The 55,400-nt window shown below is 68.1% G+C and carries 53 protein-coding genes and 1 pseudogene (1 of these 54 running past the window's edge); 24 read left to right on the top strand and 30 right to left on the bottom strand.

All coding sequences use genetic code 11. The features are described from left to right. Positions 1-414 carry the beginning of a PQQ-like beta-propeller repeat protein gene (locus EV657_RS18430; RefSeq protein WP_113668425.1) on the bottom strand. Its footprint begins 900 nt before the window's first position, so only the first 414 of its 1,314 coding nucleotides appear in the window; its start codon is at positions 412-414; its stop codon lies beyond the left edge, outside the window. A gap of 61 nt (positions 415-475) precedes the next feature. After that, on the bottom strand, positions 476-1,129 hold the full coding sequence (locus EV657_RS18425; RefSeq protein WP_134079273.1) for a tetratricopeptide repeat protein: 654 nt from the start codon (positions 1,127-1,129) through the stop codon (positions 476-478). A gap of 247 nt (positions 1,130-1,376) precedes the next feature. Here EV657_RS18425 and EV657_RS18420 point away from each other — a divergent pair, with 247 nt between their 5' ends. Together EV657_RS18420 and EV657_RS18415 are read left to right on the top strand one after the other, a co-directional pair. Beyond that, positions 1,377-2,591 carry an efflux RND transporter periplasmic adaptor subunit gene (locus EV657_RS18420; RefSeq protein WP_113668423.1) on the top strand — a complete coding sequence of 405 codons (1,215 nt, stop codon included), beginning with the start codon at positions 1,377-1,379 and terminating at the stop codon, positions 2,589-2,591. Beyond that, complete coding sequence (locus EV657_RS18415; protein WP_134079272.1) at positions 2,588-6,142, top strand: efflux RND transporter permease subunit; 3,555 nt, start codon at positions 2,588-2,590, stop codon at positions 6,140-6,142. The genes EV657_RS18420 and EV657_RS18415 overlap by 4 nt, the downstream gene beginning before the upstream one ends. A 136-nt stretch (positions 6,143-6,278) precedes the next feature. Here EV657_RS18415 and EV657_RS18410 read toward each other — a convergent pair whose 3' ends face one another. After that, positions 6,279-8,120, bottom strand: a complete 1,842-nt coding sequence (locus EV657_RS18410) for an ABCB family ABC transporter ATP-binding protein/permease (RefSeq protein WP_113668421.1) — start codon at positions 8,118-8,120, stop codon at positions 6,279-6,281. A gap of 69 nt (positions 8,121-8,189) precedes the next feature. Further along, positions 8,190-9,479, bottom strand: coding sequence for a LysM peptidoglycan-binding domain-containing protein (locus EV657_RS18405; RefSeq protein ID WP_134079270.1), 1,290 nt, complete (start codon positions 9,477-9,479; stop codon positions 8,190-8,192). Between the two features lie 100 nt (positions 9,480-9,579). Between EV657_RS18405 and EV657_RS18400 the strand changes: the two genes are divergently transcribed. Next, complete coding sequence (locus EV657_RS18400; RefSeq protein ID WP_075785127.1) at positions 9,580-10,158, top strand: LOG family protein; 579 nt, start codon at positions 9,580-9,582, stop codon at positions 10,156-10,158. Here EV657_RS18400 and rarD read toward each other — a convergent pair. Further along, positions 10,074-11,027: an EamA family transporter RarD gene (gene rarD / locus EV657_RS18395; RefSeq protein ID WP_134079269.1), complete on the bottom strand. Its 954-nt coding sequence runs from the start codon at positions 11,025-11,027 to the stop codon at positions 10,074-10,076. The genes EV657_RS18400 and rarD overlap by 85 nt on opposite strands. After that, on the bottom strand, positions 11,024-12,163 hold the full coding sequence (locus EV657_RS18390; RefSeq protein ID WP_134079267.1) for a pyridoxal phosphate-dependent aminotransferase: 1,140 nt from the start codon (positions 12,161-12,163) through the stop codon (positions 11,024-11,026). The genes rarD and EV657_RS18390 overlap by 4 nt, the downstream gene beginning before the upstream one ends. A gap of 62 nt (positions 12,164-12,225) precedes the next feature. Here EV657_RS18390 and EV657_RS18385 point away from each other — a divergent pair, with 62 nt between their 5' ends. The 3 genes from EV657_RS18385 to EV657_RS18375 all read left to right on the top strand — a co-directional run bounded on the left by EV657_RS18385 (position 12,226) and on the right by EV657_RS18375 (position 15,147). Further along, on the top strand, positions 12,226-13,569 hold the full coding sequence (locus EV657_RS18385) for a M48 family metalloprotease (protein ID WP_243837730.1): 1,344 nt from the start codon (positions 12,226-12,228) through the stop codon (positions 13,567-13,569). Next, positions 13,566-14,300 (top strand): DsbA family protein, encoded by a 735-nt coding sequence (locus EV657_RS18380; protein WP_113668416.1) that lies wholly within the window; start codon positions 13,566-13,568, stop codon positions 14,298-14,300. Before EV657_RS18385 ends, EV657_RS18380 begins: the two co-directional genes overlap by 4 nt. 88 nt (positions 14,301-14,388) lie before the next feature. After that, positions 14,389-15,147: a DsbA family protein gene (locus EV657_RS18375; RefSeq protein ID WP_113668415.1), complete on the top strand. Its 759-nt coding sequence runs from the start codon at positions 14,389-14,391 to the stop codon at positions 15,145-15,147. A 135-nt stretch (positions 15,148-15,282) separates the two neighbouring features. On the opposite strand, the gene ispG is transcribed toward EV657_RS18375, so the two are convergent. Next, positions 15,283-16,419, bottom strand: a complete 1,137-nt coding sequence (gene ispG / locus EV657_RS18370; protein ID WP_075785121.1) for a flavodoxin-dependent (E)-4-hydroxy-3-methylbut-2-enyl-diphosphate synthase — start codon at positions 16,417-16,419, stop codon at positions 15,283-15,285. Between the two features lie 222 nt (positions 16,420-16,641). Next, entirely contained in the window at positions 16,642-18,774 is a 2,133-nt protein-coding gene (scpA, locus tag EV657_RS18365; protein WP_134079266.1) for a methylmalonyl-CoA mutase, read from the bottom strand. 96 nt (positions 18,775-18,870) lie between these two features. Between scpA and EV657_RS18360 the strand changes: the two genes are divergently transcribed. Further along, positions 18,871-19,332, top strand: a complete 462-nt coding sequence (locus tag EV657_RS18360) for a DUF4174 domain-containing protein (protein ID WP_113668413.1) — start codon at positions 18,871-18,873, stop codon at positions 19,330-19,332. 86 nt (positions 19,333-19,418) lie between these two features. On the opposite strand, the gene EV657_RS18355 is transcribed toward EV657_RS18360, so the two are convergent. The 8 genes from EV657_RS18355 to EV657_RS18325 form a co-directional block, all read right to left on the bottom strand. Further along, entirely contained in the window at positions 19,419-20,090 is a 672-nt protein-coding gene (locus EV657_RS18355; protein WP_075785118.1) for a hypothetical protein, read from the bottom strand. Further along, positions 20,087-22,087 (bottom strand): acetyl-CoA carboxylase biotin carboxylase subunit, encoded by a 2,001-nt coding sequence (locus EV657_RS18350; protein WP_134079264.1) that lies wholly within the window; start codon positions 22,085-22,087, stop codon positions 20,087-20,089. Before EV657_RS18350 ends, EV657_RS18355 begins: the two co-directional genes overlap by 4 nt. 132 nt (positions 22,088-22,219) lie before the next feature. Continuing rightward, complete coding sequence (locus EV657_RS18345) at positions 22,220-22,423, bottom strand: hypothetical protein (RefSeq protein ID WP_075785116.1); 204 nt, start codon at positions 22,421-22,423, stop codon at positions 22,220-22,222. A gap of 352 nt (positions 22,424-22,775) precedes the next feature. Next, positions 22,776-23,126, bottom strand: a complete 351-nt coding sequence (locus EV657_RS18340) for a hypothetical protein (RefSeq protein WP_113668410.1) — start codon at positions 23,124-23,126, stop codon at positions 22,776-22,778. A 66-nt stretch (positions 23,127-23,192) separates the two neighbouring features. Next, positions 23,193-23,318 carry a hypothetical protein gene (locus EV657_RS22575; protein WP_256359722.1) on the bottom strand — a complete coding sequence of 42 codons (126 nt, stop codon included), beginning with the start codon at positions 23,316-23,318 and terminating at the stop codon, positions 23,193-23,195. Positions 23,319-23,516: 198 nt separating this feature from the next. After that, positions 23,517-23,918, bottom strand: a complete 402-nt coding sequence (locus EV657_RS18335; protein WP_081382072.1) for a DUF6497 family protein — start codon at positions 23,916-23,918, stop codon at positions 23,517-23,519. Beyond that, entirely contained in the window at positions 23,915-24,265 is a 351-nt protein-coding gene (locus tag EV657_RS18330) for a hypothetical protein (RefSeq protein WP_113668409.1), read from the bottom strand. Before EV657_RS18330 ends, EV657_RS18335 begins: the two co-directional genes overlap by 4 nt. A 9-nt stretch (positions 24,266-24,274) precedes the next feature. Next, a complete protein-coding gene (locus tag EV657_RS18325; protein WP_075785112.1) occupies positions 24,275-25,807 on the bottom strand; it encodes an acyl-CoA carboxylase subunit beta in 1,533 nt (510 codons plus the stop codon). A gap of 188 nt (positions 25,808-25,995) precedes the next feature. Between EV657_RS18325 and EV657_RS18320 the strand changes: the two genes are divergently transcribed. The 3 genes from EV657_RS18320 to EV657_RS18310 all read left to right on the top strand — a co-directional run bounded on the left by EV657_RS18320 (position 25,996) and on the right by EV657_RS18310 (position 29,116). Next, positions 25,996-26,349 (top strand): DMT family protein, encoded by a 354-nt coding sequence (locus EV657_RS18320; RefSeq protein WP_113668408.1) that lies wholly within the window; start codon positions 25,996-25,998, stop codon positions 26,347-26,349. A 45-nt stretch (positions 26,350-26,394) separates the two neighbouring features. After that, on the top strand, positions 26,395-27,630 hold the full coding sequence (locus EV657_RS18315) for a multidrug effflux MFS transporter (protein WP_075785110.1): 1,236 nt from the start codon (positions 26,395-26,397) through the stop codon (positions 27,628-27,630). An 82-nt stretch (positions 27,631-27,712) separates the two neighbouring features. Continuing rightward, complete coding sequence (locus EV657_RS18310) at positions 27,713-29,116, top strand: helix-turn-helix domain-containing protein (RefSeq protein WP_075785109.1); 1,404 nt, start codon at positions 27,713-27,715, stop codon at positions 29,114-29,116. A gap of 10 nt (positions 29,117-29,126) precedes the next feature. Here EV657_RS18310 and EV657_RS18305 read toward each other — a convergent pair whose 3' ends face one another. From EV657_RS18305 to EV657_RS18290, 4 genes are all read right to left on the bottom strand, one after another. Next, the gene (locus EV657_RS18305; protein ID WP_075785108.1) at positions 29,127-29,372 is read right to left on the bottom strand and encodes an HP1242/YdcH family protein; all 246 of its coding nucleotides are present in this window, start codon (positions 29,370-29,372) and stop codon (positions 29,127-29,129) included. A gap of 84 nt (positions 29,373-29,456) precedes the next feature. After that, entirely contained in the window at positions 29,457-30,005 is a 549-nt protein-coding gene (locus EV657_RS18300) for a hemerythrin domain-containing protein (RefSeq protein WP_166673734.1), read from the bottom strand. A gap of 65 nt (positions 30,006-30,070) precedes the next feature. After that, positions 30,071-30,988, bottom strand: coding sequence for a DMT family transporter (locus EV657_RS18295; protein WP_134079261.1), 918 nt, complete (start codon positions 30,986-30,988; stop codon positions 30,071-30,073). A 68-nt stretch (positions 30,989-31,056) separates the two neighbouring features. Continuing rightward, positions 31,057-32,322 carry a methyl-accepting chemotaxis protein gene (locus EV657_RS18290; RefSeq protein ID WP_243627634.1) on the bottom strand — a complete coding sequence of 422 codons (1,266 nt, stop codon included), beginning with the start codon at positions 32,320-32,322 and terminating at the stop codon, positions 31,057-31,059. 178 nt (positions 32,323-32,500) lie between these two features. On the opposite strand from EV657_RS18290, the gene EV657_RS18285 reads away from it, so the two are divergent. After that, on the top strand, positions 32,501-32,791 hold the full coding sequence (locus EV657_RS18285; protein WP_134079259.1) for a hypothetical protein: 291 nt from the start codon (positions 32,501-32,503) through the stop codon (positions 32,789-32,791). Between the two features lie 56 nt (positions 32,792-32,847). Here the strand turns inward: EV657_RS18285 and EV657_RS18280 are convergent, their stop codons facing one another. Continuing rightward, the gene (locus tag EV657_RS18280) at positions 32,848-33,588 is read right to left on the bottom strand and encodes a YebC/PmpR family DNA-binding transcriptional regulator (protein WP_075785103.1); all 741 of its coding nucleotides are present in this window, start codon (positions 33,586-33,588) and stop codon (positions 32,848-32,850) included. Between the two features lie 136 nt (positions 33,589-33,724). Here EV657_RS18280 and EV657_RS18275 point away from each other — a divergent pair, with 136 nt between their 5' ends. Further along, positions 33,725-35,506: an SLC13 family permease gene (locus EV657_RS18275; protein ID WP_134079257.1), complete on the top strand. Its 1,782-nt coding sequence runs from the start codon at positions 33,725-33,727 to the stop codon at positions 35,504-35,506. Between the two features lie 65 nt (positions 35,507-35,571). After that, positions 35,572-36,516, top strand: a complete 945-nt coding sequence (locus EV657_RS18270) for an endonuclease/exonuclease/phosphatase family protein (protein WP_134079255.1) — start codon at positions 35,572-35,574, stop codon at positions 36,514-36,516. Positions 36,517-36,521: 5 nt separating this feature from the next. On the opposite strand, the gene EV657_RS18265 is transcribed toward EV657_RS18270, so the two are convergent. Then, positions 36,522-37,721: a pyridoxal-phosphate-dependent aminotransferase family protein gene (locus tag EV657_RS18265; protein WP_134079253.1), complete on the bottom strand. Its 1,200-nt coding sequence runs from the start codon at positions 37,719-37,721 to the stop codon at positions 36,522-36,524. Between the two features lie 119 nt (positions 37,722-37,840). On the opposite strand from EV657_RS18265, the gene EV657_RS18260 reads away from it, so the two are divergent. From EV657_RS18260 to EV657_RS18245, 4 genes are read left to right on the top strand one after another with little or no spacing between them, the layout of a single operon-like run. Continuing rightward, positions 37,841-38,521 carry a tyrosine-protein phosphatase gene (locus EV657_RS18260; RefSeq protein ID WP_113668400.1) on the top strand — a complete coding sequence of 227 codons (681 nt, stop codon included), beginning with the start codon at positions 37,841-37,843 and terminating at the stop codon, positions 38,519-38,521. 1 nt (position 38,522) lies between these two features. Beyond that, complete coding sequence (locus EV657_RS18255) at positions 38,523-40,265, top strand: ABC transporter ATP-binding protein (RefSeq protein WP_134079251.1); 1,743 nt, start codon at positions 38,523-38,525, stop codon at positions 40,263-40,265. Between the two features lie 38 nt (positions 40,266-40,303). Continuing rightward, on the top strand, positions 40,304-41,062 hold the full coding sequence (gene ygfZ / locus EV657_RS18250) for a CAF17-like 4Fe-4S cluster assembly/insertion protein YgfZ (protein ID WP_134079249.1): 759 nt from the start codon (positions 40,304-40,306) through the stop codon (positions 41,060-41,062). Beyond that, on the top strand, positions 41,055-41,855 hold the full coding sequence (locus EV657_RS18245) for a fructosamine kinase family protein (RefSeq protein ID WP_134079247.1): 801 nt from the start codon (positions 41,055-41,057) through the stop codon (positions 41,853-41,855). The genes ygfZ and EV657_RS18245 overlap by 8 nt, the downstream gene beginning before the upstream one ends. A gap of 12 nt (positions 41,856-41,867) precedes the next feature. On the opposite strand, the gene efp is transcribed toward EV657_RS18245, so the two are convergent. After that, complete coding sequence (gene efp, locus EV657_RS18240; protein ID WP_075785095.1) at positions 41,868-42,431, bottom strand: elongation factor P; 564 nt, start codon at positions 42,429-42,431, stop codon at positions 41,868-41,870. A 215-nt stretch (positions 42,432-42,646) separates the two neighbouring features. Here efp and EV657_RS18235 point away from each other — a divergent pair, with 215 nt between their 5' ends. Further along, entirely contained in the window at positions 42,647-42,967 is a 321-nt protein-coding gene (locus EV657_RS18235) for a DUF6280 family protein (RefSeq protein ID WP_075785094.1), read from the top strand. A 110-nt stretch (positions 42,968-43,077) separates the two neighbouring features. Here EV657_RS18235 and EV657_RS18230 read toward each other — a convergent pair whose 3' ends face one another. The 3 genes from EV657_RS18230 to EV657_RS18220 all read right to left on the bottom strand — a co-directional run bounded on the left by EV657_RS18230 (position 43,078) and on the right by EV657_RS18220 (position 45,841). After that, positions 43,078-43,650 carry a hypothetical protein gene (locus tag EV657_RS18230; protein ID WP_134079243.1) on the bottom strand — a complete coding sequence of 191 codons (573 nt, stop codon included), beginning with the start codon at positions 43,648-43,650 and terminating at the stop codon, positions 43,078-43,080. 85 nt (positions 43,651-43,735) lie between these two features. Then, on the bottom strand, positions 43,736-45,112 hold the full coding sequence (locus tag EV657_RS18225) for a TolC family outer membrane protein (RefSeq protein WP_075785092.1): 1,377 nt from the start codon (positions 45,110-45,112) through the stop codon (positions 43,736-43,738). A 75-nt stretch (positions 45,113-45,187) separates the two neighbouring features. Then, on the bottom strand, positions 45,188-45,841 hold the full coding sequence (locus EV657_RS18220; protein WP_075785091.1) for a protein-L-isoaspartate O-methyltransferase family protein: 654 nt from the start codon (positions 45,839-45,841) through the stop codon (positions 45,188-45,190). A 241-nt stretch (positions 45,842-46,082) separates the two neighbouring features. Here EV657_RS18220 and EV657_RS18215 point away from each other — a divergent pair, with 241 nt between their 5' ends. Together EV657_RS18215 and EV657_RS18210 are read left to right on the top strand one after the other, a co-directional pair. Beyond that, on the top strand, positions 46,083-47,399 hold the full coding sequence (locus EV657_RS18215) for a 3-deoxy-D-manno-octulosonic acid transferase (RefSeq protein ID WP_243627631.1): 1,317 nt from the start codon (positions 46,083-46,085) through the stop codon (positions 47,397-47,399). Beyond that, complete coding sequence (locus EV657_RS18210) at positions 47,392-48,372, top strand: threonine dehydratase (protein ID WP_134079239.1); 981 nt, start codon at positions 47,392-47,394, stop codon at positions 48,370-48,372. The genes EV657_RS18215 and EV657_RS18210 overlap by 8 nt, the downstream gene beginning before the upstream one ends. A 15-nt stretch (positions 48,373-48,387) precedes the next feature. Here EV657_RS18210 and EV657_RS18205 read toward each other — a convergent pair whose 3' ends face one another. The 3 genes from EV657_RS18205 to EV657_RS18195 all read right to left on the bottom strand — a co-directional run bounded on the left by EV657_RS18205 (position 48,388) and on the right by EV657_RS18195 (position 50,306). Next, entirely contained in the window at positions 48,388-48,873 is a 486-nt protein-coding gene (locus EV657_RS18205; RefSeq protein WP_113668392.1) for a hypothetical protein, read from the bottom strand. 21 nt (positions 48,874-48,894) lie between these two features. Next, positions 48,895-49,461: an RNA 2',3'-cyclic phosphodiesterase gene (gene thpR / locus EV657_RS18200; RefSeq protein ID WP_113668391.1), complete on the bottom strand. Its 567-nt coding sequence runs from the start codon at positions 49,459-49,461 to the stop codon at positions 48,895-48,897. 320 nt (positions 49,462-49,781) lie between these two features. After that, on the bottom strand, positions 49,782-50,306 hold the full coding sequence (locus EV657_RS18195; RefSeq protein WP_075785087.1) for a glutathione peroxidase: 525 nt from the start codon (positions 50,304-50,306) through the stop codon (positions 49,782-49,784). A 129-nt stretch (positions 50,307-50,435) separates the two neighbouring features. Between EV657_RS18195 and EV657_RS18190 the strand changes: the two genes are divergently transcribed. The 4 genes from EV657_RS18190 (at position 50,436) to ptsP (ending at position 55,127) form a co-directional block, all read left to right on the top strand. Next, the gene (locus EV657_RS18190) at positions 50,436-50,888 is read left to right on the top strand and encodes a DUF1178 family protein (RefSeq protein WP_113668390.1); all 453 of its coding nucleotides are present in this window, start codon (positions 50,436-50,438) and stop codon (positions 50,886-50,888) included. An 11-nt stretch (positions 50,889-50,899) separates the two neighbouring features. Further along, a complete protein-coding gene (locus EV657_RS18185; protein ID WP_134079238.1) occupies positions 50,900-51,565 on the top strand; it encodes an SDR family oxidoreductase in 666 nt (221 codons plus the stop codon). Positions 51,566-51,633: 68 nt separating this feature from the next. Continuing rightward, on the top strand, positions 51,634-52,872 hold the full coding sequence (locus EV657_RS18180; protein ID WP_134079236.1) for an aspartate kinase: 1,239 nt from the start codon (positions 51,634-51,636) through the stop codon (positions 52,870-52,872). An 11-nt stretch (positions 52,873-52,883) separates the two neighbouring features. Next, positions 52,884-55,127, top strand: coding sequence for a phosphoenolpyruvate--protein phosphotransferase (gene ptsP / locus EV657_RS18175; protein ID WP_134079234.1), 2,244 nt, complete (start codon positions 52,884-52,886; stop codon positions 55,125-55,127). 184 nt (positions 55,128-55,311) lie between these two features. Here the strand turns inward: ptsP and EV657_RS18170 are convergent. Next, positions 55,312-55,400 (bottom strand): annotated as a pseudogene (locus EV657_RS18170) (IS5/IS1182 family transposase); the annotation flags it as partial.

Raw genomic sequence — 55,400 nt, 5'->3', positions numbered from 1 at the left:
GGGCCGCAGGTCGGCCTTCCACAGGACCTTGCCCTCGGCCGAGACGGCCGCGGCCTGGCTGCGCGCATCGAGCGTGTAGATCACCCCGCCCGCAACCACCGGCGGCGCGGTGATCCGGTAGCGCCGGCTGTTGCCCGCCCCGATCGAGGCCGACCAGATCCGCGCGGGCGTGGCCGACAGCGCCGCATGGGGCGTCAGATGTTCCGGATTGCCGCCCAGCTGCGGCATGTCGGCCACCGCCTGCGCGGCCGGCAGCGCGATATCGCGCGCCTCGGGCAGCGCGGGCTGCGCCGTCTCGAGGCCCAGGGCCTCGCGCACGCCCAGCCGTTCGCCCGGCAGGATCTCTTCCTTGTCGCCGCACCCCGCGACCAGGGCGACCAGCGCCAAGACGCTCGTTACATGGCCGAATTTCACTGTCGCTGTCCCCTCGATCCTGGGCTCGTCCTGTCTGGCTGTCCGGCCGCCTGCGGCCGCATCAGCCGGCGTCCGGCGATCCGCCGAGCGCCACAATCAACCGACTGGCGCGCTGACGCAAGTCCGCGCTGGCCTCGGCATCGTCAAGCAGGCCGCGCAGCCGGTCCAGCGCGGCATCGGTACGGTCCGCGTCGATCTCGGCATAGGCCATCTGTTCCAGCGCCAGCGTCCGGAACGGGCGCCCCGGCGCCGCCAGCGGCTCCAGCGCGGCCAGCCGCGCCTCGGGCGTCATGTCGCTGCCCCGCATCAGAACAAGCTTCAGCGCCGCCAGATCCGACAGGTAGGGCGGCAGGGAGGCATCGGCGGCAACGGCATCGAGCCGCTCGGTCGCGGCGATCCGCCCGGCCGCATCAGGCGCCTCGGCGGCGGCCAGAAGCGCGACCAGCGCGCCCGCCGGGCCGTCGGCGCCGATCCGGCCCAGCGCCTCGGCGCGGGCCGCGGCATCGCGGATCTCGATCGCATCGAGAATGCTGTCGCCCAGCGCCTGCGCGGCGGCCTCCTGCCGGGCGATGCTCCACTCGCGCCAGGCGGCGGCACCGACCAGTCCGACGATGATCAGGGCCGCGATCCAGCCATAGCGGCGCATCCAGGCGAACAGGCGGTCGCGGCGGACCTCGTCGGTCACTTCCTGGATGAAACTGTCGGGATTGGTCATGGGCGTCTCGGCGGTCCGGCTGCTTGGGCTCTGCTTGCGCCCGTCTTAGCGCAGCGCTTGCCCCTTTGCAAAGCCCCGCGACCATGGCCGCCGCACGGCGCCGGAACGCTTGTACCCCCTGCCCGTTTGATCGTACCATCTGCGCATGGATCAAGGCGGCCGGTCCGGGCCCGTCCCGCGCCGACCCGCCTTGCCGGGACGGCCGCGACCGGCCCCGAAGCGCGCGACGAGAAAGGCAAGGCTGTCCATGCGTTGGATCTCGATGCTCACCGCCCTGCTGGTGACGGTCGGCTTTTACCTGCTGATGATGGAACGGGACCGCGTGATGGTCTTTGCCGGGGTGGAACCCGCTCCCGCGCCAGCCGCAGATACCGGCGGCTCCGGTCCCCAGAAGGTGTCCGTCCTCGTGCAGCGCAGCACGGCGCAGCAGGTTCAGGGCGGCGTCCGGCTTCGCGGCGAGACCGAGGCCGCGCGCAGTGTCGAGGTGCTGGCCGAAACCGACGGCCGGGTGATCTCGGAGCCGCTGAAAAAGGGCAGTGCCGTCGCGGCCGGGCAGACGCTCTGCCGGATCGAGCCGGGTACGCGGCCCTCGGCGCTGGCCCAGGCCCGGGCGGTGCTGGCCGAATCCCGCGCGCGTCTGCCCGAGGCGCGCGCCGCCGTCGCCCAGGCCCGCGCCCAGCTGGACGAAGCCCGGATCAACGACCGCGCCGCCCGGCGGCTGTCGCAAGAGGGCTATGCCTCGGACACGCGGGTCGCCGGAACCGCTTCGGCGGTCTCGACCGCCGAGGCGGCGGTGGCCTCGGCCACGGCGGGGCTCGAGGCGGTCGAAACCGCCCGCAAGACCGCCGAGGCCCAGGTCGCGACCGCCGAGATCGAGATCGAGCGTCTGACCATTGCCGCCCCCTTCGCGGGTGTGCTGGACGAGGACACGGCCGAGCTGGGCACGCTGATGCAGCCCGGCCTGCCCTGCGCCACGGTGATCGCGCTCGACCCGATCCGGCTGGTGGGCGCGGTGCCAGAGACCGAGGTCGACAAGATCCGCGTCGGCGCGCCCGCCGGAGGCCGGCTGCTCTCGGGACAGGAGATCGCGGGCCGCGTCGCCTTCGTCGCACGCACCACCGATCCCGCCACCCGTACCTTCCGCGTCGAGGTCGAGGCGCCCAATGCCGACGGGGCGATCCGCGCCGGGCAAAGCGTCGAGATCGGCATCGCCGGCCCCGCCCGCAGCGGCCATCTGGTCCCGGCTTCGGCGCTGACGCTGGACGATGCCGGGCGGCTCGGGCTGCGCTATGTCGATGACACCCGCCATGCCCGCTTTGCCCCGGTCGAGGTGATCCGCGACGCCCCCGAGGGCATGTGGGTCGCGGGCCTGCCCGACAGCGCCGAGGTGATCGTGGTCGGACAGGAATTCGTGTCGGACGGCACGCCGGTCGAGGTCAGTTATCGCGAGAGCCCGCAATGACCGGTCTTGTCGACTGGGCCGCCGCGCGGGCCCGCATGGTCGTGGCTTTCGTCCTGATGTCGCTGGTCGCGGGCGCGCTGGCCTATATCGAGCTGCCCAAGGAGGGCGAGCCCGATATCGAGATCCCGGCGCTGTTCATCTCGGTGCCCTTCCCCGGCATCTCGGCCGAGGATGCCGAGAAGCTGCTGATCAAGCCGATGGAAACCGAGCTGTCCGATCTCGACGGGCTCGATTCGATGACCGCGACGGCGCGCGAGAACTATGCCGGGGTGGCGCTGGAATTCGAATTCGGCTGGGACAAGACCAAGATCCTCGCCGATGTCCGCGACCGGATGAACAAGGCCGAGGCCGATTTTCCCGACGGCTACGAGAAATACACGATCTCCGAAATCAACTTCTCGGAATTTCCGATCCTCGTCGTGAACCTCGCGGGCGAGGTGCCGGAACGGACGCTGGTGCGTGCGGCCAAGGACCTGCAGGACCGGCTCGAGGCGCTCGACCCGGTGCTCGAGGTCTCGATGGCGGGCCAGCGCGACGAGATGCTCGAGGTGATCCTCGATCCGCTGAAGCTCGAATCCTACAACGTGACGGCGCAGGAACTGGTCAATGTCGTCACCGCCAACAACCAGTTGATCGCCGCCGACGAGGTCGAGACGGCGAACGGCGCCTTCGCGGTCAAGATCCCGGCTTCTTTCGACGATCCCTCGGACGTCTATGACCTGCCGGTCAAGGTCAACGGCAACCGGGTGGTGCGGCTGGGCGATCTGGCCGAGATCCGGCTGACCTTCGAGGACCGCAGCTCGACCGCGCGCTTCAACGGCGAGCCGACGCTGGCGCTGCAGGTGGTCAAGCGCAAGGGCTTCAACATCATCGACACCTCGCGGCTGGTGCGGGACGAGGTCGAGAAGGCCCGCGCGGACTGGGCGCCAGAGCTGCGCCAGGCCATCGTCGTCACGACCTCGAACGACCAGTCGACCAATGTGGAATCGATGGTGCGCCAGCTTGAAGGGTCGGTTCTGACCGCCATCGCGCTGGTGATGGTGGTGGTGCTGGCCTTTCTCGGCACCCGCTCGGCGCTGCTGGTGGGCTTCGCGATCCCGACCTCGTTTCTCTTGTGTTTCGTGCTTCTGGCGATCCTCGACGTGACGGTATCGAACATCGTCATGTTCGGGCTGATCCTCGCGGTCGGCATGCTGGTCGACGGCGCCATCGTGGTCGTGGAATATGCCGACCGCCGCATCGCCGAGGGCACCGGCCCGATGCATGCCTTCGCCGATGCGGCCAAGCGGATGTTCTGGCCCATCGTCAGTTCGACCGCGACGACGCTGTGCGCCTTCCTGCCGATGCTCTTCTGGCCCGGCGTCGCGGGCGAGTTCATGGGGCTTTTGCCGGTCACGCTGATTTTCGTGCTGTCGGCAAGCCTGGTGGTCGCGCTGGTCTACCTGCCGGTGGTGGGCGGGGTCGCGGGCCGGTTTTCGCGGGTGCTCTGGCGCATCACCGAGCGGCTGAGGCCCTTGCCGAAGGGTTTGCGTCTCGGGCTGATGGCGCTGGCGCTGGCGACGGCCTTCCTCGGCGCGATGCGGATGCTGAACCCGGCCTGGCCCGCGCCCGGCCCGGCCAGTTCGGGCCCGATCGAGATGCTGCCGGGACTGGCGCTGTTCACGCTGGGGCTGATCGGCTGTTCGCTGGCGGTGAACGCGCTGCGGGACCCGCGGCCCGAGCCGGTCAAGGCGGGCTACCGCCCGACCCTCTTCGGCCGGCTGATCCGCGCCATCGCTGGCAATCCGGTGATGCCGCTGGTCACTGCCGGGGCCGTGCTCGCCTTCGTCGCCGGGGTCTTCGTCTATTACGGCAAGCACAATAACGGGGTCGAGTTCTTCGTGAAGACCGAACCCGAACAGGCCATCGTCTATGTCCGGGCGCGGGGCAACCTGTCGATCGACGAGAAGGACGCGATGGTGAAGGCGGTCGAGCGCGTCGTGCTGACCGAACCCGGGGTCGAGAACGTCTTCTCCTTCGCAGGAGAGGGCGGCCTGAGCCAGAACACGGGCGGCGCGAGCCCGCCGCTCGACACCATCGGCCAGGTTCAGATCGAGCTGCAGAAATGGCAGGAGCGCGCTGCCGACCCCGATCTGCATGGCGGCCTGATCCTCGCACGGATCGAACGCAAGCTGGCCGGGATCCCCGGCATCCGGACCGAGATCCTGAACCTGTCGGATGGCCCCGCCTCGGCCAAGCCGGTGCATCTGCGGCTGAAGGGCGACAATTGGGACGATCTGTCGGCGGCCGCCCGGATCGCCCTCGACCGGTTCGAGGCCACCGAGGGGCTGCGCGACATCGAGGATACCCGCCCCCTGCCCGGCATCGACTGGCAGGTCGATGTCGATACCGAAGAGGCCGGCCGCTTCGGCGCCTCGGCGGTGCTGGCGGGCCAGATGGTCCAGCTGGTCACCCGCGGCATCCTGCTCGACACCATGCGGGTGCCGTCCTCGGACGAGGAAATCGACATCCGCGTGCGCCTGCCGGAACGCGACCGGCTGCTGTCCACGCTCGACACCCTGAAGGTGCGGACCGAAGTCGGACTGGTGCCGCTGTCGAATTTCGTGACGATCGCGCCGGTGCGCAAGATCGGGCGGATCAACCGGGTCGACGGCAAGCGCTATTTCGACGTCAAGGCGGCGGTGGCCGACGGGCTCACGACAGCCGAGGGCCAGCCTATCAACGCCAATGAGCGGATCGCGACCCTCACCCGCTGGCTCGACACCGCGCCGTTCCCGCAGGGCGTCAGCTGGGAATGGACCGGCGATCAGGAGGACCAGGAGGAAAGCACGGCCTTCCTGTCGAAGGCCTTCACCGCGGCGCTGGGGCTGATGTTCATCATCCTGCTGGCGCAGTTCAACAGCTTCTACAATTCGGTGCTGGTTCTGCTGGCGGTGGTGCTGTCCTCGGCGGGCGTGCTGATCGGGATGCTGGTGATGGGCCAGCCCTTCTCGATCATCATGACCGGCACCGGCGTGGTGGCGCTGGCGGGGATCGTCGTGAACAACAACATCGTCCTGATCGACACCTATCAGGACTATGCCCGCTACATGCCGCGGATCGAGGCCATCGTGCGCACCTGCGAGGACCGCATCCGCCCGGTTTTCCTGACCACGGTCACCACCATGGCGGGCTTGCTGTCGATGATGCTGGGGGTCAGCTTCGACTTTGCCAATGGCGGCTATACCATGGGCAGCCCGGCCTCGCTGTGGTGGACCCAGCTCGCGACGGCGGTGGTCTTCGGGCTGGGCGTGGCGACGGTGCTGACGCTGGTCTTCACGCCCTCGCTGCTGGCGCTCCGCGAATGGGTGCGGGCGGGCGCCTATGCATCCCTGCGCCGTCTGGCGGCACTCAGCGCGGGCCCCGACAGCCGCGCGGCCCGCGACCTGGCGCTGACCCGCGCCGCCGCGCGGCTCGATGGGCCCGAGATCGTCTGGACCGAGGCCCCGGAGCCAACCGGGGCCGCCGGGGCGGCGGCAGGCAAGCCAGACGGCCTTCGCGCCGCCGAATGATCGCGCCCCCTGCCCCGGCGCGGGGCCATGTGGCGAGCCGGGGTGCCATGGGTATTTTTGCCAAGAAGAAGAGGGATCGAGCGCGGACCGGGTCCGGGCGGATCGTTTGGCGAGGCCGCGCCGGAGCCGGGCGCGGTCATTCGGCCGCGATATCCTCGTCCTCGCCCGCCTGCTGGCGCTGCCACATCGCGGCGTAGCGGCCGCCGCGGGCCAGAAGCGCCTCATGCGTGCCGCGCTCGACCACATGGCCGTCCTCCAGCACCACGATCTCGTCGGCATCGACGATGGTCGACAGCCGGTGGGCGATGGCGATCACCGTGCGGCCTTCGCCCATCGCCTTGAGTTCCGACTGGATGCCCGCCTCGGTCTCGGAATCAAGCGCCGAGGTGGCCTCGTCGAGCAGCAGGATCGGCGGGTTCTTCAGAAGCGTCCGGGCGATGCCCACGCGCTGTTTCTCGCCGCCCGACAGCTTGAGCCCGCGTTCGCCGACCAGCGTCTCATAGCCCTTGGGCAGCGTTTCGACGAAGTCGTGGATCTTGGCGGCGCGGGCCGCGGCCTCGATTTCGGCGGGGCTCGCGTCGGGGCGGCCATAGGCGATGTTGTAAAGGATGGTGTCGTTGAACAGAACCGTGTCCTGCGGCACGACGCCGATGGCGCGGTGCAGGCTGTCCTGGGTGACCTCGCGCAGGTCCTGACCGTCGATGGTCACCGCGCCGCCGGTCACGTCGTAGAAGCGGAAGAGAAGCCGCCCGATGGTGGACTTGCCCGCCCCCGACGGCCCGACGATGGCGACCTTGCGTCCCGCCGGGACGGAAAACGAGACGCCCTGCAGGATCGGCCGCTCGGGCTCGTATCCGAAACGCACGTCGCGGAACTCGACCGCGCCGCCCGTCACCTTCAGCGCGGGCGCGCCGGGCCGGTCGGTGACCTCGGCGGGCTGTTCCAGAAGGGCGAACATGTCACCCATGTCGATCAGGCTTTGGCGGATCTCGCGATAGACCGCGCCGAGGAAGTTCAGCGGCATGGTGATCTGGATCATGTAGGCATTGACCATCACGAAATCGCCGACCGTCAGCTTGCCCGCCTGTACCCCCAGCGCGGCCATGACCATCACCGCGATCATGCCAAGCGTGATGATGAAGGCCTGGCCGAAATTCAGCAGCGCCAGCGAATAGGAGGTCTTGATCGCGGCATCTTCATAGCCTTCCATCGCGCGGTCGTAGCGGTCGGCCTCGCGGGCCTCGGCGCCGAAATACTTGACCGTCTCGAAGTTCAGCAGGCTGTCGATGGCCTTCTGGTTCGCGTCGGTGTCCTGGTCGTTCATCCGGCGGCGGATCTTCACCCGCCAGTCGGTGACGACGAAGGTGAACTTGAAATAGACCGCGATCACCGCCGCCACGACGCCGAGATACCACAGATCGAAGGCCAGCGCGAAGACGACGCCCACCATCGCCAGCTCGACGATCAGCGGGCCGATGCTGAAGAGAAGAAAGCGCAGCAGGAACTCGACGCCCTTCACGCCGCGTTCCATCACCCGCGACAGCCCCCCGGTCTTGCGCGAGATGTGATAGCGCAGCGACAGCCGGTGGATATGGGTGAAGGTTTCCAGCGCCAGCCGCCTCAGCGCGCGTTGCCCGACCCGGGTGAAGATCGCGTCGCGCAGCTGCTGAAAGCCGGTATTCATCAGCCGCGCCATGCCATAGGCGACGGTCAGACCGACCGCGCCCACGGCCAGCAGCAGCGTGTCGTCGCGGGTCTCGCCGGTCAGGCTGTCGACGGCGGCCTTGTAAAGGAACGGCGTGCCGACCGAGACCACCTTGGCCAGCAGAAGGGCGGCCAGCGCCAGGACGACCCGGCGCTTGACCCAGCCCTGACCCGGGGGCCAGAGATAGGGCGCGACCTTGCGGATCGTGCGCATGCCCTGCTCGCGGTCGAACTGCGACAGATCTGCGGTTGTGGGGCGTTTGCCACGGCGCATCGATAGCCTTCCTTGGGGAGCGCGGCAGACCCTAGCGCCGGATGCCGGAAAAGGCCAGCGACGCGCGGGCTACTCGCCCCGAGGAAGATCGAAGATCTGGCCGGGATAGATCAGATCGGGGTCGCGGATCTGGCTGCGATTGGCCTCGAAGATCTTTACGTATTGCATGCCCCGGCCATAGGTGCGGTCGGCGATGCCCCACAGCGTGTAACCCGGTTGCACGGTGATCACCCGGACCCCGGTCGCGCCCCCGGGCCCTGCGGGCGGCGCGGCGGTGGCTGCGATTTCGGCCGGAGCCTCGCGGTGGAAGGGCGTCTCGAAGCGCGCGGCGACGCTGCCGTCTGCGGCCAGCAGATCGGCCCGCAGCGCATGAAGCCCGGCACCGATCTCGGGGGCATGCAGCATCCAGCGCCCGGCGCTGTCGATTCCGGTCTCGGCCAGCGGCGCGTTGTCGAGATAGAGCCGCAGCGCGCCGCCGGGCCGGCCGCGCCCGGCAAGGCGCACTGCCCCATCGGCATCGTAGGTGATCGCGTCGAGCGTCACGCCCGAGACCGGCGGGGCCTCCCCGGCCTGCGGCGGCGCGACGAGACGCACCCCCCCGGCATCGGAAATCAGGATCGCGGGGGCGGCGTGCGGGGCCTCGATCACGGGTCTTACCGCCGGGGCGGCACCAGAGGCGCCGATGTCCGACAGGCCCTCCGCCGCCGCCGGTCCGGGAACTGGCGCGCCAACATCGGCCGCCTGTGCGCCCGCCTGTGCGACCGCCTGTGCGACCGCCTGCGCGCCCCCGGCCGCCGGTTCGGCCTCGACGGCGGGCGAAGCCGGAGATGGAGCGGGCGATGGGGCGAGGATCACCGTTGCCTCAGAGGGGGTCTTGCGCCCGTCGGCGCTGCGCATCGAGAGCGAGATCCGGCGCGGATCGCGGCTCTGGTCCAGATCGAACAGCACCGCGAAATCGCCATCGGCGCCAACCTCGGTGCGGGTGGCTTCGCGGCCTTCGACCAGAACCGCGACGGAACTGCCGGGCTCGGCGCGGCCCGCGACCAGCGCGCCGCCCTCGGGGCCGACCCGCACCACGTCGAAAACGGGCGGCTTGGTGTCCGGCGGCGGCGCAAGGTCCGAGCGGTCGTCCAAAGGCGTTGCCCCGGCAGGCGCCTGTCCGGTCGCGGGTACGGCTTGAGGCGCTGCGGCGTCCGGGCTGCGGCTGGGCGCGTCCGTCGATGGCGCGGCCCCGGGCGCCTGACCGTCTGCCTTTCGGTCGTCGTCGCGGCCGAGGAACCAGGCGGCGACCATCAGCACCAGCACCGCCTCGCCGCCGAGGATCGCCCAGGTCCAGACCGACCGCTTGCTCTCCGACATCGCCTTCCCCATCTGCGCGCGTCCCCGCCAGGCGAGCGCCTTGCGAGACCATACCAACCCCGCTATCACGGGTCCAGAAAACCGATCCCGCAGGCGCCCCATGACCCTTCAAAACCCCTCGATCTGTGTCTTCTGCGGCTCACGCGACGGCACGCGCCCCGACTATCCCGAAGCCGCCGAGGCGCTCGGCCATGCGCTGGCCGAGGCGGGCTGGCAGCTTGTCTATGGCGCGGGCGATGTCGGGCTGATGGGGCGGGTCGCGCGGGCGGCGCAGGCCTCGGGCGGGCGGACCTTCGGGGTGATCCCCATGCACCTGCTCGACCGCGAGGTCGGCAAGCGCGACCTCTCGACCTTCATCGTGACCGAGAACATGCACGAGCGGAAGAAGGTCATGTATATGAATTCCGACGCGATCGTGGTGCTGCCGGGCGGCGCCGGGTCGCTGGACGAGTTCTTCGAGGTGCTGACCTGGCGCCAGCTGGGGCTGCACGCCAAGCCGATCTATCTGCTGAACACGGCGGGTTTCTGGAACCCGCTGAGCGCGCTCATCCACCACTTCATCGACGAGGGCTTCGCCGAGCCGTCGCTGGCGGCCTATGTCCGGGTGGTGCCGGATGTGCCCGCCCTGATGGCGGACCTGCGCGAGGCCCTGTCCTGCCGCAGGCTTTCGGCCGAATAAAGCGCCAGCGCCGTCCAGATCAGGGCGAAGGCCAGGATGTGCCAGCCGGTGAAGGGCTCGCGGAAGACCAGCGTCGCCACCATCACCTGCAGCGTCGGGTTCAGATACATCACCAGCCCCACCGTCGCGAAATTGACCCGCTTGGTGGCATAGCTGAACAGCATCAGCGGCACCGCCGTCAGCGGCCCGGAAAAGACCAGAAGCAGGCTGTCGCCAAGATCCTGGCCGAAGGCGCCCAGCGCCCGCCCGGTCAGCCCGGGCCAGCCCGCGACATGCACCCCCCAGAGCCAGACCACCGCCAGCGGCAACAGCAAGACGACCTCGGCGGTGACCGACACGACCGGCCCGGCGGGCACGCCACGCTTGGCCAGCCCGTAAAGCGCGAAGGTTCCCGCCAGCGCCAGCGACAGCCAGGGGGCGACGCCGAGCCCCCAGGTCAGAGCCGCGACGGCCACGGTGGCGATGCCCACCGCGCCCCATTGCAGGGCCGAGGGCCGTTCGCCCAGTGCCGCGAAGCCCACCGCCACCGCGACCAGCGGAAAGATGTAATAGCCAAGGCTCGCCTCGACCGCATGGCCGATCTGGATCGCGTAGATGAAGAAGAACCAGTTGGTCGAGATCATCACCGCCGCCGCCGCCACCAGCCAGAGCGCCCGGGCCTGACCGAAGAGCCGCCAAAGTTCGCCAAGCCGCCCCTGCACCGCCAGCACCAGCCCGAAGAAGACCAGCGACCAGATCGTCCGGTGGCTCAGCACCTCAAGCGGCGGGACATGGGCCAGAAGCTTGTAATACATCGACGAGAGGCCCCAGATCGCCGAGGCCCCCACCATCGCCAGAACGCCCTTCGCGGCCGGGCTGAGCGGGCTCATCGCGCCGCCATGAAGCGGGCGAGCCGGGCCAGACCCTCCTCGATATCGGCAGTCGAACGGGCATAGGAAAAGCGCAGCGTGCCCGCCCCCCTCTCGGGGTCGAAATCGAGCCCCGGGGTCACCGCCACCCCTGCCTTTTCAAGGATCTCGGCGGCGAAGGCGCGGCTGTCGGTCGTCAGGTCCGACACATCGGCATAGACGTAGAACGCGCCGTCGGGCGGCGCGATCCGGGTAAAGCCCGCCTTGGGCAGCCCCTCCAGCATCAGCGCGCGGTTCTTCCGGTAGACCTCCAGATTGGCCTGCAGCTCGTCGCCGCAATCGAGCGCCGCGAGCGCCGCGACCTGGCTGGCATGGGGCGCGCAGATAAAGAGGTTCTGCACCAGACGCTCGACCCGGCGGACATGATCCTCGGGCACCACCATCCAGCCGACCCGCCAGCCGGTCATCGAGAAATACTTGGAAAACGAGTTGATCACATAGGACTCGTCGGTGATCTCAAGCGCGGTCACGGCTTTGCGCTCATATTCGATGCCGTGATAGATCTCGTCCGAAATGAAGGCCGCGCCGCGCGCCTCGGCCGCCCCGATCAATGCGCCCAGCGCGTCGCGGTCGAGCATCGTGCCCGAGGGGTTGGCGGGCGAGGCCACCAGCAGCCCGTCGAGATCTTCGGGCAGATCGCCCGGCACCGGTTGCAGCCGGTGCTGGCTTTCGGTCCGGATCATCACGGGTTCCAGCCCCAGCGCCTTGAGGATCGCCTTGTAGGACGGATAGCCCGGCGCGCCGATCCCGACCCGCGCACCGACATCGAAAAGCGAGGTGAAGGCCAGCGTGAACCCGCCCGAGGACCCCGGCGTCACCACCACCCGGTCTGGGTTCAGATCGACCCCGTACCAGTCGCGGTAAAGCGTGGCGATCCGGGCGCGCAGCGCGGGCAGGCCAAGCCCCACGGTATAGCCCAGGGGGCCTTCCTCCATCGCGCGGGCCAGCGCCTTGCGGGCGGCCGCGGGCGCGGGCGTGCCGGGCTGGCCCACCTCCATGTGGATGATCCTGCGGCCCTGCGCCTCGGCGCGGGTGGCGGCCTCCATCACATCCATCACAATGAAGGGATCGACCTCGCCCCGGCTTGAAACCTTCATGCCCGTCTCCTTAGGGTGCCTGCCAGTTGCAGGCTTTCTTCCAGCCGAGAGGGGCGAGGTCAATGGCAGCCATGACAGGACTGGCGCGCGGCCTGGCGGGCCTCGCCCTGGCGCTGATCGTCCTGCTCGCGCCGATGGCCGCGCGGGCGCAATCGCTGATCCGCGACGCGGAGATCGAATATGCGCTGAAACGCCTGACCCAGCCGCTGGCGGTCGCCGCCGGGCTCAGCCCGCAGCGGCTGCGCGTGATGGTGCTGCAGGACTCGAGCCTCAACGCCTTCGTGCTGGATGGCCAGACCATCATGGTCCATTCGGGGCTTCTGCTGCGGCTGGAAAGCGCGGGCGAGTTGCAGGCGGTGATCGCGCACGAACTGGCCCATATCGCGAACGGCCATATCACGCGCCGGCTTGCCAACATCCGCGGCGCGGGGTCCGCCGCCGGCATGGGGCTGTTGATGTCGCTGGCGGTCGCGGCCACCGGTAATGCCGACGCCGCCGCGGGACTGGCGATGGGCAGTTCCTCGACGGCGCAGCGGCTTCTTTTCGCCCATACCCGGGCCGAAGAGTCCTCGGCCGATCAGGCCGGGGCGCGCTACATGGCCCGCGCCGGGATCTCGCCCCAGGCGATGGTCGATGTGCTTGAAATGTTCCGCGGTCAGGAGGCCCTGTCCGAGACCCGGCAGGACCCCTATGTCCGCACCCATCCCCTGCATGCCGACCGGCTGCGCAGCGTGCGCGGCTATGCCAGCGCCTACAAGGGCACAGCCCAGCCCGATGCCGAGGCCGATTACTGGTTCGCCCGGGCGCGCGGCAAGCTGGGCGCCTTCCTGCAAAGCCCGCGCTATACCCTGCGCCGGGCGGAAAAGGACAAGACCGCCATCGGCATGATGCGCCGCGCCGTGGCCTGGCACCGGACGCCCGATGCGAAACGGGCCATGGCCGAGCTTGCCCGGCTGGAGGCCGCCCAGGGCGGCGACCCGTTCGTGCAGGAGCTGAAAGGCCAGATCCTGCTGGAATCCCGTCAGTTCGGCCCGGCCGCCCAGGCCTATGCCCGGGCCGTCCGGATGGCCCCGAACGAGCCCCTGATCCTCGCGGGCTACGGGCGCGCGCTGCTGGCGCTCGACCGCCCCGGCGAGAACCGGCAGGCGCTCGACGCGCTCGAGAAGGCCCGCGCCCGCGATCCGTTCGACCCGCGCATGCTGCGCGATCTGGCGGTGGCCTATGCCCGCACCGGAAATAACGGCATGGCCTCGGTCGCGACCGCCGAACGCTATGCGATCATGGGCCGGATGGACACGGCGGGCGTCCATGCGCGCCGGGCCGAGGGTCTGTTGCCGCGCGGCTCGCCGGGCTGGCTGCGGGCCGACGACATCCTCGCCGCCGCGGAACGGAGCGCGCGCAAATGAAGGCGCTGGCCGTCCTGATCCTTCTGGCCGCCGGATCGCCCGCCCTCGCCGGGCTGACCGCCGACGAACGAGCCGCCTTCCGCGCCGAGCTGCGCGCCTATCTGCTGGACCATCCCGAGGTGATCCGCGAGGCGCTGGAGGGCGCCGAAGCGCGCCGGATGGAACGCCACGTGACCAGCGATCTTGACCTGATTGCTGCCCATGCGGATGAGCTTTTTCACGCGCCGGATGACTGGACCGGCGGCACTCCCGAGGGCGACGTGACGCTGGTCAGCTTCGTCGACTACCGCGCCGAGGGCGCCGCGCGGGCATTGGACGCGGCGCTGGAAACCGCTGCCGAGGACGGGCGGCTGCGGCTCGTGGTCAAGGACGCGCCCGATCCCGGGAATCCCGAGGCCCTGCGGGCCGCACGGTTCGCTCAGGCCGTGCTTCGGCTTGCGGGGCCCGACGCCTATGGCACCGCTCAGGCCGGGCTTCTGGCGGCGAAAGGGCCGCTTGACCGGGCCGCGCTCGACCGGATCGCCGCAGCGCTGGGGCTTGACCCGGCGGCCGTTGCGGCCCGGATGGACGCCCCGGACATCGCGACGAAGCTTGCCGGGACGCAGGCGCTTGCCGAGGCGCTCGATCTGGGGCCGGCCCCGGCCCAGGTGCTGAACCGCACGCTCGTCCGGGGCGACGTGCCCGCCGTCGCGCTGTCGCGGATGGTCGAGGCAATGCGCCGCAAGAAGTGACCTCGGCGCCCGCATTTGCCCATTGGCCCGGCGCCCGGGATGTGGTCGAAGAGGGACCGACCCGCGTCACCACGAACGGAGAGAGCCGATGACCCGCATGACCGCCGCCGCGCTGATGGCCCTTGGCCTCGCCGCTCCCCTCGCCGCCCCCGCCCAGGCGTTCGATCTGACCGACATGAGCGCCGCCGACCGCGAGGCGTTCCGCGCCGAGGTGCGGTCCTATCTGATGGACAATCCCGAGGTGCTGATGGAGGCCATCGGCGTGCTCGAACAGCGTCAGGCCGACGCCCAGGCGCAGAACGACGAGACCCTGGTCAAGGTCAATGCCAAGGACATTTTCGAGGACGGCTTTTCCTGGGTCGGCGGCAATCCCGAGGGCGACGTGACCCTGGTCGAGTTCACCGACTACCGCTGCACCTATTGCCGGAAGGCCTATTCGGAAGTGACGCAGCTGATCGAGGGCGACGGAAACATCCGCTTCGTGGTGAAGGAATTTCCGATCCTCGGCGACCAGTCGGTCCTGTCCTCGCGCTTTGCCATCGCGGTCCAGCAGGTCGCGGGCGACGCGGCCTATGCCAAGGTTCATGACGCGCTGATCACCTTCCGCGGCAATGTCACCGACGACTCGCTGAAACGGCTGGCCGAGGAGAACGGTCTTGACGCAACGGCGGTTCTCGAGCGGATGAAGGCGCCTGAGGTGGAGAAGGTCATCGCCGAGAACCACGCGCTGGCGCAACGGCTGCAGATCTCGGGAACCCCGACCTTCATCCTCGGAGACCAGATGATCCGCGGCTACGTCCCGCTGGACGGTATGAAGCAACTGGTCGCGGACGTCCGCGCCGACTGAGCCCACAGAAAAAGCACCCCAGGAAAGTTCGCGAACTTTCCTGGGATGTTATGCCAAGGCCTTCTCATATACGTGCCGGGTCCCGCGCAAAATTCTTCGCCGAAGAATTTTGGCCCCCAGCGGCGACCGAACGCCCTATTCCGCCGCTTCCGCCTCGGACGCGGCCCGTGCCGCGTCGATCTCGGCGGCCTTCTTCTCGACCTCCTCGACGATATGCTCGATCATCGCCTCGTTCGAGATCCGGTGGTCCTGCTTGCCCGCCAGATAGACCATCCCGTTGCCGTTGCCGCCACCGGTAAAGCCGACATCGGTCATCAGCGCCTCACCCGGCCCGTTGACGACACACCCGATGATCGAAAGGCTCATCGGCGTCTTGATATGTTCAAGCCGCTTCTCCAGCGCCTCGACGGTCTTGATCACGTCGAAGCCCTGTCGCGCGCAGGACGGGCAGGAGATGATGTTGACGCCCCGGTGCCGCAGCCCCAGCGCCTTGAGGATCTCGTAGCCGACCTTGATCTCCTCGACCGGATCGGCCGAGAGCGACACCCGCAGCGTGTCGCCGATTCCCATCCACAGAAGGTTGCCAAGCCCGATCGCCGACTTGATGGTGCCCGGCACGAAGCCGCCCGCCTCGGTGATCCCCAGATGGATCGGCGCCTCGGTCACTTCTGCGATGCCCTGATAGGCGGCCGCGGCCAGGAACACGTCGGAGGCCTTCACCGAGATCTTGAACTCGAAGAAGTCGTTATCCTCGAGGATCCGGATATGTTCGAGCGCCGACTCGACCATCGCCTCCGGGCAGGGTTCGCCGTATTTCTCGAGCAGGTGCTTTTCCAGCGACCCGGCATTCACCCCGATCCGCATCGAACAGCCATGGTCGCGGGCGGCCTTGATGACCTCCTTGACGCGCTTTTCGTCGCCGATATTGCCGGGATTGATCCGCAGGCAGGCAGCCCCCGCCTCGGCGGCCTCGATGCCGCGCTTGTAGTGGAAATGGATGTCGGCCACGATCGGCACCGGGCTTTCGGCGACGATCTCCTTCAGCGCGCGCGACGAGTCCTCGTCGGGCACCGAAACCCGCACGATATCCGCGCCCGCCTCGGCCGCCCGCAGGATCTGGCCAAGGGTTCCCTTCACATCGGTCGTGACCGTGTTGGTCATGGTCTGGACCGAGATCGGGGCGTCGCCACCGACGGCCACGGGACCGACATGGATCTGACGGGACTTGCGACGGTCGATGCTGCGCCAGGGGCGCACGGCGTTGAGAGACATGGGTCTACCTGTCCGGGCGTTGGTGAATCCACCTTTTGGATAGAAGATTCCCCGCCTCGGCGCAACGCGCGGCCTTGCCGCGCCCCCCCACCGGCAGCACAGCACCGGCCCACCCGTCGGCAGGACCGTGCGCCGCGAAACACACCGGCCCCGCCGCGAAAGGCGACGGGGCCGGTCTTGCAAGATTACCGCGCTCCGCGCGAACCGGCGCGGCCGTCCGGATCAGGCGCGGGCTTCGCGGATCAGCCGCAGGATGTCGTTCGCCGCGGCCGGGATGTTGGTCCCCGGGCCGAAGATCGCCTTGACGCCGGCATTCTGCAGGAACTCGTAATCCTGATGCGGGATGACGCCGCCGCAGATGACGATGATGTCTTCGGCCCCCTGTGCCTTCAGCGCCTCGATCAGCTTCGGCGCCAGGGTCTTGTGGCCTGCCGCCAGCGACGAGATCCCGATCACGTGGACGTCGTTGTCGATGGCGTCCCTTGCTGCCTCTTCGGGGGTCTGGAACAGCGTGCCCACATCGACGTCGAAGCCGATATCGGCAAAGGCCGTCGCGATCACCTTGGCACCGCGGTCATGCCCGTCCTGCCCCATCTTCACGACCAGCATCCGCGGCCGCCGCCCTTCTTCCTCGGCGAAGTCCTCGACCGATTTCTGGATCGCGGCAAAGCCCTCGTCGCCCTCGTAAGCCGCGCCATAGACGCCCGACAGCGTCTTGACCTCGGCGCGGTGTCTCCCGAACACCTTTTCCATCGCCATGCTGATTTCTCCCACCGTGGCGCGCGCCCGCGCCGCCTCGACCGCCAGCCGCAGCAGGTTCCCCTCGCCGCTGGCCGCCGCCTGTTCCAGCGCCTCGAGCGCCGCCGTGCAGGCCGCCGGATCGCGGGTGGCACGGATCTTCTCGATCCGGGCGATCTGGCTGTCGCGCACCTTCATGTTGTCGACATCGAGAATGTCGATCTCGTCTTCCTTCGCTAGGCGGAACTTGTTCACGCCCACGATCACCTCTTCGCCGCGGTCGACACGGGCCTGCCAGCGCGCGGCGGCCTCCTCGATCCGAAGCTTGGGCATGCCCGTGGCCACCGCCTTGGTCATGCCGCCCATCTCGTCGATTTCCTCGATGATCGCCCAGGCGGCATCGGCCAGATCCGCGGTCAGCTTCTCGACATAATAGGACCCCGCCAGCGGATCGACGACCTTGGTGACCTTGGTCTCGTTCTGCAGGATCAGCTGGGTGTTCCGCGCGATCCGGGCCGAGAACTCGGTCGGCAGGGCGATCGCCTCGTCGAAGGCGTTGGTATGCAGCGACTGGGTGCCGCCCAGAACCGCGCTCATCGCCTCATAGGCGGTGCGGACCACGTTGTTATAGGGGTCCTGCTCGGCAAGGCTCACCCCCGAGGTCTGGCAGTGGGTGCGCAGCATCAGCGATTTGGGGTTCTTCGGCCCGAATTCGGTCATGATCCGGTGCCACAGGAACCGCGCCGCGCGCAGCTTGGCGATTTCCATGAAGAAATTGGTGCCGATGGCGAAGAAGAAGGACAGCCGCCCGGCGAAGGCATCGACATCGAGCCCGCGCGCCAGCGCCGTCTTCACGTATTCCTTGCCGTCGGCCAGCGTGAAGGCAAGCTCCTGCACCAGGTTCGCGCCCGCCTCCTGCATGTGATAGCCCGAGATCGAGATCGAGTTGAAGCGCGGCATGTCGGTCGAGGTGAACTCGATGATATCCGCGATGATCCGCATCGAGGGTTCGGGCGGATAGATATAGGTGTTCCGGACCATGAACTCTTTCAGGATGTCGTTCTGGATGGTCCCGGAAAGCTGCTTGCGCTCGACGCCCTGCTCCTCGCCCGCGACGATGAAGTTCGCGAGGATCGGGATCACCGCGCCGTTCATCGTCATCGAGACCGAGATCTCGCCCAGCGGGATGCCGTCGAACAGGATCTTCATGTCCTCGACGCTGTCGATGGCGACGCCCGCCTTGCCGACATCGCCGACCACGCGCGGGTGGTCGCTGTCGTAGCCGCGGTGGGTCGCAAGGTCGAAGGCGACGGACACGCCCTGCTGACCCGCGGCCAGCGCCTTGCGGTAGAAGGCGTTCGATTCCTCGGCCGTCGAGAAGCCTGCATATTGCCGGATCGTCCAGGGGCGGCCGGTATACATCGTGGCCTTGGGCCCGCGCGTGAACGGCGCCTCGCCAGGAACCGAGCCCATATGCGCCAGCCCCTCGGTATCGGCCTCGGTGTAAAGCGGCTTGACGGCAATCCCCTCGGGGGTCTCCCAGGTCAGGCTGTCGAGCGGCTTGCCGCGCAGTTCCTTTTCGGCCATCGCGGCCCAGCGTGTGGTCTTGTCCGTCATCGGATCTGTCCTTCTTCTGCTTGGCCCGCGCCGGGCGCGGGTTCAGACTTCGCTTTCCGCCCGCCTGCACCTATATCTGGGCCGACAGGAGGGCTCATGAAAAAATACCTGACGATCTTGGCATGGGCCGCGCTGGTTCCGCTGGCGGGCACCGCCGATGCGGTCAGCGAACCCGAGCCGCTGGCGCGCTGGGAAGCCGACCGCAGCGTGGTACTGGATGCCGCAGGCGTCCGGCTGTCAGATTTCCACTGGATGGCACGGCCGGTGGTGGTCTTCGCCGACAGCCCGGCCGATCCGCAATACCGGACCCAGATGCAGCTTCTGACCGACCGCATCGACGAGCTCGCCGAACGCGATGTGGTGGTGATCGCCGATACCGACCCCGAGGCCCAGACCGAGCTGCGCACGAAACTGCGCCCGCGCGGCTTCATGCTGGTGCTGATCGGCAAGGATGGCGGCGTGAAGTTCCGCAAGCCCCTGCCCTGGAACGTGCGCGAGATTTCCCGCTCGATCGACAAGATCCCGCTGCGCCAGCAGGAGATCCGCGACCGGCGCTGAGCCCTGCGCTTGCGCAAGGGCGCGCGCTCGCCTATCCTTGGCAGGCTCTCAACGGAGATGTTAGATGGCAAGTCCACGCAACACCCCTATTCCGGTGACCGGCCGGACCGGACCGCGCCCGGGCTACTGATCCGCGACGCCGCTCTGGCGGCGGCGCCTGCCGTGTCGAACCCGGCCGAAATTTCCCTTGTGATACGGGCCTCTTCCTCCATTGCTCCGTTCCGGCCGTCCGTAGCATAGGCATCGATCATCCGCAGCGCGAAATGGCCATCATGGAAGGCCTGCACCTTCAGCGCGATATAATCCTCGTACATCGCGATCCGCCGCTCGGGCTCGAGCGCGCGAAACCGCTCGCCGCGCATGTCGGCGATCATCGCCTCGATGGCGAAAAGCTGGCTGTAGTAGGAGACGACCGGGTCGATGGTCACGCGCGGCAGGATATGGATCTCGGCCACCAGAGCCCGGAAGACGGTATCGTTCCTTTCGCGCGGGATCAGCGGCACGAAACCCGGATCGTCCCGCATCCGCGCCGCCATCGCGTCGCGATAGGCGGCCAGGGCCTCGGGGCTGTCAAGATTGGCCAGACAGGACGCGATTTCGGCATAAAGCGCCCGGTGCACGTCCCGCGTCCGTTCGGCCCGAAGCGCGGCCGCCACCCGCCGGTTCTGCCAGCCGTTCACGATCCAGCCGATGGCCACGAAGGCCCCGGCAACGATCGCCTGCCAGATCCGGGCGTCGATGGCGGCCACAGAGATCATTCGAATTCCATGATCACTTCGTCGACGGCGAGGCTTTGCCCCGGACCGGCGTTGATCCTGGAAACGATGCCCTTCTTCTCGGCGCGCAGCGTGTTCTGCATCTTCATCGCCTCGACCACGCACAGCGCCTGGCCCTCCTGAACCTCCTGGCCCTCCTCGACATCGATGGTCACGATCAGACCGGGCATCGGGCAAAGCAGGAACTTCGAGGTATCCGGCGGCAGCTTTTCGGGCATCAGTGCGGCCAGTTCCGCCTGACGGGGGGTGAAGACCTGCGCCTTGATCTCGGCGCCGCGGTGGCGGATCACAAAACCATGCGACGAGGGCCCGACCTTCAGCACCAGGGGCTCGCCGTCGATATGCAGCACCGCCAGCGGCTGGCCGGGGCGCCAGTCCGAGGTGACCCGGTGATGATCGCCGCCCTCGAACTGGATCGTCGCGCCCTCGTGGTCGGCCGCCACCGTCAGCGGGAAGCTATCGCCCTGGGCCACCACGACCCAGTCGCCGCCCACGGTGCGTTCGTGATTGTCCATCCGCCCCGAAATGCGCGCGCGCCGGATCTCGACCACGCGGAACATCGCAGCGGCAGCGGCGGCCACCTTGCGCAACTCGGGCTCGGGCAGCGCGACGCCTGCAAAGCCGTCGGGATATTCCTCGGCGATGAAGGCGGTCGTGATGTCGCCCGCGCAGAACTTGGGATGGTCCATCACCGCCGAGAGGAACGGCAGGTTGTGACCGATCCCCTCGACCTCGAAGGCGTCGAGCGCTGTGCGCATCTCGTCGATGGCCTGCGCCCGGGTCGGCGCCCAGGTGCAGAGCTTGGCGATCATCGGGTCGTAGTACATCGAGATCTCGCCGCCCTCGTAGACGCCGGTATCGTTGCGCACCACCGCCGCGTCATGGGAGGATTCCGCCGGCGGCCGGTAGCGGGTCAGCCGCCCGATCGAGGGCAGGAAGTTGCGGTACGGGTCCTCGGCGTAAAGCCGGCTTTCCATGGCCCAGCCGTTGATCTTCAGATCCTTCTGCGCGAAGGGCAGCGTCTTTCCGGCCGCGACATTGATCATCTGCTCGACCAGGTCGATGCCGGTGATCAGTTCGGTCACCGGATGTTCCACCTGCAGACGGGTGTTCATCTCGAGGAAATAGAAGTTCCTGTCGCCATCGACGATGAACTCGACGGTGCCCGCGCTGCAATAGCCCACGGCGCGCGCCAGCGCGACCGCCTGCTCGCCCATGGCCTTGCGGGTCGCCTCGTCGAGGAAGGGCGAGGGCGCCTCTTCGATGACCTTCTGGTTGCGGCGCTGGATCGAGCATTCGCGTTCATGCAGATAGACGCAGTTGCCATGCTTGTCGGCCAGCACCTGGATCTCGATATGGCGGGGCTGGGTGACGAATTTCTCGATGAAGATCCGGTCGTCGCCGAAGCTGTTGGCCGCCTCGTTCTTCGAGGCCTGGAAGCCCTCGCGCGCCTCCTGGTCGTTCCAGGCGATCCGCATGCCCTTGCCGCCGCCGCCCGCGGAGGCCTTGATCATCACCGGATAGCCGATCTGCTGGCTGATCCTGACGGCCTCGTCGGCATCCTCGATCAGGCCCATGTAGCCCGGCACCGTCGAGACGCCCGCCTCGGCCGCGAGCTTCTTCGAGGTGATCTTGTCGCCCATCGCCTCGATGGCACTGGCGGGCGGGCCGATGAAGGCGACCCCGGCCTTCTCAAGCGCCTCGGCGAACAGCCGGTTCTCGGACAGGAAGCCATAGCCCGGATGCACCGCCTGGGCGCCGCTTTCCCTGATCGCGGCCATGATCTTGTCGATCACGATGTAGGACTGGTTCGCGGGCGGGGGACCGATATGGATCGCCTCGTCGGCCATCTGCACATGCAGCGCATGACGGTCGGCGTCGGAATAGACCGCCACCGTCTTGATGCCCATCTTGCGGGCGGTCTTGATGACCCGGCAGGCGATCTCCCCCCGGTTCGCGATCAGGATCTTGTCGAACATCTCTGTCCCTTCCAGCGTTCCGCCCGGACGAGCCCGCCCCGGCGCTTACAAAGCAAAGGGCCACCGGGGCGCGCCGCCCCGATGACCCTCACAGACTCGCATGCCGACGGGCCAGCGGCCCGCCGGTTCAGATCAGCGGCACACGCCCGCGTCGTCGCACATGGCCCCGCCAAGCGCGCCGATCGCGGCACCGGCCGCAACGTTGGTATCGAGCACATCCGCGATGAGCGCGCCGCCGAGGCCGCCCGCGACAGCGCGCTGGCTGTCATTGGACATGTTGCATCCGGCCAGCATGCCTGCTGCGGCCAGCAGCACGAGAAACTTTGGACTGGGCATTCTACTCCGCCTCCACGGATCTTGTTGTTGCGCGCGCAAGATACCGGCAAGAGGCGCCCGGCGAAACGAAAATGCGCAGGACTGTTGCCCTGGACAGGAACAATCGGCCGCGCAAGGCGCCAGTCGGAACGGATCACGGGGAGGGTCGGCCTGACCCGGAAAATTGGGTCAGGCCTGGGGGTTGGGGAAGGGTAACGGTAGAAATAAGCAGATTGCGCTAGGGGTAAATCGCCAACCTGCCGGGTATCACTGTCACCGGAACCGGAACAAAAGAAAAGAGCACAACGCAGGGGAGAGCGGGTTTGAGCAATTTCCCGCCGATCCCGAAATGCGTTGGGCAGATTCGTGCGCATCATTGCCCCTCGAAGATCTCGGGGAAGGCCGCCATGGCGCGGTCGAGATCGACGCGCAGCAGCGCCTCGTAGCTTTCGGGATCGAACGGCTCTTCCGCCGGCACCACCTCGCGGCCCAGCAGCCAGGACAGTCGTCCGGCATCGAGATTGCCGCGTTCGAACGGCTCGTCGCCGAACTGCTCGATGAGCGCGGCAAGAAAGCCCGCATCGGCCCGGCGGTCGGCCGGGCGCCGATCGGCGAAGCGTTCGCGCGCGATCAGACGGGACGCCCCGTCCTTGTTCGCGCGGCGGATCGTGAACTGGAAGTCCGTCCCGGGCAGGCGGGAGGGGAATCCCCGGTGTTTCAGCATGGCGCGCCTCCGTGGGGACCGGGGCGCGGCGAAGCCGGGGCGGGCTGCGCCCGCCCCTCGCCCCGATCAGTACTTGTTATAGGTCGGTTCGGGCTGAACCGGTTCGACATAGACCACTTCTTCCTTCTGGGCGCAGGCCGCAACGAAGGCAACGAGCGAAAGGGCGAAAAGGGTCTTGACGCATTTGGACATGGGACACTCCCGTCTGGTTTCGGCGCGGGCCGGAACCCGTCACCTGACTTATGGAAGGCCGCCCGCAGGCGACCTTCGGGGAGGATAGACCAAACTTCCGGCTTTGCACATGCCGCCCCGGCGACACGCGGCAGTTGTGGCGGGAACAGCGCAGGGCCGCTCACCGCACGGGCAAGACAGGCGAAATACGGCATAGGCTCAGAACCCTTCCCAGATGCAATGCCCCGCCTCGGGGCGATAGGCCTCGAAGAACTGGGTGGCCTCGGGGTCCGATTGCCCGAAGGGCACCGGGCGGTCCATCAGCGTGATGACGATCTGCGCCGGTTCCGGGCCCGCCTCGGACAGACGCGACAGCGCGAAATGCTCGCACAGATAGTCCATGTCACCCTGCGCCTCTTCGGGCGTCAGCATGCCCCCCTCGCGCCCGATCTCCGGGGCAAGAAACCGGAACCGCACGGTCAGCCCGGCCGGTCCGGGTTCGCCGGTGACGGTGTCCAGATGGGTCACCGACTGGCCCGACGGCACATCGACCACCGTGCCGGTGCCGCCCAGCACCAGCACCGCCGCCGCCAGAAGGAACGCGCGCCCGGCCGCCATCATGCCAGGCCTTCGATCCGCGCCCGGGCAAGCCAGCGCGCCCGGTGGACGGGGCTGGTCAGCAAGGCGGCGATCCGGGCCTCGCAATCGAGACGCGGGAAAGGGGCTGCGGCGCGACCTCCGGCGCTTACCCGCAGCCCCTGCCCCTCCTCCTCGACCCGTATGACCGGCGAGAACCCACGCAGATCCTGCAGCATGCGCCACAGATCCTGGCGGATCTGCAAGGCCAGCCGGCCCTTGCGGGCGGGCGGGAAAGCCGCGCTCGCGCAAAGGTCGAAGCGCACGGGAAGCTGCCGCGCCATCGTCAGCGCGCCCTCCTCCCGCAGCATGTGCCAGCCCCGCATCGCCATTCGTCCGGCCTAAAGCGGAATGTTGTCGTGCTTCTTCCAGGCCGTCTCGCGGCGCTTGCCCCGAAGCGAGGCAAAGGCGCGGCAGACCCGGCGGCGGGTCGAGCGGGGCTGGATCACCTCGTCGATGAAGCCGCGTTCGGCCGCCACGAAGGGGTTGGCAAAGCGGTCCTCGTAATCCTTGGTGCGCCGCGCGATCTTGTCGGCGTCGCCCAGTTCGGACCGGTAGAGGATCTCGGTCGCGCCCTTGGCGCCCATCACCGCGATCTCGGCCGTGGGCCAGGCGTAGTTGAAATCGCCCCGCAGGTGTTTCGAGGACATCACGTCATAGGCGCCGCCATAGGCCTTGCGGGTGATGACCGTCACCTTCGGCACCGTCGCCTCGCCATAGGCGAACAGCAGCTTGGCGCCGTGCTTGATGACCCCGCCATATTCCTGGCCGGTCCCGGGCAGGAAGCCCGGCACGTCAACGAAGGTCAGGATCGGGATCTCGAAGCAGTCGCAGAAGCGGACGAAACGCGCCGCCTTGCGCGAGCTGTCGATGTCGAGGCAGCCCGCCAGCACCATCGGCTGGTTCGCGACGACGCCGACCGTCTGGCCTTCGAGCCGGACGAAGCCGGTGATGATGTTCTTGGCGAAATCGGCCTGGATCTCGTAGAAATCGCCCTCGTCCGCGACCTTCAGGATCAGTTCCTTCATGTCGTAAGGCGTGTTCGGATTGTCGGGGATCAGCGTGTCGAGGCTGGCATCGACCCGGCCGGGCTCGTCGAAGAAGGGCCGCACCGGCGGCTTCTCGCGGTTGTTCAGCGGCAGGAAATCGACCAGCCGGCGCACCTGGTAAAGCGCCTCGACATCGTTCTCGAAGGCGCCGTCGGCGACCGAGGATTTCTTGGTATGGGTCGAGGCGCCGCCCAGTTCCTCGGCGGTGACGACCTCGTTGGTGACGGTCTTCACCACATCGGGTCCCGTCACAAACATGTAGGACGAATCGCGCACCATGAAGATGAAGTCGGTCATGGCCGGGCTGTAGACCGCGCCGCCTGCGCAGGGGCCCATGATGACCGAGATCTGCGGCACCACGCCCGAGGCCTCGATATTGCGCTGGAACACCTCGGCATAGCCCGCGAGCGAGGCCACGCCTTCTTGGATGCGGGCGCCGCCCGAATCGTTCAGCCCGATCACCGGCGCGCCGTTCTGCACGGCCATGTCCATGATCTTGCAGATTTTCTGGGCGTGGGTTTCGGACAGCGACCCGCCGAAGACGGTGAAATCCTGGCTGAAGACATAGACCATGCGGCCGTTGACCGTGCCCCAGCCGGTGACGACGCCGTCGCCATAGGGACGGCTTTCCTCCATCCCGAAATCGGTGCAGCGATGGGCGACAAACATGTCGAATTCCTCGAACGAGCCCTCGTCCAGCAGCAGTTCGATCCGCTCGCGCGCCGTCAGCTTGCCCTTGGCGTGCTGGCTTTCGATCCGCCGCTCGCCGCCGCCCAGGCGAGCGATGCTGCGGCGGCGCTCGAGTTCGTTGAGGATATCTTTCATCGGCGATGCCCCTTACGGAAATTTTCGGCAACCTAGCCATGTGGTCAGCTTCATCAAAGTGTTAAACGGTAAATTTGCAAACTATTTTCCGCAGCTGTGATGCATATTGCAAATTGGCAAATATCATGGACAGATCGCCCTGTCATGCCATATCGCCAAAGGCGCTGCCCACCCTCCGGAGCCCCCTCATGCCCGCCCTGCCGGTGCCCGTCGTCACGATCGGCCTTCTCGTCCTGTCCAACATCTTCATGACCTTCGCCTGGTACGGGCATCTCAAGTTCAAGGCGGCGCCGCTGGCCGTGGTGATCGTCGCCAGCTGGGGCATCGCCTTCTTCGAATACCTGCTGCAGGTCCCCGCGAACCGGATCGGCCACGGGCATTTCTCGGCGGCCCAGCTGAAGACGCTTCAGGAGGTCATCACCCTGACCGTTTTCTGCGGCTTCTCTGTGCTCTATCTCGGCGAAGAGCTGCATTGGAATCATGCGCTTGGCTTCGTCTTCATCGGGCTTGGCGCGTTCTTCATCTTCCACCGCTGGTCCTAGCCGATCCCGCTGGACAAGAGCCGCTTTGCCCCCTACCCGGAAGTCATGATGCCGCAGCCCAAAGTCCGTTTTCTGGACCGCACCACACCGCCGCATGTGTTGACCCTGGTCCTGCTGGCCGGCCTGCCGGCCCTGACCATGAACATCTTCCTGCCGTCGCTGCCGCAGATGGCCGCGCATTTCGGCACCGACTATGGCGTGATGCAGCTGTCGGTCGCGGCCTATCTGGCGGTGAACGCGGTGCTGCAGCTGATGATCGGGCCGATCTCGGACCGCTACGGGCGGCGGCCGGTCCTGCTGATCTCGACCGCGCTTTTCCTGGTCGCCACGCTGGGTTGCATGCTGGCCCCGTCGGTCGAGGTCTTCATGGCCTTCCGCATGGCTCAGGCAGTGATCGTCACCGGCATGGTGCTGAGCCGGGCGGTGGTCCGCGACATGGTGGCCGACAGCCAGGCGGCCTCGATGATCGGCTATGTCACCATGGGCATGGCGCTGGTGCCGATGATCGGCCCGACCATCGGCGGCGTGCTGGACGAGATCTGGGGCTGGCAATCGACCTTCGCAGCCCTGGTCGTGGCCGGGATCGGCGTGCTGGCGCTGGTCTGGGCCGATCTGGGCGAGACCGCGGCACCGCAGGATGTCAGCCTGCTGGGCCAGTTCCGCCAGTATCCGGAACTGGTGCGCTCGCGCCGGTTCTGGGGCTATGCGCTGACCGCCGCTTTTGCGTCGGGCGCCTTCTTTGCCTATCTCGGCGGCGCGCCCTTCGTGGGCAGCCATGTCTTCGGGCTCTCGCCGTCGACGCTGGGGCTTTATTTCGGGATCGTGGCGGTCGGCTACATGGGGGGTAACTACCTGTCGGGACGCTATTCGGTCCGGGTGGGCATCAACGGCATGATCTTCTGGGGCACGCTGATCGGGCTGGTCGCACCGGCGCTCTCGATGGCGCTGTTCGGCCTTGGATTGCTGCACCCGATGGCCTTCTTCGGAGCGATGTCGCTGGTGGGGCTTGGCAATGGCATGGTGCTGCCCAACGCCATTGCCGGGACGCTGTCGGTGCGCCCGCACCTAGCGGGCACGGCCAGCGGGCTGGGCGGGGCGATCATGATCGGGGGCGGCGCGGCGCTATCGGCGCTGGCGGGCGCGCTGCTGAAGCCCGGCACCGGGGCCTGGCCGCTGCTGATCATCATGGCCGCAACCTCGGCGGCCGCGGTCCTCGCGGTGCTTTACGTGCGCTGGATCGACAGCCGCGAAGGCCCCATCGCGTCGATGCCGAAAGGCTGAGCCCCGATTTGAGCCCCGGCTTGCGCGGCCGCTTTGCAAAAGCTACCACGAGAGGTGGCAAATCCGCAAAGCGAGGGCCGCCATGGCGACACGCAAACTCTATGCAGGCGTCAAGCTGCGCGAGACACGGACGCGGCTGGGGCTGACCCAGAAGGATTTCGCGGCCCGGCTGGGGATCTCGCTGCCCTATCTGAACCAGATGGAAAACAACAACCGTCCGGTCTCGTCCTCGGTTCTGCTGGCGCTGGCCTCGGAATTCGGTTTCGATGTGACCGAGCTGTCCGAAGGCGATGCCGAACGCCTGGTCAGCGACATGCGCGAGGCGCTGGCCGACCCGGTCTTCAGCGATCTGGCCCCGCCGCTGGCCGATCTCCGGCTCGCCGCCTCGAACGCCCCGGCGCTGGCCCGCGCCTTTCTGGAACTGCACCGCGCCTATCGCCAAAGCCATGAACGGCTCGCCTCGCTGGACGAGGCGCTGGGGCGCGAAGATGCGACCCTGGGACCGTCCCCGTGGGAAGAGGTGCGCGACTTCTTTCACTATTGCGACAATTACATCGACGCGGTGGACCGGGCAGCGGAACGTTTCGCGCGCGGGCCGGAAAGCGGCCCCGACCCCGAACAGCGCGCCTTGTCGGCATTGGAGTCCCAAGGCATATCTCTGATATTAAAAGATATCCCAGGACTTCGCGCCTATGACGAAGACAGCCGGACGCTGACCCTGTCCAGCCATCTGCGCGGCCCGACCCGGCGGTTTCAGTTATTGCACCAAATTGCGCTTCTGACACAATCTCAACTGCTGGAAGCCACGCTGGACCTCGCCCGGTTCCAAAGCCCGGCGGCGCGGGCCATCGCCCGGATCGGCATGGCAAACTATTTCGCGGGCGCGGCGCTGCTGCCCTATAACCGCTTCCTCGAGGCGGCGCAGGAGACCCGCCATGACCTGGAACTGCTGGCCGACCGCTTCGGTGCGTCGATCGAGCAGGTGGCCCACAGGCTCTCGACCCTGCAGCGCCCCGGCGCCAAGGGGCTGCCCTTCTTCTTCGTGCGGGTCGATCAGGCCGGCACGATCACCAAGCGCCACTCGACCACGCGGTTGCAATTCGCGCGGTTCGGGGGCGCCTGCCCGCTCTGGAACGTGCATCGCGCCTTCGAGACGCCGGGGCGGTTCCTGCGCCAGTTGGCCGAGACGCCGGACGGGCTGCGCTATGTGTCGCTGGCCCGCGACGTATCGAAACCCGGCGGCGCCTGGCGTGCCCCGGTCCGGCGCTATGCCATCAGCCTGGGCTGCGAGGTGCGCCATGCCGACCAGCTGGTCTATGCCGACGATCTCGATACCGGAAATTCCGCCGCCTACGAACCCATCGGGATCTCGTGCCGGATCTGCGAACGCCGCGACTGCCACCAGCGCGCCGTGCCGCCGCTGGAACGGCGGCTGACGGTCGACGCCAACCGGCGCGGCCTGCTTCCCTACGAGGTCGCCGACTGAGGCTGCGGCCTCAGGCCGAGGCGTGGTTGAGGATGCGGACCAGTTCGTCCTTCAGATGCATCCGCGTCTTGCGCATCTCGGTCAGGTGCAGGTCGTCGGTGGGCTCGACATCGGTCTCGGCCCGGTGCACCGCGCCGTTGATCTCGTGATATTCCTGAAAGAGGCGCGCGAAATGGGCGTCGCTGTCCTTCAGCTCCTCGATCAGACGCGCCTTGTCGGGAAAGTCCGCGGCAAGCTCGTGCGGCGTGTGGGTCATGGCCCCCTCCTGTGCTCCCATACCTGAAACGAAGCCTAGGTGCCGGGGACCGGCGCCGTCCTTGACACCGATCAAAGGCGCGGCTCAGCCGACAAGCCCCTCACCGTGCCGCAGAAGGATCGGCACGACGATTTCTTCCTCGTCGAACAGGTGGCGGTCGAGGACCCCGCCGAATCGGTCGAGCCGCACCCGAAGCCGCCCGGCCGCGTCGTGCTGCACCTCGGGCGCTGCCTGGACCAGCCCGCCCACCGCCGTCGCCAGATCGTCGAGATGCTCTTCGAGCGCGTGATGATCGGCATCGAGGATCTCGAAGCCCGCGCCCAGCCGTGGCTCGAGCAACGCAAGCTGAGGGAAATAATGCAGGTCCTCGATCTTGTGATGGCCGTAAAGTTCGCTGAGCAGGATCGCGGCCTGGCGCCGGATGGCGCGGACCACATGCTCGGGCGGTGCTTCGCCGTCGCAAAGGCGGCGGGCCTCGTCTTCCATCTGCGCCAGAAGCGACCGAAACATGATATGCCGGTCCAGCCAGAAGCGGGTCACCCCATCGAGGGGCACGGTGCTGTCCCAGAGATCGCGCGGATAGTCCGCCAGCAATACCCTCAACGTCTCGGGAAGGCCGGTTCTCTGGCCCAATGCGCAATCGTCTTTCATGGATCTGACGCTAGCGCGGCGGCCAGTCCGCTCAAGCCCGGCTGACGCTACGTTTCCGGCAGATGGGTCGGCGGCGTCACCGCGCGCCGTTTATGGACCGCCTCGCGCCAGGTGATGAAGACGACCGATCCGATGATCATGCCCCCGCCCAGCAGCACCCAGCCATCGACCGCCTCGCCGAAGGCCAGCCAGCCCACGAGCGTGGCCCAGACCAGTTGCAGGAAAGTGATCGGCTGGGTCACGGTCAGGGGCGCGGCGCGGAAGGCACGGGTCATGGTGTAATGTCCGGCGGTGGCGAAAAGGGCGACCAGGAACAGCCCCGCCACCTGATCCCAGCGCGGTGTGACCCAGACCGCCAGCGCGACCGGTGCCAGCACGACGGTCACCGCAATCGACATCATCGCCACCACCACCACCGCATCGTCGCGTTCGCTAAGCAGCTTGGCGGTCAGATAGGAGATGCCGAAAAGGACGGCCGTGAACAGCATCGCGACATGACCGTCCGAGATTTCGCGAAAGCCCGGGCGCAGGATCACCAGCACCCCCAGAAAGGCGGCGGCAATGGCCAGAATGCGCCGCGCCGCCAGCCGCTCGCCGAACAGAAGCGCGGCGCCCAGGGTGACGTAGATCGGGTTGAGGTAGTTCATCGCCGTGACCTCGGCGACCGGGATCCGGGTCATCGCGAAGAACCAGCAGATCACGCCCAGCGCGTGGGCCAGACCGCGCCCGCCGTACAGCATCAGCCGGCCCCGGTCCATCCGCAGGCGCATAAGCCGCCCCAGCACCGGCAGCAGGAAGACAAGCCCCAGCACATAGCGCAGAAAGGCCGATTGCGCCGCCGGGATGCCCTGCCCCGAGAGCTTCACCAGCGCGGTCACCGCCACAAAACACACCCCGGTCACCAGCATCCAGAGAATGCCCGCGACCGGGTTCTGGCCCCTTGCGGGCACCGACTGCATCGCCATGTCTTCCCGCTTGCCACGCCGGGGATCGCCATGCAAGCGCGGCCGCGCAGGACGTCGCTGGCATCGGGTCAGGTGCTTCTGACGGGGGGTGTGCGCCTTTCGGGAAGGGTCGCGGGCGCGGCCTCGGCCAGATCGGGGCGCAGGCGCTGAACCAGGGTGCCGCCGGTCTCGATGATCAGCTTCATGCGCTCCTCCATGCGGACCATGTCGGCGATGGCGCCCTTCAGCGCCTCGGTCTCGTCGCCAAGCCCCGCGAGCCCCTCGAACAATCGCTGGCTGGCCGCGATCTGCGCCTCGGCATTGGCGATGACCGCAGACAGGTCCGAGACCAGTCCGGCGGCCTGCGGCGCCTCGCCCGCCCGCGCCAGCGCCGCATCAAGATCGGCGACCGCGCCCTTGATTGCATCGAACCAGGCCTGCGACAGCAGCGGTTCGCGCTTGGCACTCAGCATCGCGTCGCGTTCCAGCCGCCGGACGCCCCCGACCAGCCGGTCGACCTGCCCGCGCAGCGCGCCTTGCACCGAGACGATGTCGTCATTGACCCGCACCACCCGGCGCAGCACCGCGTTCAGCTCGTCGATCAACCGGCTGATGCGGTCGAGAAAGAGGTTCAGATCATGGGCGAGCGCGCCGAATTCGTCCGCGGTGCGCACCTCTGCCCGTTCGCTGAGCGTCCCGAAGGCGCGCGCAAGCCCCGCCACCGTGCCGCGCAGGCGCAAAAGCGGTTCCATCCGCGCGCGAAGGATCAGAAACAGCAGGATCGAATGCAGCACGATCTTGCCCACCGCAAGCCCCGCGCTCAGCGTCACGTCATCAAGCCAGACGGCGAAGTCCCGTTCCAGATAGTCCCGCACCGTGACGCGGCCCAGCACCTGCCCCACCTCGGCCTCGGCATGGCAGGTCAGGCAGAAGGTCTCGGCGGCGATCTCGACCTCGGCCTCGCGGAACCGGCCGTCGGGCCAGTCGCCAAGAGGGATCCCCTCGGGGGTGAAGCCGAACAGCGCCTCGATCGAGCGGACCGTGACCGGCGAGGGCGAGATGGCGATCTTGTAGCCCAGATCGTCCCAGTTGCGTTCGAGGATCGGGTACATCGTGCGCGCCGCCACCGGCCCGCCCTCGTTGCGCATGATGGCGCGGATGTTCTCGGCCAGATCCTCGGCTACGGCCCGCGCCTGATCCTGCCCGCGCGTCTCGAACTTGTAATAGACAAGTGCCGCCTTCAGCGCGAATTCCAGAACCGTGACCGCCAGCAGGACCAGAAAGAAATCCTTGATCATGTGGATCAGGAACGACTTGTCGAAACGTCCGATCGCGTGGCTCGCCGGCTCGGCCATGGACCCCTCCTGCAGCGCCGGAGCGCCGGCGCGGGGTCAGTCTAGGGGCCCAGCCCAAGCACACGCCAAGCGGGAAATGCGCCGCGTCGGCACATCGCGATCGCCGGAACGGATGCGGGGCGCGGCCGCGCGGGCTATGATCGGCGGGCGGAGCATCCAGGCAAAGGGGGAAAGCGGGATGGAAGTCTGGACGATGTATCCATGGGTGATCCTGGGCGTGGCGATCAGCGTGGTATTGCCGATTGTGCGCCATGCCCTGCCCGCGACCCCGTCCGGGGCGCTGGAGGCGGCGGCCCCGCCGGTCTGGGTACGGATCTGGCGCGAGGCCCGGCCCGATCTGGCGCTGGGGCTTTTTTCCTGCATCGTCGGACTTCTGGTGCTGGCCGCGATGGGCGAACAGATCCTCGACTGGCGCGCCGCGCTGCTGGCAGGCTATGCCTCGGACTCGACGCTGCAGAAGCTGAAATGAAAACCGCGCGCGCCCGTCACCGGACCCGCGCGGCCTGAAACTGCGCCCCCAAGGGCTCAGAGCTGTTCCAGCACCTCGTCGCTGGCCGAGAAATTGGTGGTGACGTGCTGGACGTCGTCGTCATCCTCGAGCGCGTCGATCAGCTTCATCAGCTTCTGCATGCCCTCGAGATCCATCTCGGTGGTATTGCCGGGCTTCCAGATCAGCTTGGTGGACTGACTTTCGCCCAGCTCGGCTTCCATCTTGGTGGCGACCTCGTTCAGGTCGGTATCGGCGGTGTAGATCACATGCTCGTCGTCCGAGCTTTCCACATCCTGCGCACCCGCCTCGATGGCGGCCATCATCACCGTGTCGGCATCGCCCGCCGAGGCCGGATAGACGATCTCGCCCATCCGCTCGAACATGAAGGCAACGGACCCGGTCTCGCCGAGGTTGCCGCCATATTTGGTGAAGGTCGAGCGCACGTTCGACGCGGTCCGGTTGCGGTTGTCGGTCATCGCCTCGACGATCACCGCAACCCCGCCCGGGCCGTAGCCCTCGTAGCGGATTTCCTCGTAATTGTCGCCCTCGCCGCCGATCGCCTTCTTGATGGCGCGCTCGATATTGTCCTTGGGCATGGACTGCGCCTTGGCTTCCTTGATCGCCAGGCGCAGGCGCGGGTTCTTGTCAGGGTCCGGGTCGCCCATCTTGGCGGCAACGGTGATCTCCTTGCTGAACTTCGAGAACAGCTTGGAGCGCGCCGCATCCTGCCGCCCCTTGCGGTGCTGGATGTTCGCCCATTTGGAATGGCCTGCCATGGAACCCCACTTGGCTTTCTGAATTCGACGGGGCTCTCTATATGTCAGGCAGACGCGGACCTGCAAGCCTGCTCGGGACGTTGAGCCGGGCGAAACCCTCCGGCGCCCGGGCGCCGGACAGCCGGGAGACCCGTTCGTGACCCAGGACCAGTCGATACTGTTTGCGCTTTTTGCCACCGTCTTCGTCGCCCTGATCTGGGGCCGGTGGCGCTACGATCTGGTGGCCTTCGCGGCGCTGATGGCGGCCGTGCTGCTGGGCGTGGTGAAACCCGACCGCGCCTTCGAGGGGTTCGGCCATCCCGCGACGCTGGTGGTGGCGCTGGTCCTGGTGGTCTCGGCCGGGCTGGTGCGCTCGGGCGCGGTCTATCTGATCACCCGGACGCTGGTGAACAGCGCGCGCGGACTTGGCGCCCATATCGCGATCATGGGCGGCATCGGCGGACTGCTGTCGGCCTTCATGAACAACGTGGCCGCACTGGCGCTGCTGATGCCGGTCGACATCCAGACCGCGCGCAAGGCGGGCCGCGCGCCGGGGCTGAGCCTGATGCCGCTGTCCTTCGCCACCATCCTGGGCGGCATGGTCACGCTGATCGGCACACCGCCCAACATCATCATCGCGGCCTTTCGCCAGGACGCGACCGGGCAATCCTTCCGCATGTTCGACTTCGCCCCGGTGGGGGGCGTCGCGGCGCTGGCGGGGATTGCCTTCGTCGCGCTGGTCGGCTGGCGGCTGATCCCGAAAAGCGCGGGGCTTGACGCCTCGGCCGACCCGATGTCGGACTATTCCTCCTATATCGCCGAGCTGACGGTACCCGAAGGCTCGAAGCTGATCGGCCAGCGGCTGGCCGATCTCGACCCCGAGGCCGAGGCCAACGACGTGGCGCTTCTGGGACTGGTCCGGGGCGGCAAGCGGCTTTACGGGCTGCAGCGCGGCACCGCGCTGGCGGCAGGCGACTCGCTGGTGATCGAGGCCAGCCCCGAGGCGCTGGACGAGTTTCGCGCGGCACTCTCGCTCGATTTCGCCGAGGGCGCCAACGAGGAACGGCTGAAGGCCGAGGGCGCGGGGCTGACCGTGGTCGAGGTCGTGGTGCCCGAACAGGCGCGCATTGCCGGGCGGTCCGCCCAGCTGGTCGGGCTGGCCTGGCGGCGGCGCACGGATCTGCTGGGGATCTCGCGGCAGGGCCGTCCGATCCGCCAGCAGATCCGCAAGACCAGGGTCCGGCCCGGCGACATCCTGCTGCTGCTGACGCCGCAGGACGTGGCGCAGGACGTGGTCGACTGGCTGGGCTGTCTGGCGCTGGCCGATCGCGGGCTGGCAGTGACCGATACCCGCAAGACCTGGGTCGCCATCGGGCTTTTCGCGGCGGCGGTGGCGGCGGCAAGCGTCGGGCTGGTCGATCTGACCATCGCCATAGGCCTGGTCGTCGTGGGCTATGTCGCGGCCCGGATCATCCCCATCACCGAGGTCTATTCCCATGTCGAATGGCCGGTGGTGGTGCTGCTCGGTTCGATGATCCCGCTTGGCGTGGCGCTGGAGGAAAGCGGCGGCACCCGGCTGATCGCGGAAATGCTGGTCGGGCTGACCGGCGACATGCCGCCCTGGGTGATCCTGACCGCGCTGATGGTGGCGACCATGTGCCTGTCGGATGTGCTGAACAATACCGCAACCGCGGTGGTCGCGGCCCCGGTCGGCATCCAGATGGCCCAGGCGCTGGGGGTCAGCCCCGATCCGTTCCTGATGGCGGTGGCGGTGGCGGCCTCCTGCGCCTTCCTCACCCCCATCGGCCACAAGAACAACACGCTGATCCTCGGCCCCGGCGGCTATCGCTTCGGCGATTACTGGCGGATGGGCCTGCCGCTCGAGATCATCGTGATCGCGGTCTCGGTGCCGATGATCCTGCTGGTCTGGCCGTTCTGAGCGGCGCCGGCTTGACGCCGGACCCGCACTCGGCCAGTCGGAAAGAGGGCGGCGGGAGACGGGCGGTGATCTGGAAACCTCAGGCGGCCGGGGCGCTGGCAATGGCGGCAAGCCTGGCCCTTCTGGCCGGGGCGGGCGCGCGCTTCGTGCCGGGCGGCAGCGCGGCCGGGCCGCTGGCCCGCATCCTCGACTCGCTCGCCCCCTGGCTTCTGGGCGGCGCGCTGGGCCTGTCGCTCGGGGCGGCGGCCTTGGGCTTGCGCCGTCTCGGCCCGGGCCTGGCCCTCGCCGCGCTGGCTGCGCTGGCCGGGCTCGGGGCGCTGCACCTGCGCCAGAGCCTGCCCGCGCTGCCCGACCGCGCCCCCGATCTGCGCATCCTCTTCTTCAACGCCTATTCGGGCAATCGCATCCCCGCCGAAACCATCATCCGCGCGGTGATCGACACGAACCCCGATATCGTCCTCTTCGCCGAGGCCGAGGCGGTCGCGGCGGGTCTGACGCTGTTGCAGAAGCACTACGGCTTCGTCTCGCCCTGCAGCCCCGGGGCGTGCCAGATCGTGCTGGCGGCGCGCACCCGTCCCAGGCGGTTCTGGGCGATGGCGCTGAACCCGGTCTGGCCCGGCCGCTATGCGGTGGCCGAGATCGAGACCGCCAGCGGCAAACGGGTGTTTCTGGCCGGGCTCCAGCTTCTGAAACCCTGGATGTCGGGCCTGGCCGAAACCGAGCTGGGGCGGCTGACCGCCCAGCTTGGCTGGCTGCCCGACCCGGCGGTCGCCATCGGCGATTTCAACGCCGCGCCCTGGAGCCGGACCCTGTCGCAGATCAGTGCCGAAACCGGCATGGCGACCGCGCGCCTGCCGGTCGCGACCTGGCCCGTGGGCGCCGGCCGGTTCGGAGTGCCCGTCGATCAGGTTCTGGTCGGCGGCGGCGCGCGGCTCGTCCGCCTCAGTCCCTTCGGCGCCGATCTCGGGTCCAACCATCGCGGGCTTATCGCCGAGATCGCCCTGCCCTGAGCGGCTCAGCGTCCAGCGATCACGCCTGCCGCCGCCTCGAGCGCGCCCGCGCCATGGGCGACGCCCAGCGCCTTGAACCCGGCCTCCATCGTGCCGAGCGCACCAAGGATCATATGCGCGTTCACATGGCCCATATGGCCGATCCGGAAAAACCCGTGCCAGGCCGGATCGCCGGGCGCGGCCATGCCAAGACCGATGCCAAGGGTCACGCCCGCGGTCTCGCTCAGCCACTCGCGCAGCGCCGTGCCATGGGGCGGATCGATCCGGACCGAGGTCACGGCATGGCTGCGCAAGGCCGGGTCGGTCATGTTCAGCGCGATCGGCCTGCCCTGCCCCCAGGTCTCGATCGCGGACCAGATCGCGCGGGCCAGTTGGGCATGGCGGTCCCAGGCCGCCTCGAGCCCCTCCTCATGCACCAGCATGTCAAGCGCGGCGCGCAGGCCGTACAGGTGATGGGTCGGCGCGGTGCCGCCGAAATACTGATAGAATTCCTGCGGGTTGGCGCGCGGCGTCCAGTCCCAGTAGGGCGTGGCCAGATCGGCCCGCGCCCGTGCCTCTTCGGCCTTCGGCCCGAGGAAGACGAAGGCCAGGCCCGGCGGCACCATCAGCCCCTTCTGGCAGGCGGCAACCATCACATCGACGCCCCAGGCGTCCATCTCGAACCGGTCGCAGGCCAGCGAGGCGATGCAGTCGGCCATCAGAAGCGCCGGATGCCCGGCGGCATCGAGCGTCGCGCGCACCCCCGCGACGTCGTTCCGGACGCTGGTGGCGGTGTCCACATGGCTGACCAGAACGGCGCGGATCGCATGGTCCTTGTCGGCCCGAAGCCGGTCTTCGACCCGGCCCAGATCGACCGTCGCGCGATTGCCGAAATCGAGGATCTCGACCTCGGCGCCCATCGCCTGTGCCGCCTCGGCCCAGCCATGGCCGAACCGCCCGGTCGCCAGCACCAGCACCCGGTCGCCCCGCGCCAGCACGTTCGCCAGCGACGCCTCCCAGCCGCCATGGCCGTTGGCGATGTAGATCGCGACCTTGTGCCGGGTCCGCGCCACCGCCTTGAGATCGCGCACGACGCTTTCGACAAGATCGACCAGCGGGCCGCCATAGATGTTGGGGGCGGGCTGGTGCATCGCCTGCAGCACCCGGTCGGGAATGACGGACGGGCCGGGAATGGCGAGGTAGGGGCGGCCGTATCTGAGGCTCATGGGGGACTCCGCACTTGACCCAAGTTCTGTTATGCCTCCCCCGGGAACCCGTCAATTGCTTGTCAGGGGCGGGGTTTCGGGCTATCTCGCGGCCTCGTGTTTCCGCGCCAAGGCCCCAGATGTTCGACCTTCTGAAAACCCGTTTCGAGGCGTTCGAACGCCGGATGACCCGGCGCCACGGCACCGACCTGACGGTGCCCGGCGCGCGGCGGGTGGCGCTTTTGCATTTCCACCTGATGGACCATGCCTTCCTGCGGATCCTCTGGACCAATCTCGAACAGATCGCGCCCGGCGTCTGGCGGTCGAACCACCCTTCGGCCGCTCGGCTCCGGCGCTATCGCGAGATGGGCATCCGCACGGTGATCTCGCTGCGCGGGCCGCGTCAGGACTCGCACCGCCTGCTGGAGGAAGAGGCCTGCGCCGCACTGGGGCTGCGGCTTGAAACCGTGACGCTGAAGGCCCGGCGGCTGGTCCCGCGCGAAAACCTGCTGGCGCTGCTGGATCTCTTTGACCGGGCCGAACGGCCGATGGTGATGCATTGCAAGTCGGGCTCGGACCGGGCGGGCTTTGCCTCGGCGCTGTATCTCATCCATGCCGAGGGCGCCCCCGTCGCCAGGGCGCGAACCATGCTGTCCTGGCGCTACCTGCATTCGCGCCGCTCGAAGGCCGGGGTTCTCGACGTGGTGCTCGACCGGTTCGAGGCGGATTGCGCCAAGACCCCGATGACGCTGCGCGACTGGATCGCCACCCGCTACGATCCCGCCGCCATCGAGTCCGCCTTCCGGGCGGAGCGGCGCTAGCATGGCGGGCGGCGCACAGATCTTCGGCTGGCTCTGGCGCGGCTATCTGCGCCGCCATTCGGCCACCATCGGCATCGCACTGGCACTGATGACGGTCGAGGGCGCCTCGCTCGGGCTGCTCAGCTACAGCTTCAAGCCGATGTTCGACCGGATCTTCGTCGCCGGAGAGCGGGGCGCGATCCCGGTCGTCGCGGGCGCGGTACTGGCGATCTTCCTGGCCCGCGCGCTCAGCGGCTTCGGCCAGCGGGTACTGATGGCCCGCGCCGGGCTGGCGATCACCGGCGATCTGCAAAAGGACATGGTCGATCACCTGCTGGACCTCGACGGGTCCTATTTCCAGCGAAACCCGCCGGGCGGGCTGATAGAACGGGTGCGCGGCGATACCACCGCCGCGGCCAATGTCTGGAACACGGTGCTGACGGCGGCGGGCCGGGATCTGGTCTCGCTGATTTCGCTGCTGGCGGTGGCGCTGTCCATCGACTGGGTCTGGACCGCCATCACCATGGCGGGCGTGCCGCTGCTGGTGGTGCCGCTGATGATGCTGCAACGCTGGATCCGGCGCACCGCCCGCAGCGCGCGCGAAGAGGCCGCGCGGATCGCCGGACGACTGGACGAGATGTTCCATGGCATCGTCACGATCAAGCTCAACCGCATGGAACGCCGCGAGAAGGGCCGCTTCGGCGCCACCGTCTCGCGCTTCATCGACGTGCAGCTGCGCGCCCAGGCCGGTCAGGCCGGGATGCCCGCGCTCGTCGATCTGGTGGGCGGGGTCGGCTTTGCCGCCGTTCTGGTCTTCGGCGGGCTGCAGATCATCGACGGCGGCAAGACCGTCGGCGATTTCATGGCATTCTTTACCGCCATCGCGCTGGTCTTCGAACCGCTGCGGCGGCTGGGCAATGTCTCGGGCGCCTGGCAGGCGGCGCTGGCCAGCCTGGAACGTATCCACGCGGTCTTTTCCGAACGCGCCACCATCCTGCCCCCCGCCCGGCCGAAATCCCTGCCCGCCCCGGCCGCGACCTGCGATGTCGTGCTGGAGAACGTGCATCTGTCCTATGGCGAGGCGCCGGTGCTGCGCGGGCTGAGCCTGACCGCAAAGGCAGGCGATACGACCGCGCTGGTCGGGCCTTCGGGCGCGGGCAAGTCGACCGTCTTCAACCTGCTGACCCGTCTGGTCGAGCCGCAATCGGGCCGTGTCACCGTGGGCGGGGTCGAGGTCGCCGATCTGGCGCTGACCGAGCTGCGCGATCTTTTCTCGGTCGTCACCCAGGACGCGCCGATGTTCGACGACAGCCTGCGCGACAATATCTGCCTTGGCCGCGATATCCCCGAGGCGGCTCTGCGCGAGGTGATCGAGGCGGCCCATATCGACGAATTCCTGCCCGGCCTGCCCGCCGGGCTCGACAGCCCGGCCGGGCCGCGCGGCTCGAACCTGTCGGGCGGCCAGCGCCAGCGCGTGGCCATCGCCCGCGCACTTCTGCGCGACGCGCCGATCCTGCTGATGGACGAGGCCACCTCGGCGCTGGACGCGCATTCCGAACGCGCGGTGCAGGAGGCGCTGAGCCATCTGGCCAAGGGCCGTACCACGCTGGTGATCGCCCACCGCCTGGCCACCGTTCGCGACGCGGCCCGGATCGTGGTCATGGAGGCCGGTCAGGTGCGCGAAGAGGGGCGTCACGAGGACTTGCTGGCGCAGGGCGGGCTTTATGCGGGGCTCTACCGCTTGCAATTCGCCGCCGAGTCCTGACACCTTCGGGCCGGAAACGGCATATCGGGAGGCGGACCATGACGGGCGAGCAGGCAGCGGACAGGACGGTTCTGAAGGTCACCGGCGCGGATCGCGCGAAGTTCCTGCAGGGGCTTGTCACGAACGACGTCTCGGCGCTGGAGGGGCGGCTTGTCTATGCCGCGATGCTCAGCCCCCAGGGCAAGTATCTGGCGGATTTCCTGCTGACCGAACGCGACGGGGCGATCCTGCTGGATGTCAGCACGTCGGTCGCCGAGGCGCTGGCGCGGCGCCTGACGATTTACAAGCTGCGCTCGGATGTGCAGATCGCGCCTTCGGGGCTGAACGTGCTGCGCGGGCTTGGCCCCGCCCCCGACGGCGCCCTGCCCGATCCGCGCCACGAGGTGCTTGGCTGGCGCGCCTATTCCGAAACGCCCGGCACGGCGCCCGTCATCGACTGGGACGCGATCCGGGTCGCGCAGTGCATCCCCGAGACCGGGATCGAGTTGATCCCCGACGACAGCTACATCCTCGAGGCCGGATTCGAACGGCTGCATGGCGTCGATTTCCGCAAGGGCTGCTATGTGGGCCAGGAGGTCACCGCGCGGATGAAGCACAAGACCGAACTGCGCAAGGGGCTCGCGACCGTCGGCATCGAGGGCACGGCCCCGCCCGGCACGCCGATCGAGGCGAATGGCAAGGAGGCCGGTACGCTCTTCACCTGCGCGGGCGATCTGGCGATCGCGCATCTGCGCTTCGACCGGGTGGCGCCCCGGATGACGGCGGGAACGGCCACGGTGCTTTGGCCGGATGGCTGACCGCGCGGCGCTCGAGGCGCTGCTGGGCGCCCCCGTCGCCCGGGTCACGCCGCTGCAGGGCGGCGATCTGTCCGAAGTGGTCCGGGTCGCCCTGAGCGACGGCCGCCAGGTTGTCGCCAAGACCGGCCTCCGGGTCGCGACCGAAGCCCGGATGCTGAGGGCCATTGCCGCGGCCGGAGCGCCCGCGCCGCAGGTGATCGCGGTGACCGAGGGTCTGCTGATCCTGGAATACCTGGCCGAAACCCGCGCCATGCCCGACGGCTGGGCGGCACTGGGCGACGGGCTTGCCCGGCTGCATGCGACGGCGGGCGCGGCCTATGGCTGGCCCGAAGACTATGCCTTCGGCCCGGCCGCGATCCCCAACGGCGCCTCAGGCGACTGGCCGGGCTTCTGGGCCGAGCGGCGGCTTCTGGCCTGGCCCGAGGCACTGCCCGCCGACATCGCCCGCCGGGTCGAGGCGCTGGCCCTGCGACTTGGCGATCTGATCCCAAGGCGGCCAGCGGCCTCGCTGCTGCATGGCGATCTGTGGTCTGGCAACGTGCTGTTCACCGCAGACGGCGCCGCGCTGATCGACCCCGCCTGCTATCATGGCGATGCCGAGGTCGATCTGGCGATGCTGGAACTCTTCGGAACGCCGGACCCGGCCTTCCGCGCGCGCTACGGCGCCCCTGCACCGGGCTGGCCCATGCGGCGGGCGGCCTATCAGCTTTGGCCCGCGCTGGTGCATCTGCGGCTGTTCGGCGGCGGCTATCGCAGTCTGGTCGACCGCTGCCTGACCGCGCTTGGCACCTGAGCGCCTGGACCGTCAGGCCCGGGCGGAATATTCCATGGTTTCGGTGTTGACGATGATCTCTTCGCCCGGCCCCACGAAGGGCGGGACCATCACCCGCACCCCGTTTTCCAGCACTGCCGGCTTGAAGCTCTTCGCCGCGGTCTGGCCGTTCACCACCGGCTCTGTCTCGGCGATGCGGCAGGTGACCTTGGGCGGCAGCGTGGCGTTCAGCGCCTCGGCCTCGTAATACTCGACGACCACGGTCATGCCGTCCTGCAGGAACGGACGGCGGTCGCCCAGAAGATCGGCGGGCAGCTCGGTCTGTTCATAGCTGTCGGTATCCATCACCACCAGCATGCCCTCGGCCTCGTAGAGAAACTGCTGGTCCTTGCGCTCCAGCTCGACCCGGTCGACCTTGTCGGCGCTGCGGAAGCGTTCGTTCAGCTTGGTGCCGGTGCGCAGGTTGCGCAGCTCGACCTGGGCGAAGGCGCCGCCCTTGCCGGGCTTGACATGATCGACCTTCACCGCGGCCCACAGCCCGCCGTCATGGTCCAGAATGTAACCGGGACGGATTTCGTTGCCGTTGATCTTGGCCATGCGGGAACTCTTAAGAGAAGGTTGATCGCCATTCGGCGGCACCTATATCTTGTCGGTGTCGAGCTGGCAAGGCGACTAGATCCGGTCTCTTTTGCGCGCGGGCCATGCGCTGAGTGCATGGCAGGTCTGCCAAATGGAGAATACCGAATCGCAGCAAAAGCGTCATATTCGGCCGCACGCCCGAAATGCAAGAGCAAGAATAAAAGGACGACGAGATGGTCGATTTCGTTGATGGCACGGCGTTCAATCACGAACAGGGGCATCGTGCCCGGAAATTGTTCGCTGCTGTGGTGCTCGCCGCGTTGGACGACGCAATCGCGGACGACAAGAAATATGGCAACGGCCCCGAACAGATCGCGCGCTGGGCGCGGTCTCGCGACGGTCGCGAAGTCCTGTCCTGCGCCGGGATCGATCCGAATGAACGGGTCGTTCGCGGTCTCATGGAATTCGTGTCGCGCGGCGTGCGGACCTCTGTTGCCTTGTCGCGCGAAGAAAGCGAACGCCGTCACAGCCAGGAGCAGGCCGAAGCCGCCTGACCCTCCGATGCTGGCTTACACCGAAACGCGCGCCCAAAAGGGCGCGTTTTTCGTTTGTTGGAACCGGTGACAGGCGCCGCCGCCCACGACGCGCGCGGGATTGCGACAGCCTAGTCGAGATCGCGTTCGGCCAAAGCGCGGGCGATTTCGCGGCGCACCATCTTGCGCAGATTGCGGCTGATGCCCTCGCCCAGCGCCCCGCGCAGTTCCTGCCGGACGACCTCGGCGACCAGTGCCCGGACCGCGACCGCATCGGCCAGAGCCCCCTCGGATTGCCCCGCCACGCCCGGCACGGGGCCGCGCCGGGCCCATCCGGCATCAAGCCAGACATCGTCGGTCTCGGGATCTTCCCAATCGGCCTCGGCCCCCGCCATTGCCGCCTCAAGCTCGGCGATGCGGCGTTCCAGCGAAGCCGCCTCGCGCCGGTTGGCCTCGGCGAGATCGGCCACGGCAGCAGCGCGCTTGCGCGCGGCGCCCGGGTCCACATCGGGCGCCGTCTCGCAGGCCAGCGGCCCGCGCAGCAGGACCGGAACCGGGCGTGCCGATCCGGCGGTCTCGGGTTCGGCCCGCACGCGCAGATTGGGGGTCAGCACCAGACGCCCCAGACGGGGGCGCGACGGCTCCTGCGCCATTGCTGTCGGCCGAAGACCGGCGGGATCGACGATGCTGCGCGTTTCGGCCATGGAACGGCTCCGTACCGGAAAGACGGTTAACCTTACGGGGCGAAAGCCTAGACCCTTCGCCCCCCGGACACAACCGGCAGGCGCGTCAGTTGCGGCCGATGCTTTGCAGAACGCGGTCGAGCTTGCCGCCCTGAAGGCTCTTCGGCGGAGCCGAACTGACCGCGTTGTAATAGGCATTCGGATCGTAGGTCGGAATGCCAAGCCCCAGATGCTTGGCGGTCAGCAGGCCCATCGAGGACAGCACGCTGTAGACGGCCGTGTACTGGTCTGCCTCGGCCTGCACCCGTGCGGTGCGGGCGTCGAGCAGATCCTGTTCGGCGTCCAGCACGTCCAGCGTGGTGCGAGCCCCCAGCCGGGCCTCTTCCTTGGTCCCGTCGAAGGCCAGCTGCGCCGCCTCGATCCGCTGGTCGCTGGCGCCAAGCTGGGCCCGCGCCACGGCCAGACCCGACCAGGCATTGCCCACGTCGAGTTCGACCAGCCGCACGGTCTGCAGAAGTCCGGCGCGGTTCGCCTGCACATTGGCCACCGCCTGACGCTCGGCTGCATAAAGCCTGCCACCCGCATAGAGGGTCTGCGACAGCTGGATCTGACCGGTCACGCCTTCGTCGGAATTGTCGTCGCGCTGATAGCCGACCGAGGCGGTCACGCTGGGACCCTGGGCGGCCCTGGCACGCGCGAGGTTCAGCTCGGCCACGGTGACGTTGTGCTGGGCCTGGATGATGTCGGGATGGGTCTGCACGGCCACCGCACGTGCGGCCTCGGGCGAGGTGGGCACGCTGGGCAGGTTCGGGATGCCGCTGAGCGTGTCCGGATAATGGCCCACCGCCAGCTTGTAGGATTCGCGCGCCGTCGCCAGCGCGCCCTGGGCCGCGACCAGGTTCGACCGCGCCTCGGCCAGCGCCGATTGCGCCAGCGACACATCGGTGCGGGTGACTTCGCCGACCTCGAACCGGTCCTCGGTGGCGCGCAGCTCTTCCGAGATCAGCCGCGTGTTGTTTTCGGCAAGGCTGACATTCTGCAGGGCCGCGAACACGTCCATATAGGCCTGAACCGCCGAGAGCAGAACGTCCTGCTCGATCCCGATCAGCGCCGAGCGCGTGGCCAGCACGGTTTCCTTGGTGGCATCGAGCGCCAGCCGGTTCTGCCCGCCGTCGAACACGGTCAGCGTCGCCGTCAGTTCGGCCGAGGCGCTGGTATTCTGCCCCCCGTTGGCCGCCGAGGCCGGGTCGGTATAGGCCCCCGACATCGCGAAGGCGATCACTGGACGCAGCAGCGCCAGCGACTGAGCCACATCCTCGTCCGCCGCGCGCAAGAGCGCCCGGTTCTGGTCAAGCAGATGCGAATTCTTGTAGGCCGCGATCAGGGCGTCGGTCAGGGTCTCGGCCTGGGCCGCCCCGGACGCCCAGAGCGACAGCGTGGCCGACAGAGCCGTGCCGGCGAAATATCGAAGGAAACTGCTCATATCCGTGCCTCGTTTGGCTTTTTGCCTTTGTCAGGCCGCCCTTCTTCGATGCGGCTCTTTTATGTCTCCCACGTGTCAGAACTGGAATTCCGTCGCGCGGGCAAACCCCGGCATCACCGGGGCGCTTGCATTGAACAGAAACCGCCAGCTCAGCGCGCCTTCGACCTTCCAGCCGATGCGCACGACGCCCAGGGCGCCTTCCATGAAGACCGCGACGACGCGGCCGCCCTCCTTCAGCTGATCGGCGATGGCCTGGGGAAGCGTCTCGATGGCCCCTTCGACCACGATCACGTCATAGGGGCCATGCTTGGGCGCGCCCTCGGTCAGCGGGCCGACCTCGATCGCGACATTGTCGACACCCAGCTCGGCCAGGGTCGCCTCGGCCTCGCGGGCCATGGTGCCGTCTTCCTCCAGCGCCACCACGGCATCGGCCATCCGCGCCATCACCGCCGCCGAATAGCCCAGCCCGGCGCCCAGATCGAGCACCAGATCGCCCGGCCCCAGATCGGCCGCCTCAAGCATCTTGGCGAAGGTGCGCGGGTCGAGCAGCACACGGTCATGGGCCAGAGGAAGGTTCTCGCCGATATAGGCGGCCTCGCTCAGGCGGGCGGGCACGAAGGCCTCGCGGGGCACGGCCAGCATCGCCTCGATGATCGGCAGACGGGTGACGTCCGCGGGGCGGACCTGAGTATCGACCATCGCTTCGCGGCGGGCAGCGTAATCGGCCATGCGGCTGAACTCTCCAGTTCGAAATCTTCCAGATCCGGTGATGCCACAGAAGTCTGCGCGCGGCAATGGCCTGACACCCCACGGTCGGGAAGGTATGGCAAGAGGGAAACAGGCCGCAGGGCGCTGTGCCTTGCCAGTCCGGCACCGGGCACGTAACCCTTTGCGCACCGATCCGAACCGCCCCGGTGGCTGTCCCAGTGGCGGCCATCCCAGGCGCCCAACTGACCTCACCGGAGGCCGCGTGCCGCCCCTCGTCCGCCCCGCCCCGTCCGTCGCCCTTCTGGGCTACCGGCTGGTTCTGACCCTCGCGGCCCCGGGGCTTGCCCTGCGGCTGCTGCGCGAGGGCGCCCGGGCGCGCGAGCGGCTCGGGCTGGCGGGACCGCGCGGGGCGCTGGAGCCGCGCGCGCCGACGGTCTGGCTGCATGGCGCCTCGAACGGCGAGCTGGCCTCGGCACGGCCGCTGATCGAGCGGCTGCTGGTGCGCCGGCCCGATCTGATGCTGGTGGTGACCTGCAACACCCTGACCGGGCGCGCGCTGGTCGCGGGCTGGAACCTGCCCCGGGTCGCGGTGCGGCTGGCGCCCTATGACTATGTTTGGACATTGCGGCGTTTCGCGGCGCGCTGGCAGCCGCGCGCGCTGATCCTGATCGAAAGCGAGCTTTGGCCGAACCGGCTGTGCGAGATGGCCCGGCAGGGCCGCCCGGTGCTGGTGGCGGGCGCGCGGCTTTCGGCGCGCAGCGCCGCGCGCTGGGGCCGGTTGCCGGGGCTTGCGCGGCGGCTGACCGGGGCGATCCGCTTTCTGTCGGCGCAGGATGCCGGGTCGCGCGACCGCTTCGCGGCACTTGGCCTGCCCGGCAACCGGATCGGCCCGGTGATCGACCTCAAGGCCTTCGCCCCCGCCCCGGCCCCCGATCCGGACGAGCTGGCCCGGCTTGCGCCGTGTCTGCCCCGCGACAGGACGGTGCTGGCGGCCTCGACCCATGAGGGCGAAGAGGCCCCCGTGCTGGCCGCCTTCGCCGCACGGTACCGCGCCGATCCCGGCGCCCGCCTGATCCTGGCCCCGCGCCATCCGCGCCGCGCGCCCGAGATCGCCGCGTTGATCGCCCGGGCCGGGCTCGACCATGCCACACGCTCGAAAGGCGAAACCCCCGGCCCGGCCCGGCCGGTGCTGCTGGCCGACACGATGGGCGAGATGGCGCTTTGGGTCGCGCTGGCCGGGACCAGCTTCGTCGGCGGATCGCTGGTGCCGAAGGGCGGTCATACCCCCTTCGAGCCCGCGGCCGGGGGCTCGGCGATCCTGCACGGCCCCCATGTCGCGAATTTCGCCGACACCTATGCCAAGCTCGACCGCGCGGGCGCCGCGATCCCCGTCACCGGGGCCGAGGATCTGGCCGCCGCGCTGGCCGCGCTCGACGGCCCCGAACAGAGCCGCCGCGCCGCCCTTGCCCAACGCACGATCGCGGCGCTGAGGGCCGAGGCCCCCGGCCCCGACACGCTGGTCGATGCGCTCGACCGCCTGCTGACCGCCCCCGATGCAAAGGACCCCTGCCATGGCTGACCCGCTCTTTTCGCTCGACGATCTGGAAGAGGCCGCCCGGCTCGTCCATGCGCGGATGCCGCCCACGCCGCAGTACCCCTGGCCGCTGCTGGCCGAGGCGACAGGCGCCGAGGTCTGGGTCAAGCACGAGAACCACACCCCCACCGGCGCCTTCAAGCTGCGCGGCGCGCTCACCTTCATCGACTGGCTGGCCCGCACGCAACCCGACTGCCCCGGCATCGTCACCGCGACCCGCGGCAATCACGGTCAGGGTCAGGCGCTGGCCGCCCGCGCCGCCGACATGACCGCGCGGATCTACGTGCCCGAGGGCAATTCGGTCGAGAAGAACGCCGCGATGCGGGCCTTCGGCGCAGATCTGCGGATCTTCGGCGCCGATTTCGACACTGCCCGCGAAGAAGCCTTCCGCGTCGCCGAAACCGAGGGGCTGGTCCCGGTGCCGCCCTTCCACCGCGAGCTGGTGCGCGGCGTCGCGACCTATGCGCTGGAGCTTTTCACCGCCCAGCCCGACCTGCACACCGTCTATGTGCCGATCGGCTGCGGGTCGGGCATCTGCGGCACCATCGCGGCGCGCGACGCGCTGGGGCTGTCGACCCGGATCGTCGGCGTGGTCTCGGAAAATGCCGATTGCGTATTGCGCTCGATGGCCGCGAGCGATCTGGTCGAGACGCCCACCGCGCACACCTTCGCCGACGGGCTGGCGGTGCGGGTGCCGGTGGCCGAGGCCTTCGCGATCTATTCGGCGGGCGCCGAGCGCATCGTCTCGGTCTCGGACGAAGAGATTGCCGCGGCGATCCGGCTTTACTTCCGGGCGACCCATAACGTGGCCGAGGGCGCGGGTGCGGCCCCTCTGGCCGCGCTGATGCAGGAACGCGAGATGATGGCGGGGCGCCGGGTCGGCGTGATCCTTTGCGGCGGCAATATCGACAGCGCCTGGTTCGCCGAGGTGCTGGGGGGCGGCGTCCCCCAGCCCTGAGCCGTGGCCCGCGCGCTAGAGAAAACTCACCAGCTCGTGCTCGGTCTCGCAGGAGAGGCCGCAGGCGCCGGGCATGTAGATCGTCACGCTGCGTTCGTCGTGATATTCGGCGTCGGGGCGGAAGAAGCACTTGTCATGGGCGTCGAAGAACCCGCCCAGCAGCAGGCCCGCCTTGGGAAAGCAGAGCTGTTCCTGGCAAAGCTGGGCGGGGCCCAGCCGGCTTTCCAGCAGCCGCACGATGGCCTCGGGGTCGGTGTCGAAGATGTTCGTGCCCTGAAACCGCACCCCCGCCACCTTGCGTCCGGCGATGATGCAATTCAGCCCTCCGGGGCCGTATTCGCAAATCGGCACGGCAAGGCCACGATATTCCATCACCCGGCCGCGGCTGCCGCGATAGACATGCCCGGGCCTGCCAAGGCCCGGCTGCGCTTTCACGTCTTCGGGGGTCATCCCAAAGGACAATGACCCGAGCCCGTGCCCGGGGTGAACGGTCCAGAACATGTCTCCTCCCTTTTTACGGTATTATGGCCCAGGAAATGCAAGCTGCGAAGAGAATAACGCATATTGGGCCAATTCTGTGTGAACCGCCCCATTTCGCCCCAGCTCGGACCGATAAAGTCCGAAAGACTCGACAGGAAAGGGCCCGGCCCGAAAGTCCGAACCTGCAATCACGGCCCGTTCCAGCCGCCCCGGATCGCCCTGCCCAGGGCGCAGCGTGGCCAGCGTGACATGCGGGGAAAAACGCCGCCGTTCCGGCGACGCGCCCGCGCGCCGCGCGGCCGTTTCCAGCCGCGCCTGCAAATGGCAAAGCGCCGCGTTTTCGAGCAGACAGGCATGCAGATTTCTGGGCCGCGCCCCGCCGAAGAGCCCCAGCCCCGAAAGCGTAAGATCGAACCGATCGGCCCGGATCGCGGCAAAGGCCAGATGCACGTCCTCAAGAACCGGCTCGGGCAGCTCGCCCAGAAAAACAAGGGTGAGATGCAGGTTTTCCGGCGGCGCCGGGCGCCCCGAAGGCAGCCCGGCCTGAAGCCGCACGAGGCTTTCGCGGATCTCTGGCGGCAAGGCGATGGCGGCAAAGGCGCGGATCATGCGAAGGCTCCGGCAACGACCAGGTCGGCACTCGCGAAAGATGGCCGCCGACGCGCCGCGTTTCAACCCGTGCGTGTTTCCAATCTTGCTTGCGCCTATTACGATTTACCTTTCTGGGTCATGCGTTACAGGTCGAAACGGAATTTCTTCCCGATAACCGACGAAATCATGAACCCGTATTTAAAATCGATCTAAAACGCTCTGCAAAGTCGGCCTGCCGGAAGACCCAATCGGGGACCGGGCGCATCGCTTTCTGCGCCGCACCTCGATTTCTGACGGTTTCATGACAGCCATTGCGGCGGTCGCCCACCGTTTCGATCCTATTCCGGCAAAAGGCTTTCGATCCGCGCGGTCAGCTTGGCCGATTTCGGCGTCGTGAACGCGCCATAGGTCGCGACCGGGCTGCCCTCGCCGTCCAGCAGCACCTTGTTGAAATTCCAGCCGGGGGTGAACCCATGCGCCTCTGCCATCCAGCGGTAGAAGGGATGCGCCTCGGGGCCCTTCACATGGGTGATCTCGGTCATCGGCAGGGTCAGCCCGAAATTGACCTCGCAGAACTCCTTGACCGCGGCCTCGTCGGCCAGTTCCTGGTTGAAGTCGTCGGACGGGACCGCCAGCACCACCAGCCCGCGCGGGCCGTACCGGTCCTGAAGCGCCTGCAACCCGTCATATTGCGGGGTGAAGCCGCATTGCGAGGCGGTGTTGACCACCAGCACCGGCTGGCCATGAAAGGCCGAAAGGTCGATCTCGCCGCCGTCGATCGAGGCGAACCGAAAGCCGTCTGCCGCGCCCGGACCGGCGCACAGGAGAACAGCTGCGACAACCGGAAGTATGGCAGGGCGCATCGGGGATCATCCATGTGCTGTATTCGTGCGAAACTGCACCTATTCCGTCGCGCCCTCGGGTCAAGCGCGGAGTTGCAATCCCGACCCGGGCGCATAAGTATCGCCCTGTCCTGCCAACAGGATTTTCGAATGATCCGCTACGCGCTTACCTGTGCCGACGGGCACCGCTTCGAAAGCTGGTTCCAGTCGGCCTCGGCCTTCGACACGCTGCTGTCCGGCGGCCATGTGACCTGTGCGGTCTGCGGCAATGGCACCGTCTCGAAGGCATTGATGGCGCCGAACGTCGCGACCGACCGGCCCGGGGCCGATCCCGCCCCGCCCGAACGGACGCAATCGGCGCCGACGCTTTCGGCCCCGGCACACCCGGCCGAACAGGCCCTGGCGGATCTGCGCAAACGCATCGAGGAAAAGTCCGACTATGTCGGGCTTCGCTTCGTGCAGGAGGCGCGCGACATGCATGCCGGCCTCAGCCCCGCACGCCCGATCCATGGCGAAGCCCGCGCCGACGAGGCACTGCGGCTGATCGAGGACGGAATCCCGGTCGCGCCCCTGCCCTTCCTGCCCAGCCGCAAGACCAATTGAAGGACCCCGCCATGACCCCTCTGATCACCGGCGCGAACCGGGGCATCGGCCTCGGATTGCTGCAACTCTATGCCGGGCGCGGCCTCGCGCCCATCGGCACCGCCCGGACCGACGCTCCGCCCCGGGTCGAGGGCGCGCGCTGGATGCCGCTCGATGTGACCGACCCCAAGGCGCAGCGCGGGTTGGCCGAAAGCCTGGGCGACGCCGCGCTCGACCTTCTGGTCTGCAACGCGGGCGCCTTTCTCGACCGCAACCAGACGCCGGACGACGGGTATCCGCCCGAGATGTGGGCGCAGATGTTTGCCACCAACGTGACCGGCGTCTTCCTGACCGTGCAGGCGATGCTGCCCCTGCTGAACCGGTCGGACCGGCCGCGGATCGCCATCATCTCGTCGCAGATGGCCTCGGACGAACGTGCGCCCGGCGGGTCCTATATCTATCGCGCCTCGAAGGCGGCCGCGCTCAATCTCGGGCGCAACCTCGCCACCGACCTGAAACCGCGCGGCATCGCCGTCGGCATCTACCATCCCGGATGGGTGCGCACCGACATGGGCGGCGAAGGCGGCGATATCTCGGCCGATCAAGCGGCAGAGGGGCTGGCCGCCCGGTTCGAGGCGCTGAGCCTCGAGACGACCGGCTGTTTCGAGACCTGGGACGGGCGCCCCCATCCCTATTGATCTTGCCCTCCGGCGCGCCTTCCCATAGAGCATCGCGGAACGAAAGCGCAGGGACGAGACGGGCGACGATGCCGGTTCTGGTGATGAAATTCGGGGGCACCTCGGTGGCCGATCTCGCGCGGGTCAGGAATGCCGCCGAGAAGGTCAAGCGCGAGGTCGAGCGGGGCTATGACGTGATCGTCGTGGTCTCGGCCATGTCCGGCAAGACGAACGAGCTGGTGGGCTGGGTCGAACAGACCTCGCCGCTGTTCGACGCACGCGAATACGATGCCGTCGTGAGTTCCGGCGAGAACGTGACCGCCGGGCTGATGGCGCTGACGCTGCAGGAAATGGACGTGCCCGCGCGCAGCTGGCAGGGCTGGCAGGTGCCGCTGAAGACCAGCTCGGCCCATTCGGCGGCGCGAATCGAGGCCATTCCGCGCGCCAATATCGACCAGAAATTCGCCGAGGGCATGAAGGTCGCGGTGGTCGCGGGCTTTCAGGGCATCAGCTCCGAGGGCCGCATCACCACGCTGGGCCGGGGCGGGTCGGACACCACGGCCGTGGCCTTTGCCGCCGCCTTCGACGCGGTGCGCTGCGACATCTATACCGATGTCGACGGGGTCTACACCACCGACCCGCGGATCGAGGACAAGGCGCGCAAGCTCGACCGTATCGCCTTCGAAGAGATGCTGGAACTCGCGAGCCTCGGCGCCAAGGTGCTGCAGACCCGCTCGGTCGAGCTGGCGATGCGCTACAAGGTGAAATTGCGGGTGCTTTCCAGTTTCGAGGACACCGACGAAAACTCGGGCACGCTCGTCTGCGACGAGGAGGATATTGTGGAACAGAACGTGGTTTCCGGCGTCGCCTATTCGCGCGACGAGGCCAAGATGACCCTGATCTCGGTGGCCGACCGCCCCGGCATCGCCGCCGCGATCTTCGGGCCGCTGGCCAAGGCGGGCGTCAATGTCGACATGATCGTGCAGAACATTTCGGAAGAGGGGCGCACCGACATGACCTTCTCCTGTCCGGTCAATCAGGTCGCGCGTGCCCGCGAGGCCATGAACAAGACCAAGGACGCGGGCGAGGTCAATTTCCGCGAGCTGGTTGCCGATACCGACGTGGCCAAGGTTTCGGTCGTGGGCATCGGGATGCGCAGCCATGCGGGCGTCGCCTCGACAATGTTCGATGCGCTCGCCGCCGAAGGAATAAACATCCGGGTCATTACAACTTCCGAGATCAAGATTTCCGTCCTGATCGACCGGAAATATATGGAACTTGCCGTGCAAGCCCTCCATGATGCGTTCGGATTGGAAAACGCAGCCTGACGCGGGGGCAGATGCCCGACCCGACTGAGAGTGCAAGCCGTAGGCTGCTTGTTCGCCTGCGCGAGGCCCTTGCCGAGCCGGCAGCGGGCCAGGAACGGCTCGACCGGATCACGGCGCTGATCGCCGGACAGATGGGCACGCATGTGTGCTCGATCTACCTGTTTCGCGATGCCGACACGCTGGAACTTTGCGCCACCGAGGGGCTTAAGCCCGAGTCGGTGCACCAGACCCGGCTGCGCGTGGGCGAAGGTCTGGTCGGCCGCGTCGCCAAGACCGCCCGCCCGATCAATACCGGCAACGCGCCCCAGGAACGCGGCTTCCGTTACATGCCCGAGACCGGCGAGGAGATCTTCTCGGCCTTCCTCGGCGTGCCGATCCAGCGGCTGGGCGAACGATTGGGCGTGCTGGTGGTGCAGTCGAAGGAAGCCCGGCAATATTCCGACGACGAACTCTATGCGCTGGAAGTCGTGGCCATGGTGCTGGCCGAGATGACCGAGCTTGGCGCCTTCGTCGGCGAGGGCGAGGCGCTGGCGGCGCTGCACCAACGCCCGGTGATGTTCCAGGGCACGGTCGGTCAGGAGGGCGTGGCGGTCGGCCATGTGTGGCTGCACGAGCCGCGCGTCGTCATCACCAACCCCATCGCCGACGATTTCGAGACCGAGATGCGGCGTCTGCACGAGGCCGTGGATCGGCTGCGCGTCACCGTCGACGAAATGCTCAACTCGGCGCCCAGCGGCGACAAGGACCAGTTGCAGGTGCTGGAAGCCTACCGGATGTTCGCCAATTCCCGCGGCTGGAAGCGGCGGATGGAAGAGGACATCGCGCGCGGCCTCTCGGCCGAGGCGGCGGTCGAGAAGGAACAGTCGGCCGCGCGCGCGCGGATGCAGACCGTGCCCGACCCCTATCTGCGCGAGCGTCTGCACGATCTCGACGACCTGTCGAACCGGCTGTTGCGCATTCTCACCGGCCAAGGCGAACATACCGGCGCCGAACGTCCCGCCGATCCGATCCTGATCGCGCGGAACATCGGGCCGGGCGAGCTTCTGGATTACGGCCGGTCGCTGCGCGGCGTGGTGCTGGAGGAAGGCTCCGTCGGCAGCCATGCCGCCGTGGTCGCACGGGCGCTGGCGATCCCGCTGATCGTCAATGCCCAGCGGATCACCACCGAGGCGCTGAACGGCGACCCGATCCTCGTCGATGGCGAACAGGGCATCGTGCATCTGCGGCCCGAGGAAACCGTCGCGACCGCCTTCAACGACAAGATCGCAATGCAGGCGAAGGCACAGCAGCGCTATGCCACGATCCGAAAGGAACCGGCGCTGACGCTGTGCGGCCAGCGGATCGCGCTGCACATGAATGCGGGCCTGATGGCCGACCTGCCCTCGCTGGAAAGCTCGGGCGCCGAGGGCGTGGGCCTGTTCCGCACCGAGTTGCAGTTTCTGGTCCGCTCGAAGGTGCCGAAGCGCAGCGAGGTCGCGGCGCTTTATGCCCGGGTGATGGATGCGGCCGAGGGCAGGCGCGTGGTGTTCCGCACCCTCGATATCGGGTCGGACAAGGTGCTGTCCTACATGAAGCCGCAGGACGAGCCGAACCCCGCGCTTGGCTGGCGCGCGATCCGGGTGGGGCTCGACCGGCCCGGGGTGCTGCGCATGCAGCTGCAGGCGCTGATCCGGGCCGCGAACGGGCGGCCGCTGTCGGTGATGTTCCCTTTCGTGGCCCAGCTCGACGAATTCCGCATCGCGCGCGACCATCTGATGTGCGAGATCGACCGCGAGGGGCGGCTGGGCCGCCCGCTGCCCGAAAAGGTCGAGATCGGCGCGATGCTGGAAACGCCCTCGATGGCGTTCTCGCCCCGGCAATTCTACGAAGAGGCCGACTTCATCTCGATCGGCGGCAACGACCTGAAACAGTTCTTCTTCGCCGCCGACCGCGAGAACGAGCGGGTGCGGCGGCGGTATGATACGCTGAATGTGAGCTTCCTGAGCTTCCTCGAACAGATCGTCAAGCGTTGCGAGGATACCGGCACGCCGCTGTCTTTCTGCGGCGAGGATGCGGGCCGGCCGGTCGAGGCGCTGTGTTTCGCTGCCATCGGGCTGCGGTCGCTGTCGATGCGCCCGGCCTCGATCGGGCCGGTCAAGCATATGCTGAGGCGCAGCAATCTGGCCGAGGCCCGCGCGGTGATCGACACGGCGCGCGCCAGCGGCGCGCAATCGGTCCGCCCCGCGATCATGGACTGGCTGAGACGCCGCGACTGATCCGGACCGCGCCAGACATCGCAGTGCGCCCTGGCCCCGCGCCGACCGGCCCCCGCCGGGGCGGCGGCCATGGACGAAACGCGCGGGTCTGGCGGCCGGGATCGGGCGCCGCGCATGGGACGCATTCACGCAATCGACGGCGGCCGGGTCGGGCTCCGCCCCGGGGTCGAGGGCGGGATCTAGGTCATGTTGACAAATGGCGGACCCAGAGACGGATCGACGTGATGTCAATGAAGCCGAGGAAGCTCTCAGCGGTCTTGTCGTAGCGGGTCG

This window comes from Rhodovulum visakhapatnamense (assembly GCF_004365965.1).
GTDB classification, from domain to species: domain Bacteria; phylum Pseudomonadota; class Alphaproteobacteria; order Rhodobacterales; family Rhodobacteraceae; genus Rhodovulum; species Rhodovulum visakhapatnamense.
This window is presented reverse-complemented; position numbering and strand designations above follow the sequence as displayed.

What these genes read in the sequence shown, in the direction of transcription:
- EV657_RS18425 (WP_134079273.1), bottom strand. Translation starts at nt 1,129, where the DNA reads ATGACCAATCCCGACAGTTTCATCCAGGAAGTGACCGACGAGGTCCGC.
- EV657_RS18420 (WP_113668423.1), top strand. Translation starts at nt 1,377, where the DNA reads ATGCGTTGGATCTCGATGCTCACCGCCCTGCTGGTGACGGTCGGCTTT.
- EV657_RS18415 (WP_134079272.1), top strand. Translation starts at nt 2,588, where the DNA reads ATGACCGGTCTTGTCGACTGGGCCGCCGCGCGGGCCCGCATGGTCGTG.
- EV657_RS18410 (WP_113668421.1), bottom strand. Translation starts at nt 8,120, where the DNA reads ATGCGCCGTGGCAAACGCCCCACAACCGCAGATCTGTCGCAGTTCGAC.
- EV657_RS18405 (WP_134079270.1), bottom strand. Translation starts at nt 9,479, where the DNA reads ATGTCGGAGAGCAAGCGGTCGGTCTGGACCTGGGCGATCCTCGGCGGC.
- EV657_RS18400 (WP_075785127.1), top strand. Translation starts at nt 9,580, where the DNA reads ATGACCCTTCAAAACCCCTCGATCTGTGTCTTCTGCGGCTCACGCGAC.
- rarD (WP_134079269.1), bottom strand. Translation starts at nt 11,027, where the DNA reads ATGAGCCCGCTCAGCCCGGCCGCGAAGGGCGTTCTGGCGATGGTGGGG.
- EV657_RS18390 (WP_134079267.1), bottom strand. Translation starts at nt 12,163, where the DNA reads ATGAAGGTTTCAAGCCGGGGCGAGGTCGATCCCTTCATTGTGATGGAT.
- EV657_RS18385 (WP_243837730.1), top strand. Translation starts at nt 12,226, where the DNA reads ATGGCAGCCATGACAGGACTGGCGCGCGGCCTGGCGGGCCTCGCCCTG.
- EV657_RS18380 (WP_113668416.1), top strand. Translation starts at nt 13,566, where the DNA reads ATGAAGGCGCTGGCCGTCCTGATCCTTCTGGCCGCCGGATCGCCCGCC.
- EV657_RS18375 (WP_113668415.1), top strand. Translation starts at nt 14,389, where the DNA reads ATGACCCGCATGACCGCCGCCGCGCTGATGGCCCTTGGCCTCGCCGCT.
- ispG (WP_075785121.1), bottom strand. Translation starts at nt 16,419, where the DNA reads ATGTCTCTCAACGCCGTGCGCCCCTGGCGCAGCATCGACCGTCGCAAG.
- scpA (WP_134079266.1), bottom strand. Translation starts at nt 18,774, where the DNA reads ATGACGGACAAGACCACACGCTGGGCCGCGATGGCCGAAAAGGAACTG.
- EV657_RS18360 (WP_113668413.1), top strand. Translation starts at nt 18,871, where the DNA reads ATGAAAAAATACCTGACGATCTTGGCATGGGCCGCGCTGGTTCCGCTG.
- EV657_RS18355 (WP_075785118.1), bottom strand. Translation starts at nt 20,090, where the DNA reads ATGATCTCTGTGGCCGCCATCGACGCCCGGATCTGGCAGGCGATCGTT.
- EV657_RS18350 (WP_134079264.1), bottom strand. Translation starts at nt 22,087, where the DNA reads ATGTTCGACAAGATCCTGATCGCGAACCGGGGGGAGATCGCCTGCCGG.
- EV657_RS18345 (WP_075785116.1), bottom strand. Translation starts at nt 22,423, where the DNA reads ATGCCCAGTCCAAAGTTTCTCGTGCTGCTGGCCGCAGCAGGCATGCTG.
- EV657_RS18340 (WP_113668410.1), bottom strand. Translation starts at nt 23,126, where the DNA reads ATGCTGAAACACCGGGGATTCCCCTCCCGCCTGCCCGGGACGGACTTC.
- EV657_RS22575 (WP_256359722.1), bottom strand. Translation starts at nt 23,318, where the DNA reads ATGTCCAAATGCGTCAAGACCCTTTTCGCCCTTTCGCTCGTTGCCTTC.
- EV657_RS18335 (WP_081382072.1), bottom strand. Translation starts at nt 23,918, where the DNA reads ATGATGGCGGCCGGGCGCGCGTTCCTTCTGGCGGCGGCGGTGCTGGTG.
- EV657_RS18330 (WP_113668409.1), bottom strand. Translation starts at nt 24,265, where the DNA reads ATGGCGATGCGGGGCTGGCACATGCTGCGGGAGGAGGGCGCGCTGACG.
- EV657_RS18325 (WP_075785112.1), bottom strand. Translation starts at nt 25,807, where the DNA reads ATGAAAGATATCCTCAACGAACTCGAGCGCCGCCGCAGCATCGCTCGC.
- EV657_RS18320 (WP_113668408.1), top strand. Translation starts at nt 25,996, where the DNA reads ATGCCCGCCCTGCCGGTGCCCGTCGTCACGATCGGCCTTCTCGTCCTG.
- EV657_RS18315 (WP_075785110.1), top strand. Translation starts at nt 26,395, where the DNA reads ATGATGCCGCAGCCCAAAGTCCGTTTTCTGGACCGCACCACACCGCCG.
- EV657_RS18310 (WP_075785109.1), top strand. Translation starts at nt 27,713, where the DNA reads ATGGCGACACGCAAACTCTATGCAGGCGTCAAGCTGCGCGAGACACGG.
- EV657_RS18305 (WP_075785108.1), bottom strand. Translation starts at nt 29,372, where the DNA reads ATGACCCACACGCCGCACGAGCTTGCCGCGGACTTTCCCGACAAGGCG.
- EV657_RS18295 (WP_134079261.1), bottom strand. Translation starts at nt 30,988, where the DNA reads ATGGCGATGCAGTCGGTGCCCGCAAGGGGCCAGAACCCGGTCGCGGGC.
- EV657_RS18290 (WP_243627634.1), bottom strand. Translation starts at nt 32,322, where the DNA reads ATGGCCGAGCCGGCGAGCCACGCGATCGGACGTTTCGACAAGTCGTTC.
- EV657_RS18285 (WP_134079259.1), top strand. Translation starts at nt 32,501, where the DNA reads ATGGAAGTCTGGACGATGTATCCATGGGTGATCCTGGGCGTGGCGATC.
- EV657_RS18280 (WP_075785103.1), bottom strand. Translation starts at nt 33,588, where the DNA reads ATGGCAGGCCATTCCAAATGGGCGAACATCCAGCACCGCAAGGGGCGG.
- EV657_RS18265 (WP_134079253.1), bottom strand. Translation starts at nt 37,721, where the DNA reads ATGAGCCTCAGATACGGCCGCCCCTACCTCGCCATTCCCGGCCCGTCC.
- EV657_RS18260 (WP_113668400.1), top strand. Translation starts at nt 37,841, where the DNA reads ATGTTCGACCTTCTGAAAACCCGTTTCGAGGCGTTCGAACGCCGGATG.
- EV657_RS18255 (WP_134079251.1), top strand. Translation starts at nt 38,523, where the DNA reads ATGGCGGGCGGCGCACAGATCTTCGGCTGGCTCTGGCGCGGCTATCTG.
- ygfZ (WP_134079249.1), top strand. Translation starts at nt 40,304, where the DNA reads ATGACGGGCGAGCAGGCAGCGGACAGGACGGTTCTGAAGGTCACCGGC.
- EV657_RS18245 (WP_134079247.1), top strand. Translation starts at nt 41,055, where the DNA reads ATGGCTGACCGCGCGGCGCTCGAGGCGCTGCTGGGCGCCCCCGTCGCC.
- efp (WP_075785095.1), bottom strand. Translation starts at nt 42,431, where the DNA reads ATGGCCAAGATCAACGGCAACGAAATCCGTCCCGGTTACATTCTGGAC.
- EV657_RS18235 (WP_075785094.1), top strand. Translation starts at nt 42,647, where the DNA reads ATGGTCGATTTCGTTGATGGCACGGCGTTCAATCACGAACAGGGGCAT.
- EV657_RS18230 (WP_134079243.1), bottom strand. Translation starts at nt 43,650, where the DNA reads ATGGCCGAAACGCGCAGCATCGTCGATCCCGCCGGTCTTCGGCCGACA.
- EV657_RS18225 (WP_075785092.1), bottom strand. Translation starts at nt 45,112, where the DNA reads ATGAGCAGTTTCCTTCGATATTTCGCCGGCACGGCTCTGTCGGCCACG.
- EV657_RS18220 (WP_075785091.1), bottom strand. Translation starts at nt 45,841, where the DNA reads ATGGCCGATTACGCTGCCCGCCGCGAAGCGATGGTCGATACTCAGGTC.
- EV657_RS18210 (WP_134079239.1), top strand. Translation starts at nt 47,392, where the DNA reads ATGGCTGACCCGCTCTTTTCGCTCGACGATCTGGAAGAGGCCGCCCGG.
- EV657_RS18205 (WP_113668392.1), bottom strand. Translation starts at nt 48,873, where the DNA reads ATGTTCTGGACCGTTCACCCCGGGCACGGGCTCGGGTCATTGTCCTTT.
- thpR (WP_113668391.1), bottom strand. Translation starts at nt 49,461, where the DNA reads ATGATCCGCGCCTTTGCCGCCATCGCCTTGCCGCCAGAGATCCGCGAA.
- EV657_RS18195 (WP_075785087.1), bottom strand. Translation starts at nt 50,306, where the DNA reads ATGCGCCCTGCCATACTTCCGGTTGTCGCAGCTGTTCTCCTGTGCGCC.
- EV657_RS18190 (WP_113668390.1), top strand. Translation starts at nt 50,436, where the DNA reads ATGATCCGCTACGCGCTTACCTGTGCCGACGGGCACCGCTTCGAAAGC.
- EV657_RS18185 (WP_134079238.1), top strand. Translation starts at nt 50,900, where the DNA reads ATGACCCCTCTGATCACCGGCGCGAACCGGGGCATCGGCCTCGGATTG.
- EV657_RS18180 (WP_134079236.1), top strand. Translation starts at nt 51,634, where the DNA reads ATGCCGGTTCTGGTGATGAAATTCGGGGGCACCTCGGTGGCCGATCTC.
- ptsP (WP_134079234.1), top strand. Translation starts at nt 52,884, where the DNA reads ATGCCCGACCCGACTGAGAGTGCAAGCCGTAGGCTGCTTGTTCGCCTG.